Annotated in this window: 47 protein-coding genes and 2 rRNA genes; 41 read left to right on the top strand and 8 right to left on the bottom strand. The window is 26.9% G+C overall.

Annotation, left to right across the window (positions count from 1 at the left end; genetic code table 11):
• Positions 1-217 precede the first annotated feature (217 nt).
• Positions 218-3,130 (top strand): 23S ribosomal RNA (locus tag ACH5BK_RS13700).
• A 185-nt stretch (positions 3,131-3,315) separates the two neighbouring features.
• Positions 3,316-3,431: ribosomal RNA gene (gene rrf, locus ACH5BK_RS13695) — 5S ribosomal RNA — on the top strand.
• A 174-nt stretch (positions 3,432-3,605) separates the two neighbouring features.
• On the opposite strand, the gene ACH5BK_RS13690 is transcribed toward rrf, so the two are convergent.
• Together ACH5BK_RS13690 and ACH5BK_RS13685 are read right to left on the bottom strand one after the other, a co-directional pair.
• On the bottom strand, positions 3,606-3,959 hold the full coding sequence (locus ACH5BK_RS13690; RefSeq protein WP_404308358.1) for a hypothetical protein: 354 nt from the start codon (positions 3,957-3,959) through the stop codon (positions 3,606-3,608).
• A complete protein-coding gene (locus ACH5BK_RS13685) occupies positions 3,960-4,820 on the bottom strand; it encodes a GyrI-like domain-containing protein (RefSeq protein WP_404308356.1) in 861 nt (286 codons plus the stop codon).
• Between the two features lie 105 nt (positions 4,821-4,925).
• Here ACH5BK_RS13685 and ACH5BK_RS13680 point away from each other — a divergent pair, with 105 nt between their 5' ends.
• From ACH5BK_RS13680 to ACH5BK_RS13650, 7 genes are all read left to right on the top strand, one after another.
• A complete protein-coding gene (locus tag ACH5BK_RS13680; RefSeq protein ID WP_404308354.1) occupies positions 4,926-6,044 on the top strand; it encodes a PLP-dependent aminotransferase family protein in 1,119 nt (372 codons plus the stop codon).
• Between the two features lie 193 nt (positions 6,045-6,237).
• Positions 6,238-7,530 (top strand): NCS2 family permease, encoded by a 1,293-nt coding sequence (locus ACH5BK_RS13675; protein WP_404308352.1) that lies wholly within the window; start codon positions 6,238-6,240, stop codon positions 7,528-7,530.
• A gap of 10 nt (positions 7,531-7,540) precedes the next feature.
• Positions 7,541-7,987: a phosphoribosyltransferase gene (locus tag ACH5BK_RS13670; RefSeq protein ID WP_404308350.1), complete on the top strand. Its 447-nt coding sequence runs from the start codon at positions 7,541-7,543 to the stop codon at positions 7,985-7,987.
• Between the two features lie 136 nt (positions 7,988-8,123).
• A complete protein-coding gene (locus tag ACH5BK_RS13665; RefSeq protein WP_404308348.1) occupies positions 8,124-8,402 on the top strand; it encodes a hypothetical protein in 279 nt (92 codons plus the stop codon).
• A gap of 63 nt (positions 8,403-8,465) precedes the next feature.
• On the top strand, positions 8,466-8,852 hold the full coding sequence (locus tag ACH5BK_RS13660) for a DUF423 domain-containing protein (RefSeq protein WP_404308346.1): 387 nt from the start codon (positions 8,466-8,468) through the stop codon (positions 8,850-8,852).
• Between the two features lie 3 nt (positions 8,853-8,855).
• Complete coding sequence (locus tag ACH5BK_RS13655; protein WP_404308344.1) at positions 8,856-9,659, top strand: ion transporter; 804 nt, start codon at positions 8,856-8,858, stop codon at positions 9,657-9,659.
• Positions 9,656-10,426, top strand: a complete 771-nt coding sequence (locus ACH5BK_RS13650; RefSeq protein ID WP_404308342.1) for a hypothetical protein — start codon at positions 9,656-9,658, stop codon at positions 10,424-10,426. The genes ACH5BK_RS13655 and ACH5BK_RS13650 overlap by 4 nt, the downstream gene beginning before the upstream one ends.
• Here ACH5BK_RS13650 and upp read toward each other — a convergent pair.
• On the bottom strand, positions 10,423-11,046 hold the full coding sequence (gene upp / locus ACH5BK_RS13645) for a uracil phosphoribosyltransferase (RefSeq protein WP_404308340.1): 624 nt from the start codon (positions 11,044-11,046) through the stop codon (positions 10,423-10,425). The two genes, ACH5BK_RS13650 and upp, sit on opposite strands and share 4 nt — an antisense overlap.
• A 132-nt stretch (positions 11,047-11,178) precedes the next feature.
• Between upp and ACH5BK_RS13640 the strand changes: the two genes are divergently transcribed.
• The 7 genes from ACH5BK_RS13640 to ACH5BK_RS13610 all read left to right on the top strand — a co-directional run bounded on the left by ACH5BK_RS13640 (position 11,179) and on the right by ACH5BK_RS13610 (position 17,155).
• A complete protein-coding gene (locus ACH5BK_RS13640; RefSeq protein ID WP_404308339.1) occupies positions 11,179-12,426 on the top strand; it encodes a uracil-xanthine permease family protein in 1,248 nt (415 codons plus the stop codon).
• Positions 12,427-12,542: 116 nt separating this feature from the next.
• Entirely contained in the window at positions 12,543-13,046 is a 504-nt protein-coding gene (locus ACH5BK_RS13635; protein ID WP_404308337.1) for a YajQ family cyclic di-GMP-binding protein, read from the top strand.
• Between the two features lie 357 nt (positions 13,047-13,403).
• A complete protein-coding gene (locus ACH5BK_RS13630) occupies positions 13,404-14,189 on the top strand; it encodes a hypothetical protein (protein WP_404308335.1) in 786 nt (261 codons plus the stop codon).
• Positions 14,190-14,249: 60 nt separating this feature from the next.
• Positions 14,250-14,909 carry a response regulator transcription factor gene (locus ACH5BK_RS13625; RefSeq protein WP_404308332.1) on the top strand — a complete coding sequence of 220 codons (660 nt, stop codon included), beginning with the start codon at positions 14,250-14,252 and terminating at the stop codon, positions 14,907-14,909.
• Complete coding sequence (locus ACH5BK_RS13620; protein ID WP_404308330.1) at positions 14,902-16,104, top strand: sensor histidine kinase; 1,203 nt, start codon at positions 14,902-14,904, stop codon at positions 16,102-16,104. Before ACH5BK_RS13625 ends, ACH5BK_RS13620 begins: the two co-directional genes overlap by 8 nt.
• A 44-nt stretch (positions 16,105-16,148) precedes the next feature.
• Complete coding sequence (locus ACH5BK_RS13615; protein WP_404308328.1) at positions 16,149-16,733, top strand: NUDIX hydrolase; 585 nt, start codon at positions 16,149-16,151, stop codon at positions 16,731-16,733.
• Positions 16,730-17,155, top strand: coding sequence for a c-type cytochrome (locus ACH5BK_RS13610; RefSeq protein WP_404308326.1), 426 nt, complete (start codon positions 16,730-16,732; stop codon positions 17,153-17,155). Before ACH5BK_RS13615 ends, ACH5BK_RS13610 begins: the two co-directional genes overlap by 4 nt.
• 3 nt (positions 17,156-17,158) lie before the next feature.
• Here the strand turns inward: ACH5BK_RS13610 and ACH5BK_RS13605 are convergent, their stop codons facing one another.
• Positions 17,159-18,169 carry a phospholipase A gene (locus ACH5BK_RS13605; protein WP_404308324.1) on the bottom strand — a complete coding sequence of 337 codons (1,011 nt, stop codon included), beginning with the start codon at positions 18,167-18,169 and terminating at the stop codon, positions 17,159-17,161.
• A gap of 147 nt (positions 18,170-18,316) precedes the next feature.
• Between ACH5BK_RS13605 and rpe the strand changes: the two genes are divergently transcribed.
• The 4 genes from rpe to ACH5BK_RS13585 are packed head-to-tail and all read left to right on the top strand — an operon-like array spanning position 18,317 to position 20,917.
• Complete coding sequence (rpe, locus tag ACH5BK_RS13600; protein WP_404308322.1) at positions 18,317-18,958, top strand: ribulose-phosphate 3-epimerase; 642 nt, start codon at positions 18,317-18,319, stop codon at positions 18,956-18,958.
• A 2-nt stretch (positions 18,959-18,960) separates the two neighbouring features.
• The gene (locus ACH5BK_RS13595) at positions 18,961-19,554 is read left to right on the top strand and encodes a phosphoribosylanthranilate isomerase (RefSeq protein WP_404308320.1); all 594 of its coding nucleotides are present in this window, start codon (positions 18,961-18,963) and stop codon (positions 19,552-19,554) included.
• Positions 19,544-20,371, top strand: a complete 828-nt coding sequence (locus tag ACH5BK_RS13590) for a 3'-5' exonuclease (protein WP_404308318.1) — start codon at positions 19,544-19,546, stop codon at positions 20,369-20,371. Before ACH5BK_RS13595 ends, ACH5BK_RS13590 begins: the two co-directional genes overlap by 11 nt.
• Before the next feature lie 3 nt (positions 20,372-20,374).
• A complete protein-coding gene (locus tag ACH5BK_RS13585; RefSeq protein ID WP_404308316.1) occupies positions 20,375-20,917 on the top strand; it encodes an HD domain-containing protein in 543 nt (180 codons plus the stop codon).
• Positions 20,918-20,988: 71 nt separating this feature from the next.
• Here the strand turns inward: ACH5BK_RS13585 and ACH5BK_RS13580 are convergent, their stop codons facing one another.
• From ACH5BK_RS13580 to ACH5BK_RS13565, 4 genes are read right to left on the bottom strand one after another with little or no spacing between them, the layout of a single operon-like run.
• On the bottom strand, positions 20,989-21,564 hold the full coding sequence (locus ACH5BK_RS13580; protein ID WP_404308314.1) for a 2-oxoacid:acceptor oxidoreductase family protein: 576 nt from the start codon (positions 21,562-21,564) through the stop codon (positions 20,989-20,991).
• Between the two features lie 11 nt (positions 21,565-21,575).
• On the bottom strand, positions 21,576-22,409 hold the full coding sequence (locus ACH5BK_RS13575) for a 2-oxoglutarate ferredoxin oxidoreductase subunit beta (RefSeq protein ID WP_404308312.1): 834 nt from the start codon (positions 22,407-22,409) through the stop codon (positions 21,576-21,578).
• Positions 22,410-22,411: 2 nt separating this feature from the next.
• Positions 22,412-23,542 carry a 2-oxoglutarate synthase subunit alpha gene (locus tag ACH5BK_RS13570; RefSeq protein ID WP_404308310.1) on the bottom strand — a complete coding sequence of 377 codons (1,131 nt, stop codon included), beginning with the start codon at positions 23,540-23,542 and terminating at the stop codon, positions 22,412-22,414.
• 9 nt (positions 23,543-23,551) lie between these two features.
• Positions 23,552-23,878 (bottom strand): 4Fe-4S dicluster domain-containing protein, encoded by a 327-nt coding sequence (locus ACH5BK_RS13565; protein ID WP_404308308.1) that lies wholly within the window; start codon positions 23,876-23,878, stop codon positions 23,552-23,554.
• 293 nt (positions 23,879-24,171) lie between these two features.
• Between ACH5BK_RS13565 and ACH5BK_RS13560 the strand changes: the two genes are divergently transcribed.
• From ACH5BK_RS13560 to ACH5BK_RS13460, 21 genes are all read left to right on the top strand, one after another.
• Positions 24,172-24,885 carry a tRNA1(Val) (adenine(37)-N6)-methyltransferase gene (locus ACH5BK_RS13560; RefSeq protein WP_404308306.1) on the top strand — a complete coding sequence of 238 codons (714 nt, stop codon included), beginning with the start codon at positions 24,172-24,174 and terminating at the stop codon, positions 24,883-24,885.
• Complete coding sequence (locus ACH5BK_RS13555) at positions 24,878-25,261, top strand: YkgJ family cysteine cluster protein (RefSeq protein ID WP_404308304.1); 384 nt, start codon at positions 24,878-24,880, stop codon at positions 25,259-25,261. The genes ACH5BK_RS13560 and ACH5BK_RS13555 overlap by 8 nt, the downstream gene beginning before the upstream one ends.
• On the top strand, positions 25,237-26,544 hold the full coding sequence (locus tag ACH5BK_RS13550) for a hypothetical protein (protein ID WP_404308302.1): 1,308 nt from the start codon (positions 25,237-25,239) through the stop codon (positions 26,542-26,544). Before ACH5BK_RS13555 ends, ACH5BK_RS13550 begins: the two co-directional genes overlap by 25 nt.
• The gene (gene trpC, locus ACH5BK_RS13545) at positions 26,541-27,332 is read left to right on the top strand and encodes an indole-3-glycerol phosphate synthase TrpC (RefSeq protein WP_404308300.1); all 792 of its coding nucleotides are present in this window, start codon (positions 26,541-26,543) and stop codon (positions 27,330-27,332) included. The genes ACH5BK_RS13550 and trpC overlap by 4 nt, the downstream gene beginning before the upstream one ends.
• 337 nt (positions 27,333-27,669) lie before the next feature.
• A complete protein-coding gene (gene tssA, locus ACH5BK_RS13540; protein WP_404308298.1) occupies positions 27,670-29,202 on the top strand; it encodes a type VI secretion system protein TssA in 1,533 nt (510 codons plus the stop codon).
• Positions 29,203-29,210: 8 nt separating this feature from the next.
• Complete coding sequence (gene tssB / locus ACH5BK_RS13535; RefSeq protein WP_404308296.1) at positions 29,211-29,699, top strand: type VI secretion system contractile sheath small subunit; 489 nt, start codon at positions 29,211-29,213, stop codon at positions 29,697-29,699.
• 16 nt (positions 29,700-29,715) lie between these two features.
• Positions 29,716-31,191 (top strand): type VI secretion system contractile sheath large subunit, encoded by a 1,476-nt coding sequence (gene tssC, locus ACH5BK_RS13530; protein WP_404308294.1) that lies wholly within the window; start codon positions 29,716-29,718, stop codon positions 31,189-31,191.
• Positions 31,191-31,613, top strand: a complete 423-nt coding sequence (gene tssE / locus ACH5BK_RS13525; protein ID WP_404308292.1) for a type VI secretion system baseplate subunit TssE — start codon at positions 31,191-31,193, stop codon at positions 31,611-31,613. The genes tssC and tssE overlap by 1 nt, the downstream gene beginning before the upstream one ends.
• Positions 31,603-33,381 (top strand): type VI secretion system baseplate subunit TssF, encoded by a 1,779-nt coding sequence (gene tssF / locus ACH5BK_RS13520; RefSeq protein WP_404308290.1) that lies wholly within the window; start codon positions 31,603-31,605, stop codon positions 33,379-33,381. Before tssE ends, tssF begins: the two co-directional genes overlap by 11 nt.
• A gap of 12 nt (positions 33,382-33,393) precedes the next feature.
• Complete coding sequence (gene tssG, locus ACH5BK_RS13515; RefSeq protein WP_404308288.1) at positions 33,394-34,377, top strand: type VI secretion system baseplate subunit TssG; 984 nt, start codon at positions 33,394-33,396, stop codon at positions 34,375-34,377.
• Between the two features lie 2 nt (positions 34,378-34,379).
• Positions 34,380-36,935 carry a type VI secretion system ATPase TssH gene (gene tssH, locus ACH5BK_RS13510; protein ID WP_404308286.1) on the top strand — a complete coding sequence of 852 codons (2,556 nt, stop codon included), beginning with the start codon at positions 34,380-34,382 and terminating at the stop codon, positions 36,933-36,935.
• 11 nt (positions 36,936-36,946) lie between these two features.
• Positions 36,947-37,078: a hypothetical protein gene (locus tag ACH5BK_RS13505; protein WP_404308284.1), complete on the top strand. Its 132-nt coding sequence runs from the start codon at positions 36,947-36,949 to the stop codon at positions 37,076-37,078.
• A gap of 4 nt (positions 37,079-37,082) precedes the next feature.
• Entirely contained in the window at positions 37,083-38,441 is a 1,359-nt protein-coding gene (tagH, locus tag ACH5BK_RS13500; protein ID WP_404308282.1) for a type VI secretion system-associated FHA domain protein TagH, read from the top strand.
• 9 nt (positions 38,442-38,450) lie between these two features.
• On the top strand, positions 38,451-38,897 hold the full coding sequence (gene tssJ, locus ACH5BK_RS13495) for a type VI secretion system lipoprotein TssJ (protein WP_404308280.1): 447 nt from the start codon (positions 38,451-38,453) through the stop codon (positions 38,895-38,897).
• Positions 38,897-40,225 (top strand): type VI secretion system baseplate subunit TssK, encoded by a 1,329-nt coding sequence (gene tssK / locus ACH5BK_RS13490; protein ID WP_404308278.1) that lies wholly within the window; start codon positions 38,897-38,899, stop codon positions 40,223-40,225. Before tssJ ends, tssK begins: the two co-directional genes overlap by 1 nt.
• An 11-nt stretch (positions 40,226-40,236) precedes the next feature.
• On the top strand, positions 40,237-41,091 hold the full coding sequence (icmH, locus tag ACH5BK_RS13485) for a type IVB secretion system protein IcmH/DotU (protein WP_404308276.1): 855 nt from the start codon (positions 40,237-40,239) through the stop codon (positions 41,089-41,091).
• Positions 41,092-44,574: a type VI secretion system membrane subunit TssM gene (tssM, locus tag ACH5BK_RS13480; RefSeq protein ID WP_404308274.1), complete on the top strand. Its 3,483-nt coding sequence runs from the start codon at positions 41,092-41,094 to the stop codon at positions 44,572-44,574.
• Positions 44,574-45,248: a PP2C family protein-serine/threonine phosphatase gene (locus ACH5BK_RS13475; protein ID WP_404308272.1), complete on the top strand. Its 675-nt coding sequence runs from the start codon at positions 44,574-44,576 to the stop codon at positions 45,246-45,248. The genes tssM and ACH5BK_RS13475 overlap by 1 nt, the downstream gene beginning before the upstream one ends.
• Entirely contained in the window at positions 45,245-46,105 is an 861-nt protein-coding gene (locus ACH5BK_RS13470; RefSeq protein ID WP_404308270.1) for a protein kinase, read from the top strand. The genes ACH5BK_RS13475 and ACH5BK_RS13470 overlap by 4 nt, the downstream gene beginning before the upstream one ends.
• Positions 46,106-46,170: 65 nt before the next feature.
• Positions 46,171-46,695 carry an Hcp family type VI secretion system effector gene (locus ACH5BK_RS13465; RefSeq protein ID WP_404307916.1) on the top strand — a complete coding sequence of 175 codons (525 nt, stop codon included), beginning with the start codon at positions 46,171-46,173 and terminating at the stop codon, positions 46,693-46,695.
• A 172-nt stretch (positions 46,696-46,867) separates the two neighbouring features.
• Positions 46,868-48,175: contractile injection system protein, VgrG/Pvc8 family (locus ACH5BK_RS13460; protein ID WP_404308268.1), on the top strand; the 1,308-nt coding region annotated here is incomplete at its 3' end.

The following is a 48,175-nucleotide window of genomic DNA, read 5'->3' as shown; positions in this document are numbered from 1 at the left end:
TTCTTTAGAAATAAAGGATATGATATTTAAAAACATAATGTTAAAGTCTTAAAATTTTTCTAGCGAATATTTAAATGAGAGTTTAAATATAAACTAAAAAACGAAACAATTTTAAAAACACAACTTTTTTATTAGATGTAGCAATATATTTAATAAGATAGTAGCCAAGGAATAATTATTCAAAACGGTGAAGTAATGTAAATTACTTTATCAACAAAAATAAGCTATTAAGGGCTAATGGTGGATGCCTAGACTGTAAGAGGCGAAGAAGGACGTACTAGACTGCGATAAGCTACGGGGAACTGTCAAGAAGTTTTGATCCGTAGATTTCCGAATGGGACAACCCAGCATATAGAGATATATGTTACCTTTCGAGGGGCGAACGTGGCGAAGTGAAACATCTCAGTAACCACAGGAAGAGAAATCAAATGAGATTCCGTTAGTAGCGGCGAGCGAACGCGGATTAGGACAAACCCAATGCTTGCATTGGGGGTTGTAGGACCATAACATGAGACTAAAGAAGATAGAAGAAATAGTTGGAAAGCTATAGCATAGAAGGTGATACTCCTGTAATCGAAATTTTCAATAGCTCTAATGGTATCCTGAGTAGGTCGGAACACGTGATATTTTGACTGAATCTAGGGGGACCACCCTCTAATCCTAAATACTACTTACAGATCGATAGTGAACAAGTACCGTGAGGGAAAGGTGAAAAGTACTCCAGTGAGGAGAGTGAAATAGAACCTGAAACCATTAGCTTACAATCATTCGGAGCCCTATGATTTATCAGGGTGACGGACTGCCTTTTGCATAATGAGCCTGCGAGTTGTGGTGTCTGGCAAGGTTAAGTCAAGTACGAAGCCGTAGCGAAAGCGAGTCTTAATAGGGCGAATTAGTCAGATGCTGCAGACCCGAAACGAAGTGATCTATCCATGAGCAGGTTGAAGCTGGTGTAAGAGCCAGTGGAGGACCGAACCGGTGGGCGTTGAAAAGTCCTCGGATGACTTGTGGATAGGGGTGAAAGGCCAATCAAACTTCGTGATAGCTGGTTCTCTCCGAAATATATTTAGGTATAGCCTTGTGTAGTAGCATATAGGGGTAGAGCACTGAATGGGCTAGGGCTGCTTACCGCGGTACCAAACCCTATCAAACTATGAATACTATATGTGTAATCACAGGAGTCAGGCGTAGGGTGATAAAATCCTATGTCGAGAGGGGAACAACCCAGACTAACAGCTAAGGTCCCAAAGTCATATCTAAGTGGAAAACGATGTGGAGTTACTGTGACAACCAGGAGGTTGGCTTAGAAGCAGCCATCCTTTAAAGAAAGCGTAACAGCTCACTGGTCTAGTGATTCTGCGCGGAAAATATAACGGGGCTAAGATATGCACCGAAGCTTTAGACTCAAGTTTACTTGAGTGGTAGGAGAGCGTTCTATTCAGCGTTGAAGGTGTACCGGCAAGGAGCGCTGGAGCGGATAGAAGTGAGCATGCAGGCATGAGTAGCGATAAAAGAGGTGAGAATCCTCTTCGCCGAAAACCCAAGGTTTCCTACGCGATGCTCGTCATCGTAGGGTTAGTCGGGACCTAAGTCGAGTCCGAGAGGGGTAGACGATGGCAAATTGATTAATATTTCAATACCAACAAATAAGCGCGATGTGGGGACGCATAGAGTTAATCGAGCACACTGATGGAATAGTGGGTCGAAGGACGTAGGCTGTAACTTAGGCAAATCCGGGTTACATGAAGCCGAGATCTTATAGGCTCTTGACACTCTTCGGAGGAGATAGAGAATCGATGATACTGTCGTGCCAAGAAAAGCCACTAAGTATATTATTTGTTGCCCGTACCGTAAACCGACACAGGTGGGTGGGATGAGTATTCTAAGGCGCGTGGAAGAACCCTGGTTAAGGAACTCTGCAAACTAGCACCGTATCTTCGGTATAAGGTGTGCCTACTTTGGTATAGAGATTTACTCTCAAAAGCTAAAGAGGTTGCAACAAAGAGTCCCTCCCGACTGTTTACCAAAAACACAGCACTTTGCTAACACGTAAGTGGATGTATAAGGTGTGACGCCTGCCCGGTGCTCGAAGGTTAATTGATGATGTTAGCATTAGCGAAGCATTTGATCGAAGCCCGAGTAAACGGCGGCCGTAACTATAACGGTCCTAAGGTAGCGAAATTCCTTGTCGGTTAAATACCGACCTGCATGAATGGCGTAACGAGATGGGAGCTGTCTCAACCAGGGATCCAGTGAAATTGTAGTGGAGGTGAAAATTCCTCCTACCCGCGGAAAGACGGAAAGACCCCGTGCACCTTTACTACAGCTTGACACTGTAGCTTGGATATTCTTGTGCAGGATAGGTGGGAGGCTTTGATTCATAGACGCCAGTATATGATGAGCCATCCTTGAGATACCACCCTTGAATATTTGAGTTACTAACTGTGTATAATTATCTTATACCAGGACAATGTCTGGTGGGTAGTTTGACTGGGGCGGTCGCCTCCTAAAAAGTAACGGAGGCTTACAAAGGTTAGTTCATGGCGGATGGAAATCGCCAGTTGAGTATAATGGCATAAACTAGCTTGACTGTGAGACATACAAGTCGAACAGAGACGAAAGTCGGTCATAGTGATCCGGTGGTTCTGTGTGGAAGGGCCATCGCTCAAAGGATAAAAGGTACGCCGGGGATAACAGGCTGATCTCCCCCAAGAGCTCACATCGACGGGGAGGTTTGGCACCTCGATGTCGGCTCATCGCATCCTGGGGCTGGAGCAGGTCCCAAGGGTATGGCTGTTCGCCATTTAAAGCGGTACGCGAGCTGGGTTCAGAACGTCGTGAGACAGTTCGGTCCCTATCTTCCGTGGGCGTAGGAAAGTTGAGGAGATTTGTCCCTAGTACGAGAGGACCGGGATGAACGTACCACTAGTGTACCAATTGTTCTGCCAAGGGCATCGTTGGGTAGCTATGTACGGATGTGATAAGAGCTGAAAGCATCTAAGCTCGAAGCCAACTTCAAGATGAACTTTCCCTGAAGATCCCAGCAAGACTAGCTGGTTGATAGGCTAGGTGTGTAAGCGTTGTAAGACGTTTAGCTGACTAGTACTAATAGATCGTTTGGCTTTTTTTAATAAATTTCTTGGTTTACTATCTTATTAAGTATATTTACTTAATAAATGTGTGAATTGTTTCACAAAGCGTTTCCTTGAAAAGATGAACATCTTTTTAAGAAGCTATAAGACTTTAACATTATCTTTACACTCATTACCCTAATGTGAGTATAAAGAGTTTATTTGAACTTTTTATACTCATATTGCTGGTGGTTATAGAGAAGTGGAAATACCCAGCCCCATTCCGAACCTGGAAGTCAAGCACTTCATCGCTGATAATACTGCAGGTTTCACTTGTGGAAACGTAGGCCGCTGCCAGCTCTTGAGTATTGTTTCTCAAAAAGATATTCATCTTTTTAAGGCACAGTTTATTCTAAAAGCTTAGTTCAAAACATTTTTCGTGTTTTTTACTAAGCTTTTTTTTTAGCCCACTTTCTTTACCTTTCCCTATTATTCTCTTTTTTTATTATTTTTTATAGTTTTATTGCCTCTTTTTTATTTTATATACTCTATTACTTTTTTGCCGCACATTATTTTTTCTTCTCCTATATTTAATTTGTGTGTTTTTATTTTATCTTTTATATATATATCAAATTTCATTTTTTTCATTGTAAATAGTCTACATTCATCTTTTTTAAATTCAAATATCATTTTTGAATTACATGCTCTTTTGAATTCTTCTATTGTATTAAATCTATTTAATCCTATTTGCATCTGTTTATTTGTATTTACTACACAATGACCTTTTTTTGTAAAATAATTTGGCTCTTTTATTTTGCTACAAGCACTTATTGATAGTGAAGATATTATTAGTATTAAACTAATTTGCATAGTTTTAGATATTTTCATTTATATCACTTTTATAGGAATATTTACTTCTATTTTAAAATCAGTATTATCTATTAAATGGTTTTTTATGTATTTTATATAAATAGGTAGAGTTGTTATTTCAAAGCCATTTCCTTCTTTTAAAATCCATTCTTGATGAATGTATCTAATAAAATCTATTATATCTCCATATTTACCATCTAGTTTAAACACAGCACATAAAGTTTTAGGAATAATAAAAGTTGAAATATTAGATTTTATTGAAATATCTTTATCAATAGTTATTGCTGCAATATATTTGCATTTTTCAAGTGGTGTTATTGATGGATTGTCATGATGTAAACCAATTTCTTCATAGTGTAATATATTATTTTGATATGCTAGTGCTCTTAATTTTTGCCATGTATTTTTAATACTTTTATCATAACCTTTATGTCTAATATAAGCACAATGTATTTCTTGGTTTACTTTAATTTCAAAATCTAAATTTTTTACACTTGTAAACTTTTTAATATTTAATTTATTACTATATTCATTAAATGCTCCCTTCCTCCATTGGGTAGGTGTATATAAAAATCTTTTTTTAAAAGCTTTTATGAATGAAGAATGTGAACTATATCCACATAGTTTTGAAATTTCTGTAATTGTTGAGTGTTTATTGGAAATTAATAAATTTGCCGCTTTTTGTAATCTAATAGAGGTAATTACATTTGAAAAGTTTTCACTTGTTTCTTCTTTGAAAATTCTATGGAAATGAAATTTTGATATTTTGTTTATTTTTGCTAAATCATCAAGAGTTATTTCATGTTCTATATTTTTATAAATATAAGAAAGACTTTTATTTACTATATCTGAGTGTTCTTGGATTGTTTCTTTTTTCATATTATATTATAACAAAAAAATAAGCAATATAAAACAAATATAATGCAAGATAAAATAAAGATATTTTTCTTTGTTTAAAATATAATATGATAAAAAAGGCTTATAATGAGTAAAGAATTTAAAAGATCATATATAAGAGAGATTTTGGATGTAATTAATGATAGTACAATTTCTTTTGCAGGTGGTTTACCTGATGAGAGTTTATTTCCTAAAGATGAATTAATAAAGGCCACAATGCTTGCAATGAATGATACAAAAGCTTTACAGTATTCATCTTCTTATGGCTTAAAGTCATTAAGAGAAAAAATTGCGGCTTTTTATAATGATAAATTAGATTTCCCAACTAACAGTAATGAAATTTTGATAACTAGTGGAAGTCAACAAGCTTTTGATATTATTTTGAAAGCTTTTAATACTAATGTTATCGTAGAAGAGCCATCTTATATTGGAGCTTTAGCTTCATTTAGGGTTTTAAATAAAAAGATAAATTCTTTTTCAAAATTATCTAATTTAAAAAATATGATTGATAGTAAAACAAGTGTTTATTTAATTAGTGACTTTCAAAATCCTTCTACATCTTCATATAGTTTATCTCAAAGACAAACCTTAGGGGCTATTATAAATAAAAAAGATAGTTTTCTTATAGAAGATGGTGCGTACACTTTTTTAGATTTTGATAATTGTTTTAAAACACCAATTTCAAAGAGTGTAAAGAAATCTTTTCATTTAGGATCTTTTTCGAAAATTGTTGCTCCTGGTCTTAGAGTTGGTTGGATTCGTGCAGATAAAAAATTGATTGAAAAACTCTTGTTTATTAAGGAGTCATTAGATTTACATACTGCAACATTAAATCAAATGATTTTAGATGAGTATTTAAAAAGTAATGATATTTTTAATCATATAAAAAAAATAAATTCTATTTATGAAAATAAAATGAATTTTATGGCAAATAGTTTAGAAAAATATATTCCTTCATTTTCTTTTGAAAGACCAAAAGGAGGAATGTTTATTTATGGAAGTTTACTTTGTGATAGTATGGAAGTAGCAAAGAAAGCACTTGAAAAAAATTTGGCTATTGTTCCTGCTGAAGTTTTTTACTTAAATAAAAAAAGTAATGAAATTAGATTAAATTTTACAAATTCTACAAATGAAGAAATAGAAAAAGGAATTAAAATTTTAGCAAAAATAGTGAATAAGTTTAAGATGGAAATAAAATTAAAGTAAGTCAAAAGAATTTTATTTCAAAATTATATTATAGTTTATATTATTTGTCTTGTTTTTTATTATATTTTTATTAGAAAAAGACACTTTTTTACAAACAATTTACAACTTTTATGTATAAAAACTATGTTTTTATATTAAGTTTTACTTAAATTTTAGTATAATTCGGCCTTAATTTAAAAATAAGGACTAGCTTATGAACTTTTTTAAACTAAAAGAGCATAATACAACAGTAGGTACTGAATTTTCTGCTGGTTTTACAACATTTTTAACAATGATGTATATCGTTCCTGTAAATGGTTTTATTTTAGCTGATGCAGGCTTACCAATGGATGCAGTAGTTACTGCTACAGCATTAATTACAATCTTAGCTACACTTTTCTCTGGGCTTTGGTCAAATACTCCTATTGCTATGAGTGTTGGAATGGGACTAAATGCATATTTTTCTTATGGCTTAGTGCTTGGAATGAAGCTTCCATGGGAAACTGCTTTAGGTATTGTTTTTCTATCAGGATTACTTTTTGTAATATTGTCATTAACAAATTTTAGAATTTGGATAATGACTTCAATTCCAATGAGTTTACGTAGAGCTATTAGTGCGGGTATTGGATCATTTATTGCTTTTATTGGTTTAAAACAAATGGGTATGATTAGTGCAAATGAAGCTACACTAGTATCATTAGGTAATTTTTCAAATCCAAATGTACTTTTAGGAGTTCTAGGTTTAATTTTATCTTTCTTATTCTATGCATATAGAATAAAAGGTGCATTTATTTTATCAATTGCTATTACTTCTATTGTTGCTTGGACATTTGGTTTAGGTGATTTACCTAAAACTGTAGTTTCAATGCCTGCTTCAATTGAACCAATATTCTTTAAACTTGATATTATGAGTGCCTTAAGCTTGTCTTTATTACCTGTTATTATCACTTTTTTAATTACTGATATGTTTGATACATTAGGAACTTTAACTGGTGTAGGAACTAGAGCAAAACTTTTTCAAGAAAATAATAAAGAAGATAAGTCTTTACAAAAAACTTTAGAAGCAGATGCTATTGCTACAACAGCTGGATCTATGATTGGTGTATCAACAACTACTGCATTTATTGAAAGTGCCTCAGGAGTTGAAGAAGGTGGTAGAACAGGTTTAACTGCTGTATTTACAGCAATGTTTTTTGTAGCTACATTATTTATGCTTCCTTTATTTAAATCTATTCCTTCTAATGCTATTTATCCTGTACTAGTTGTAGTAGGAGTTTTAATGTTTACAGAACTTGGAAAAATAAATTTTGAAGATTCAGATTTAGCTACAAGTGCAGGAGCATTTTTAATTGTTATTTTAATGCCACTAACATTTTCTATTACAAATGGAATTGCAGCTGGTTTCTTAGTTTATACAATTATCAAAATTGGTAAAAAAGATTTTGAAAGTTTAAATTTAGGTATATTAGTAATTACATTTATTAGTGCATTAGCATTTATTTTATAAGGAATATTTTTTGGAAAAACTTTATTATAGTTATGAGTTGTTTAAAGAAGACACACAGAAGTTAGTTGATAGTTGTAGAGATTATGAACCAGATATTTTATTGGCTGTAGCAAGAGGTGGATTAACACTTTCTCATTTAATGGCACAAGCTTTAGATATGAGAAATTTATATTCATTAAATTCTATTCATTATGAGGGTGATTTAAAATTAGATACTTTTAATATTTTTAATATTCCTGATGTTTCTCATGCTAAAAGAGTATTAGTTATTGATGATATAGTTGATTCAGGTGAAACAATGGAGGAGATTTTAAAAATATTAAAAGAAAAGTTTCCTACAGTTGAATTTAAACTTGCAACTCTTTTTTATAAAAAAACAGCAGTATTACAACCTGACTATACTGTTAGAGAAGCTACTCAATGGATTGATTTCTTTTGGGAAGTTGACGTTAAATAATCCTTTAGGCCAAAAAATTTATTTTGGCCTAAAAACTATATAAAATATTACTTTTATAAATAAATTATAAAAAATTTAGCTAATTTTTACAAACTTACTAGTATAATCTAAAAAAAAATAATAATGGACATAAACAATGACATTTATTGAATTTAAAAAACTACTTTTAGATGCTGAACTTACAATACCAAAATTTACTGCTTTAATTAAAGTGAGTGAAAAGAATATCCAAGCTTACAAAAAGAAAAAAGAAGTACCAAATGCAATTGCTACTATTGCAGCTTGTTTTGCTAAAATGAACCAAGAAGGTATAGATTATAAAACTTTAATTAATGATTTAGAGTTAAAGAAAAAAGAGAAAAAAGGTGCAGGATTTTCAAAGAAAAAAGAGTTAAAAGATAAAGAACCTCAATAGTACTACTTATTGTTAACATTTTTTTGATATACTTCGCAAAAAATTAAAATTGGGAAGTATATAATGTTAATTAATGAAAATTCAAAAAAATTTCTTGCAATAGCAAGTTTTTTATTTGCATTGGCTATAGCTATAGGTGCCTTTGGTGCACATGGTTTAAAATCTATAGTTTCTGAAAAAATGCTACTTACTTATAACACAGGTGTGGAATATCACTTTTACAATACTTTAGGTCTATTTATAATTGCTATTATCATGAACTTTAAAGAAAATTCAAGAAAGTTACTAATTGCTGCATGGTTATTATTAATTGGTTTAATTATATTTTCATTTTCTTTATACGCACTTGTTTTATTAAATATGCCAATTCTAGGTGCAATAACACCTATTGGTGGGACTCTTCTTATTATTTCATGGTTAATTGTAACTTATTGTATTTTAAAGGAATAAAGTATGACAACAATTGAAAAAATTGAAGAAGTTAGAGATTCTAGATGGTTTTCAAATTTAACTACTATAATTATTATTGCTTATGCTTCAATTTTAGGCTTTAAGACTTTAGATGAAGTTGAAGGTAATTATGATTTATTTTTAAAGTTTGCTGATTATTTTGTAACTATTTATTTTGTATTTGAATTAGCAATTAAAATGGTTGCTGAAAAAAAAATCATTAATTTTTTTAAATCAGGCTGGAATGTATTTGATTTTGTTATTGTAGTTATTACTCTTTTACCTCTTGAGTCATCGAGTTTTGCTGCTATTGCAAGGCTTATGAGAGTATTTAGAATACTAAGGTTATTTACTGCAAGGCCTGAATTAAAAGCTATTATTGATATGCTTATAAAGGCTATCCCTGCTATCATTGATATTGTTATTTTGATGTTTATAATTTTCTATATATATGCAATTATAGGAAGTTTTTTCTTTGTTGATTTACCATCAGGTTTATGGAAAGATTTTTTAATTTCTATGCTTACTTTATTTAGAGTATTGACTTTTGAAGATTGGACTGATGTTATGTATGAAGCTATGGAAGTTTACCCTTGGGCTTGGGTATATTTTGTATCTTTTGTTATAATTGCTGCCTTTGTATTTTTTAATCTTTTTGTTGCAGTTATTATTGGTGAAATGCAAAAACTTCAAGAAGCAGAGATGAAAGAAGAAATTCATGAAGATAGTAAGAAGTTAGATATTTTACTTGAAGAAATGAAAAGTTTAAAGCAGGAAATTAGTAAATTAAAAGAGCAAAACAAATGAAAAAAACTTTTACGATATTAGGTACAGGTTGGTTAGGCTATACCCTTGCTAATAAAATGAAAGATACATATAATGTGAAAGTTTCTTTAAAAGATAAACTTAAATATGAAGATATGAAACAAAAGGGCTTTTATCCTTTTGTTTTAAATGAAAAATATTTAAAAAATTTAGATGAACTTTTAATGTGTAATTTTTTATTTATAAATTATCCTCCTTCAAAAATTGATAATTATCTTGATTTTCTTCAAAAGATTTATTCTCATCCAAATATTAAAAATATAGAAAAAATATTTTTTATTAGTTCTACTTCTATTTATCCTAATGTTGAGAATACTTATGATGAAACTTTTGAAATAAAAAAAGAAGAATCAAAACTTGTAGTTTTTGAGGCTGAAAAGATTGCTTCCTTAAGTCATATAATATTTAGATGTTCGGGACTTATGGGTTATGATAGAATTGCAGGTAGGTATTTTAGTGGTAAGAGTTTAACAAGTTCTAATAAAAAAATAAATCATGTACATAGAGATGATGTAATAAAAGCCACTTTATTTTCTATAAAAAATGATATAAATGGTATTTTTAACCTTTGTTCACCAATTCATCCTTTGCGAGATGATTTATATGAGTTAAATTCTAAGAAGTATGGTTTTGAAAAACCTATTTTAGAGTATAAAGATAAAAAGGTTTTAAATAGAGTAATAGATGGGAGTAAAATTGAGAGTTTAGGATTTAGGTATAAATACCAAAACCCTATGCAATATCTTTAACCATTTGTATTAAAGGCTCTATCTCCAGCATCACCAAGTCCTGGTCTAATATATTTATTTTCATCAAGTCTTTCATCAATTTGTGCAATATAAATATCTACATCAGGATGAGCTTCTTGAACATTTTTAATACCTTCTGGACAACCTAGAATATTAAGTGAAATAATTCTTTTTGCACCTTTTGATTTTAAATAATCAATACCATCAATTAGTGAACCACCTGTTGCTATCATTGGATCTAATAATAAAACTGTTTTATCTTTAATATCTGGAATATTTTCATAAAATAGTTTACTTAATGCAGTTTCTTCATCTCTTTTCATAGCTAAAAAACCACTTCTTGCATAAGGAAGTGTTCTTAAAATACCTGTAAGCATTGGTTCCCCAGCTCTTAAAATTGGAACTAACACTAACTTTTGAACTTCAATCATTTCAACATCTAATGCACCTTGCCACGTATTGATATTTTGTGTTACTGTTTCAAAATCGCTTAAAGCTTCAGCTGCAATAATTCTTGATATTTCTTCAATTGTTAATCTAAATTCATTTGAAGCTGTTCTTGTATCTCTTAATCTGTTTACTAAATGTTTAACAACAACGTTAGAGCTTTCTTTATACATATAAAATCCCCATTTTTTATTTTTAAAGTTTATATAATACTGAAAAATTACTTATAAATTGCATATAAATTTAATTTTTATTAACTATTAATTTGTTATCATTTCAAGTTAAATTTTTTATAAAGAGGTTTTATGAACGCCACCGATTATAATTTTAGAGTCAAGGATTCAATTTTAGGTTTACAATTTTTATTTGTAGCCTTTGGTGCACTTGTGCTTGTTCCTATTTTAACAGGACTTGATCCAAGTGTTGCACTTTTTACAGCTGGTATTGGTACATTAGTGTTCCAATTTGTTAATAGAGGAGCTATTCCTCCTATTTTTCTAGCTTCTTCTTTTGCTTTCATTGCTCCTATTTCCCATGGAGTTAAAACTTGGGGTATTGCTGCTACTATGTCAGGACTTGTTGCTGCTGGGTTATTATATGTATTTTTAAGCTTTTTGATTAGACTTAAAGGAGATAACTTTTTACATAAATTGCTTCCTGCTGTAGTTGTAGGGCCTGTTATTATGTCAATAGGGCTTATTTTATCTCCCGTTGCTGTTAATTTAGCTATGGGTAAAACAGGTGATGGGAGTATTGTCTTAGTAGATTTTAATACTGCTATTATCATCTCAATGGTTTCTCTTTTAGTTACAGTTTTTGTATCTTTATTAGCTAAAGGAATGTTTAAGTTAATTCCTATCTTATGTGGTATAGTGGTTGGTTATGCTTTATCTTTATTTTATGGAATAGTTGATTTTTCTGCTTTTGAGAAAGCTGCTTGGTTTGCTATCCCAAATTTCACGGCTCCTGAGTTTAATTGGCAAGCTATTATTTTTATTTTACCTATTGCTATTGCTCCTGCTATTGAACATATTGGTGATATGTTAGCTATTTCAAATGTAACTAAGCAAGATTACTTAAAAAAACCAGGATTAAAAAACACACTTTTAGGTGATGGTTTAGCAACTTCAGTTGCTTCATTATTTGGTGGTCCACCAAATACAACTTATTCAGAAGTTACAGGTGCTGTAACTGTTACAAAGGCATATAATCCAGCTATTATGACCTGGGCTGCTATTTGTGCTATTGCATTAGCATTTGTTGGTAAGTTAGGTGGTTTACTTGCTACTATTCCAACTGTTGTAATGGGTGGAATTATGCTTTTATTATTTGGAATTATTGCAACTTTAGGTATTTCTACATTAGTTAAAGAAAAAACAGATTTTACATGTCCTAGAAATATGGTAATAGTTTCTATGATTTTAGTATTCTCTATTGGAGGTATGACTTTTAATTTTGGAGATGTTCCTTTCTCTGGTATTGGACTTGGTGCTATTGTTGGTATCTTACTAAATCTTATTCTTCCACAAGCAAGAAAAGAAACAACTGAATAAAAACTAAATACATGGCTAGATTATTAGCTATGTATTTAAAACTTTTTATATTTATAATCAAAATCTTTCCCTTTCTTTGTTATAATTTCCTTTTATATTTTAAAAAGGGAAGATTTATGGCAAAAGCTAAAGAACATCAATTTGATATTTCAGCAAAACTTGATATGCAAGAAATGAAAAATGCAGTTATTCAAGCTCAAAAAGAGATCGATAATAGATATGATTTTAAGGGAATCACAAAAGAAATAGATTTTAATCAAGGTGCTAAAACATTAACACTTACAAGTGCAAGTGATAATAAAATTGATGCAATGAAAGATATCTTAATTTCTAAGATGAATAAAAGGGGTTTATCTATTAATTCTTTAGAAGAATTAAAAGCAGAAGACTCAAGTGGTGCAAATAGAAAATTTACATATAAAATCATTGATACTATTGAAAAAGATGAAGCAAAAACTATTCAAGCAGAGATTAAAAAGCTAAAATTAAAAGTAACAGCTGTAAATCAAGGTGATGAAATAAGAGTTACTGGGAAAAAGATTGATGAATTACAAGCTGTAATGAAGCATTTAAAGGGCTTAGAATTAAAAGCTCCATTAGTTTTTGATAATTTTAGATAAGTTTTTGAAATTTATGTGTAATTAATCTGAAATTAATTGTAATTTATATATAATTCTAATGTTAAAAGAGATGGATGATAGAAGACTCCTGAAAAATAGTTTTGAAATTAAGTCTTAACCCTTAGTTTTCTGTTAATAAACTTAATATTTTAATCCACTTCTATCTGTCTTTTTTGCTATTGTAATGAAGTGGGCTATGTAAAAAATAGTTGTAGTTTTTTTTATACTTTTACTACAACACCAAATAGGTTATTATATAAATACTTTATATGAATTCTTCTTTCTTTTGTAGTGACCTAATACTCTTTAATATACCGCCTTACATAGTCTTTACTTCATTTATATGAAGGAACTACCTTGGAACTTTTAATAATTAAATCTATATCTGTTGTTGTACTAGTTTTATCTTTAAGTTTTATAGCTGAAAAATTAAGTCCAAAAATTTCAGGTATTTTATCTGGATTACCTGTTGGAAGTTCAATCACACTTCTTTTTTTTGCAGTTGAAAATGGAGTTGATTATGTTACAAATGTTGCTTTATATAATATACATGGTCTTTTTGCAGCATTGGCTTTTTGTATAGGATATTATATTAGTACTTTTTATAAAGGAAAACTTGAAATTACAGCTAGTATTTTAATTTCTTTTTTCTCATATATTTTAATTGCATATATAATATCATTTATTCCTCCTCATATAGTTTTTACACCTTTAGTTGTTATTTTATTAATGTTATTATCATCTATTTATTTTTCAAAAAAAGAGAATCATGGAATAGAAAAAAAAGATAAAGTGTCTTTTAGTGATTTATTATTTAGATCAGTACTTACAATTGGAATTTTTTTAATTGTTTCAAGTCTTCCTAAATATGTAGATCCAAATCTTGCAGGAATCTTTTCAGCATTTCCTACTATATTGTTACCTTTATTACTAATAATTCATTTTAGACATAGTAACTTACAAGCAAGAACAATAATTAAAAATACACCTTTTGGTTTAAGTTCTGTTGTTATTTATTCTCTTGTAGTTTTTTTTACTTATGAAATTTATGGAATAATGGTTGGAACAATATTAGCTTTAATTGCTTCTGTGACTTATATATTAATTCAAACAAAAATAATGAGAGCTTTAAAATTAATCTAATTTACAATAAATAAACAAATTTATATTATAATATCTCTTATATATATACAGAGGATTTATATGAAAGTATTATTATTAGAAGATGATTTTGCATTAAGTGATTTATTAAGTGATCATTTAGAAGATAAGGGATTTGAAGTTACATTATGTACAAATGGTGAAGAAGCTTTAGAGTATTTAATAGATGAAAAGTTTGATTTTGCTTTACTTGATATTAATACACCTATTATGACTGGTATTGAAGTTTTAAAAACAATTAGAGAAGATTATAAGAATAGTACTCCTGTAATAATACTTACAGCTTATCAAGATACTAAACATTTAAAAGATTCTTTTGAAAATGGTGTTGATGATTATATAAAAAAACCTTTTGATTTAGAAGAATTAGATCAAAGAATTATGAAATTATGTAGACACTTTTCAATTGAACAAAATAGTAATATTGAAATTTCTAATAAAATATTTTTTGAACCTGATTCTTGTATGATTTTATCTAATGGGGATAGTATTAGTATTGCTCAAAAAGAAAGAGATATATTAAAATATTTTTGTACTCATAAAAATAGAGTTATTTCAAGTGATGAATTACTTCAAAATATATGGGCTTATGAAGATATGCCAACAGATGCAACAATTAGAGTTTATATAAAAAACTTAAGAGAAATAATTGGAAAAGATAAAATAAAAACTATTAGAGGAATAGGGTATAGATTTGAATAAAAATGAGAAAAAAGCCCTTATAAGTTTTCTTACTATTTATATAGGTTCTGCAATATTTTTAATTAGTATTATGCTTTATTTATATTATAACAATGAAGTTCGAATGCTAAAAGAAAGCTGTAGTATGGAGATTACTAGTGCTTCTATGGAAATAAAAAGTGAAATTTTAGATAGTTATATGAAAAATAAAAGGTTTATTCCAAAAGAGTTTGCTAGTGAACATGTACGATATGCACTTTATGATAAAAATAAAAAACTACTTTATTCAAGTTTACAAGGAGAAAGATATGTTGACTTATCAAAAAGTAAATATGTAAAAGATATTTATGATTTTTATATTATTAAGCTTAATGAACCATCTGTACCTACTGAATACATAGTTTTAGAATCTTGCCGAGAATATCAAAATACAAATAAATTAAAAATATATATATTAATAGTTTTAATTCTAAGTGCTGTATTTATTGGTTTAATAGCTTATTTTTTAGCAAAAATATTATTAAAACCTGTTCGAGAGAAAGTTGAACATTTAGATAGGTTTATAAAAGATTCTGCTCATGAATTAAATACTCCTATATCAGTTTTACTTACGTCTGTTTCAATGTTAAAAAAAGGTAAGAAACCTGAAAAAATGATGAAATATATATTAAGTAGTTCTAAGCAAATTTCTCAAATATATAATGATATTCATTTCTCTGCTTTTAATGCTTCTAATGAGGACGTGATTGAAGAATTTGATTTAAAAGACTTGGTTCAAGAAAGTGTAGATTATTTTAATGATATTTCTATTACTAAAAATATTGAAATCAAAGCTTTTCTAGATGATTGTACTTTATTAATGGATAAAACAAAAACACAAAAAATTGTAAATAATCTTATTTCAAATTCTGTAAAATATAGTCACAATAATTCTATAGTAGAAGTAAGTTTAAAAAATAATATCTTAAGTGTAAAAGATTATGGTATAGGTATTAGTAAAAAAGAGAAAAAAGAGATTTTTAAAAGATATAAAAGAGGTAGTAATAATATAGAAGGTGGTTTTGGAATAGGTCTTGATATAGTAAAACGAATATCAAGTGAATATAATTTAAAACTATATTTAGATTCTACACTTGATGAAGGAAGTACTTTTTATATTGATTTTTCCTCTGTTATTATTGGTGCAAAGTGTGATATAAACGATAAAGAAAATTAAAAGCTTTTTCTTATAAAAACAATAAACTATAAAAAAGAGATAAAATGAATAATATTATAAAAAATTTTAGAACAAGTAATTTAAAAAATACAAATTTTGTTCACCCTTTAAAACTTACTTATAATCAAAATGGCAAAGACAAAGTGTGGGAAGCTGTTAAAAGTCATGATAGTGTAGCTGTATTATTGTATCATGAGGAAAAAAATGCTTTTTTGATTGTAAAACAATTTAGACCACCTGTATACTTAAATGATAATTCAAAATTGTGTACTTATGAACTTTGTGCTGGAATTATAGATAAACAAAAATCTCTTAAAGAGATAGTAAAAGAAGAGATAGATGAAGAATGTGGTTACAATGTAGATATAAAAAATATACAAAAAATTACATCTTTTTATACAAATGTGGGTGTAAGTGGTTCTAAACAGCATTTATATTTTTCAAAGATAAATAATTCTATGTTTATGCATAAAGGAGGCGGTATAAATGATGAGCAAATTGAGCTTATGTATCTTTCTTTGGATAAAATTGATGAATTTATTTTTGATGAAACTAAAGCTAAAACACCTGGGCTTATGTTCTCTTTTTATTGGTTTATAAAAAATAAAAATATTTTAGGAGTAAAATGAAAAAGATAGTTTTATATATTTTATTTATCTTTCCTTTTAGTTTATTTTCAAAAGAGTTAACACTTCAAGATAATAATACTTTTATTACAAAATATGAATATGGAAAAATGTTATATAATAATCCTCGTGGAATAGGGTGTAATACTTGTCATGGAGATGATGCAAAAGGTAAAAAAATAGTTACATTTTCTCATATTTATAGAAAGAAAAAATATGAATGTGATTTAGTAGCCCCAAGTATTAAAAAAGCTGATTACAATGCTTTTTCTAAGAAAATTAATTCAAAAAGAAATCCCTCTAAAAAATTTGCTAAAGAACAAGTTTGTGAAAAATTGATTTATTATGCAAATGTTATGCCAACTTATTTTTTAGTTGAAGAAGAAATTGCAGCTATTTATTATTATGTAAAAAATCTTAAGTAAGCTCTATCTAGATAGAGCTATACCAAAACCAATTCTATTTATTTTTTTATCATAATCTATTAAACTATCTCCATAACCTGTGAACATTTGAACAAATCCATAAGAATTTGATGAAGAAATAAAACTAGGTAATGGGAAAGTCCAATCAAGTTGAACAGCTCCTTTATTTTCAGAATTAAATTTCATATTATTTCTTACCATTAATTCAAAAACATGATCTTTATAAGGGTAAAGTAGCTGTAAATCTCCATATCCATAATAATCTTCAATATCAGGATTATCATCATCTGTTTTTTCTGGAATTCTATACCATACTCTTGGTACTACAAATAGTTTAGATAGTTGTAAATAACTTTCTAAATAAATCCTATTCCATGATCTTGACTCAGGTTTATCTCTTCCATTTGATTGATGATTAAGTGCAAGTTTAAAACCTTTTAGTGTTTCACTATTTTTATATGGGAATTGAACAAAAATTTCAGGTTCATAGTTTGTTTCTCTAAAAGGAGCAGAATCAGCTGTTGTTTGCCAAAAAGATTTTTGAGTATATGCAAAAGATATTGATTCATCTAATCCAAAAAAATTATATGTTATTGGTTTTTCAATACTAAATTGAAATTTAGTTTCTATTCTTTCTCTATCACTTTTTCTATCATCATCAAATGTAACAGGAAGTAAGTAATTCATTTTATAAGGATATAATCCAAAATTTTTTGTAAGAATTTGTTTTATTGCTTTATTTGCTTCTTTATCTTCTGTTTTATTTATTACATCTTCATAAAAGTCAGTTTTTAATTTTGTAAAAGTTTGTACTTTGTACTCTTGATTTTTTGATAAATCTACTAAGTAAACATCACTTTTATTTGAAAGTTCAAAGGCTTTTTTATACATAAACATTGCATTTTCATAGTCTTTGTTTTTTTCATACATCTGCGCTTTTTTATAAAGCTGTGTAGTTTCATTTCCAAACATAAAACTAAGAAAAAAAATAAGTAGCACTTTAATTTTTAACATTTTATCTCTTTTTTTGTTTTTTAGAATTTTACTATAATAGTTATTATGATTTAATTTTAAAGAAAAATAAAATTGAAAATATAGATTTTCGCAGGATAAAAGAGAGATAATGATATAATCCCTAAAAATTTAATAAAAGGTTATTATATGCTTGTTGCACCTTCGATTTTATCTGCTGATTTTGGAAAATTAGATGAAGAAATAAAAGCAATCTGTGATGGTGGATGTGATTTAATTCATGTTGATGTAATGGATGGACATTTTGTTCCAAATATGACAATTGGTCCTGTTGTAGTAAACCCTGTAGCTAAAGCTGCAACTAAACCTCTTGATGTTCATTTAATGGTTGAAAATAATACTTTTTTTGTAGAGCTTTTTGCTTCTTTAAAACCTGAATATATATCTTTTCATATAGAGAGTGAAAAACATCCTCATAGATTAATTCAAAAAATTAGATCTTATGGAATAAAACCTGCTATAGTTTTAAATCCACATTCTACTCCTGAATCAATAGAATATTTACTTGAAGATTTAGATATGGTTTTATTAATGTCTGTAAATCCAGGTTTTGGTGGACAAAAATTTATTAATTCTGTAATTGAAAAAACGAAAAAATTAAAAGAGCTTATTAACAAAAGAAATCCTGACTGTTTAATTCAAGTTGATGGTGGAGTAAATGATAAGAATATTCATGAATTAAAAGATGCAGGAGTTGATGTAGTTGTTGCTGGATCTTATGTATTTGGAAACGAAGACTATTCAAAAGCGATTAAAAGCTTACAGGTTTAAAAATGAGAGTTAAAATTTGTGGAATTACAAATCTTGAAGATGCTTTAAATGCAATAGATGCAGGAGCTAATGCTCTTGGTTTTGTGTTTTATGATAAATCACCTAGATATATAGAACCATTTGAGGCAAAAAAAATTGTGGATAAACTTCCTCCTTTTATTCAAACAGTAGGTCTTTTTGTAAATGAATCTAGTAGTTATATAAATCAGGTTTGTAGTAATGCAAAAATGCAATTAGCACAAATAATCGATGATGAAAATTATACAGAAAAAGAAATTTTAGAAGTTAAATATATTGAAGTAATAAGAGCAAAATCTAAAAAAGATTTAGAAGAATTAAATAAAAATAAATATTATTTAGTTGATGCTTTTGTGGAGTCTTTTGGGGGAGCAGGAAAAAGAGTGGCTTTAGATTGGTTTGATAATTTAGATTGTTCTAAATTGATTTTAGCTGGTGGATTAAAAGAAGATAATCTTTTAGAATTAAAACCTTACAATTTTTTTGCTATTGATGTAAGTTCTGGGGTAGAAGCATCAAAAGGGAAAAAAGATAAAGAAAAAATGATAAATTTTATAAAAGTGTCCAATGAAATCTAGAAAAAGACTAATCCCTAAACCATCATTTAAACTAGAAAATATTATTCAAAAATTAGAAAGAGAAAAAATAGAATATAATGAGTTTTTAGAGTTATTAAAAAAAGCAACAGATACTTTTTTTGAAACACCTGATTTAGAGTTTGAACTTCTTTTATCAAATGGTTTACCTTTAGAATTAGATGTTGATAATAATATTTATTTAAAAACTCTTCATTCTAAAATTAATGAACAAACTTTTTGTATTGTTGATATTGAAACAAATGGTTCATCTGTAAAAAAAGGTGCACAAGTTATTGAAATAGGTGCTGTAAAATATAAAAATGGTGAAATAATAGATAAATATGAATCTTTGGTTTATGCAAAAAAAATACCTGAATATATACAAGAAGTAACACAAATAAATCCAAAAATGTTAGAAAACTCACCTGTAGTTCAAAAAGTATTAAAAGAGTTTAAACTTTTTTTAGGTGATGACTTATTTGTTGCTCATAATATTAAATTTGATTATGGATTTATTTCTGATTCTTTTGAAAAATATGATTTAGGAAGATTACAAAATAGAAAACTTTGTACGATAGATTTAGCTAGAAGATGTATAGAGTCTGAGAAATATGGATTAAGAGCATTAAAAGAGACTTTAAAAATTGATGTAGATAATCATCATAGAGCATATTATGATGCTTTAGCTACAACATATATTTTAGAAGAGTGTATTAAGAATTTAAAAGATAAAGATATTTCAAGTGAAGAGTTGATAAATTTTTCTAAAAGTTCAAAAGTAAAACAAAAAGATAAAATAAAAAAAGAAAAGGAATAATGTATGTTTTCTCAAGAAATTTATTTAAAAGCACTTAATTATGCCGCAAAAGCACATGGTGAACAAAAAACTCCAAAAGGCTATCCTTATGTAACACATGTTACAAGTGTAGCTATGGAAGTGATACACGCTTGTGAAAAATCAGGACTTGATGAAGAAAAATCAAATTTAGCAATAATTTGTGCATTACTTCATGATACAATTGAAGATACTGATATTACTTACGATGAACTATATACTGATTTTTCACCTGAAGTTGCTGATGGAGTTGAAGCTTTAACTAAAGATAAAACTTTAGAAACGAAAAAACTACAAATGCAAAATAGTTTAGAAAAGTTATTAAATCAACCTTATGAAGTTCAAATGGTAAAATTAGCAGATAGAATAACTAATTTATCAAAGCCTCCAAAACACTGGAATAATGAAAAGAAAAAAAAGTATTTAGACGAAGCAAATTTAATTTTATCATGCTTGAAAAATTCAAATATTCATTTATCTCTTAGACTTGAAGAAAAAATAAAAGATTATGAAAAATATATGGATTAATTTAAAATTATAAGTATAAAAAAAGGGAAGTGATAAATCACTTCCCTTTTTTATTTAAAATAAAAATTTTATTATGAAGCTTGAGCTGCTTCAGCTTCTTGTGCGTACTTATAACCTAAATCATAAGCTTTATTATTAATATCATGTACTTTTGCAGGTACTTTAGAAAGCATAGTTTCTCTTAACTTTTCTTTTGGAATAGTTTCACCTGTAAAGTAGTTTGCCATTGCTAATGCTAGTACTGATTGAGTAATAACATTACCAACTTCTTCTTTAGCAATAGTAATAATTGGAATTTCAATAATATTCCAAATTTTTCTATCCTCATCACTAGGTCTTACTAAGTTTGGTTCAATTACAATAGTTCCACCTGGTTTAACACCACTTTTGAATTGATTATATGATACGTTTGCAACTGATAACATAAAATCAATTTCACCTTCATTTGCATAAGGGTATAAAATTTCTTCATCTTGTAAAGTGATATCAACAACTGTTGGTCCACCTCTTACTTGAGAAGTATATGTAGCAGTTTTTAAACCATAACCACCATCATTAATTTTAGCAGCTGCGAAAATCGCACCTGCAAGAAGAACACCTTGTCCACCAACTCCTGTAAATCTCATTAACGTTCTATTAGCTGCCATGATATTTCTCCTTATAATTGTACTGCTGTTTTAGTTCTGTGAGCTTCTTTTACTTTTTCATAAGCTTCACAGTACTCTTGTGCTTCAGTATCATGTTTTAAGATACCTGTAGGGAATAATCCTGTTTGTTCTTCAGGCTCTAATTTATCAAACTTAGCTTTTCCAATAGAAATAGATTTAATCCACTCTAAGTTAGCCATAGCTGTAGCCATTTTATTTTTTCTTCCTAAGTTAACATGACAGTTAGAGAATACTTCAATAAATGAGAATCCTGTATGTTGGAAACCTTTAACTAAAACTCTTTCAAGTTTTTTAGGATCTAACATAGTTTCTCTTGCTACAAATGACGCACCAGCTGCTTCAACTAATTTACACGCATCAAATGTTGGATCAATATTACCTCTACTCATTGTAACTGTCCACATACCTTGAGGTGTAGTAGGACTTGTTTGAGAGTTTGTTAATCCATAAATAAAGTTATTGATAATAATGTAATTAAGATCAATATTTCTTCTTGATGCATGAATTGTATGGTTACCACCAATCGCAAGACCATCACCATCACCACCAACTACAATAACCTTCTTTTCAGGGTTAGCTAATTTAATACCTGTTGCATAAGCTAATGTTCTACCGTGTGTAGTGTGAACTGTATTACAGTTAATGTAAGAAGAGAATCTTCCTGAACAACCAATACCTGAAACAACACAAACATCATCCATGTTCCAACCAGTTTTTTCAATGGCTCTAATTACAGATTTTAAAATAACTCCATCACCACATCCCCAACACCATAGTGTTGGCATTTTGTCTGTTCTTAAATATTCATCATAATTAAATGCCATGATTACATTCCTTTCACTTTTTCAATAATTTCTAGTGGAGATAATGGTCTACCATTTACTTTAAATAATGTATCAAAATCAGATCTTCCTGAAACTCTTTGTACTTCATCAGCAAATTGACCCATATTTAATTCAGTAACAAGTACTTTATCAAATTTACCCATTAGTTCTTTAATTCTTTCAGCAGGACTTGGCCAGATTGTAAGTGGTCTGAACATACCTACTTTTACACCTTCAGCTCTTAATCTATTGATAGCTTCAGTTACACCTAGTGATACTGAACCATAAGCAATAATCATAATATCTGCATCTTCTAACATATACTCTTCATTTAATTCTAATTCATCAGTATGTGCATCAACTTTTGTAAATAATCTTTTCATTAAAGCATCACAAGTATCTGCATCTTCTGTTGGATGTCCTGTTGGTCCATGGTGTAATCCAGTAAAGTGGAATCTATATCCTTCGAACATTGGGTTTAATACAGCTGGTTCATCTGGTCCAACTCCATAAGGTTTATATTCTTTTGGATCACCTTCGAATTTTTTTCTTGAAATTTTTGAAGCTTGTACTTCTTCTAAGTCAGGAATCGTAGCTCTACCACTCATGTGACCTATTGTTTCGTCTAATAAAACAAATACAGGTTGCATAAATCTATCTGCTAAATTAAATGCTCTTACAACTTCTGTATAACACTCATTTAAGTTACCTGGACATAATGTAATAGATTTTACATCTCCATGTGTAGGATTTTTAGCTTGTAGTAAATCTCCTTGAGCAACTCTTGTAGGTAAACCAGTAGATGGACCACCTCTCATAACATTTACAACAACTAAAGGAACTTCAGAAATATATCCAACTCCTAAGTTTTCTGCTTTTAATGAAATACCAGGACCAGATGAAGCAGTCATAGATCTTTTTCCTGACATTGCTGCACCTAATGCAGTACAAATACCAGAAATCTCATCTTCCATTTGAATACAGGCTTTTCCTCTTGCTGGAAGTGCAGAAGATAATACGTGCATTATTTCACTTGAAGGAGTAATAGGGTACCCACCAAAAAACTCAAGATCTGAGTCAAGTGCAGCTTTAGCTGCTAATTCATTACCTGTTGAAATTAGTTCTCTTGCCATTAATTATCCTTACGCCTCATCTTCATCTAAAATTCTATAGTTGTTTTTAATAACTCTTTCTTTTCTATCTTTTGCCTCATCTGTTAATTTAGCAAATTTAAACTCTTTTCTATCTGCTACATAAATAGCAAAATCTGGACATGCAAGTTCACAGTCAGTACAGCCAATACATGAATCAGGATGAACAACTTTAATCATAGAACCTAAAGTTGAAGTAACCTCTTGTCTCATAGCAAGAACACCAGCTGGACAAACAGAAACACACTTATCACATGCTTTACATCTATCTTCATTCACCCAAACAGGAGTGTTTGCAGGAGCTTCCATATTAGACATAATTTCCCCTTATTATTTTTTGTTTATCAATAGTTGATTAATTTTCAATTATTATTGTTGAATGATAACCTATATAACATCTAATAATTAATTAAAACTGGTATTTTAAATTCTTAATTTCTCTATTGTTACATTTTGCTACACGAATTTTTCAAGTGTATAAATAGTGTCTTCAAAACTATATTTAACCTTAATTAAAATAGCTAATTTAACGTTAAAAGATAGGGTTAAAATAGATTTAAAATTTATATATGAAACTTTTGCTATAATAACTAAAATAATAAAGGACAAATTTGGTTTTATATCAACCTAAAGATGGCTATTGCTATAATAGTGATACACATTTTTTATATAATTTTTTATGTAATAATTTAGCAAAATTTAAAAATGTAAAAGGTGAACTACTTGATATAGGTAGTGGTAGTGGAATATTGGGATTACTTGTTTCAAGGGAGTATAGTAGACTTTCTTTACATCAGTGTGAAATACAAAATGTGTTTCAATTTTTCTCACAAAAAAATGCACAAAATAATAATTTAGATGCTCACATGTATAAAGGTTCTTTTTTAGAAATAGATTTTGATAAGAAGTTTGATATTTGTGTTTCAAACCCTCCTTTTTATCATTCAAATGTAATAAAAAGTGAGAATAAAAATATAAAAATTGCTAGATATAATGATTCAATGCCATTAGATTCTTTTATTTCAAAAGTTTCTTCAATATTAAAAGATTCAGGACAGTTCTTTTTTTGTTACGATGTGAAACAGATTAACGAGATACTAATTACATTAAATAAATACAAATTAAATGTTGAAAGTTTACAATTTGTTCATCCAAAAAAACAAAAAGATGCAACATTAATTTTAGTGTATGCACGAAAAAATTCAAAATCATTGACTAAAATTATGTCACCTTTATTTGTCTTTGATGAGAATGAATTTACAAAAGAAGTAAAAGGTATTTATGAAAAATCTTCAACACATAGTATAAAGGCTGATTATGAGTAATATTTTAAAAAAAGAAAATTTTGATTATTCTTTTAATCCTAATGGATGTGATACATGTGCTGGTAAATGCTGTATTGGTGAAAGTGGTTATATTTGGATTAATAAAACAGAAATAGAAAAATTAGCTAAACATTTAAATATAAGTATTGAAGATGTAGGACAAAAGTTTTTACTTAAAATAGGATATAAATACAGCATAAAAGAGATACAATTAGAAAAAGATAATTATGCATGTGTGTTTTTTGATTTAAATAAAAAACAATGTAGTATTTATGAAGCTAGACCTACTCAATGTAGGACATTCCCTTTTTGGGATTATTTTAAAGAAAATAAAGAAGAGGTTTTTAAAGAGTGCCCGGCAGTAAAAAATATCTAACTTCTTTTGTTTTAGCATTTGCCTTATTAGGATGTTCTGCTCAAACAAAGAATTTAGATATTAAAATAAAAGATAATCCAAACTATATTACTGTTAAACATAAAAAGTTTATATTGGAAGACCAATACATTATATATGCATTAGAAAATGAACAACAAAAAAAATTTGATGTAGCAAGAAATACTTATTATAATCTTTTTTCTAAAACTAATAAATATGAATATTTAGTTAAGTTTTTATCTTTAAACTTTATAATGAATGATTTTAATACAATAAAGAAATATGCTAAAGAAAACATAATAGAGGGGATAAAAGAAGAAGAACAAATTCTTAGGTTATATATTTTAAGTTTATTTAAATTAAAAGAGTACGATTCTTCAATTTATTATGCAGAAAATTTAGTAAATAAGTTTTATAAAGATGTAAATCTTGAATTATTAGCGACAATTTACTTACAAAAAAAAGAGTATAAAAAAGCTTCAAATAGTTTTCATAAAGCATATTTATTAAATAAAAACTCTAGGACTCTTTTATCTTTAAGTAATATAGATTTTTTTTATTTAAAAAAAGAAAAAGAAACAATAAATTTACTTGAAGAGTATTTAAAAAACAATGATTCAAATTATGGAATTGCTATTCAACTTTTATCTTTTTATGAAGTACAAAAAAGTAATGATAAAGCAATATCTTTACTTAAAAAAATGTATTTTAAAAATAAAAACAAAGAAGTTTTAAAAAGAATTAAAATTTTACTTTTAAAATATTTAACAAAAAAAGATTCTAATGAAGCCCTTGAGTTTTTTGAAAAAAATGAAAAAGAACCACAAGTTTTACTTGCTTTATATAGGCTTACTAATAAACCTCATAAAGCACTAGAAGTATTAAATAAATTGTATTCAAATACTAATAATTATGATTATTTAGCTCAAATTGCCATTTTAGAATTTGAGTTAGCAAAAGATAAATTGTCAGTATTAGAATCAGTAATAAAAAAGTTTTCAAAAGCATTAGAAAAAGTAAATAATCCTGTTTATCAGAACTATTTAGCTTATTTATTAATTGATTATGACAAAGATATTAAAAAAGGAATATTATTAGTTAATAAAGCTTTAGAAAAAGAACCTGATAATATAGCTTATATTGATACTTTAGCATGGGGTGAGTATAAGTTAAATAATTGTAATAATGCTTATAAACAAATGAAAAAAGTTGTTGATAAAGCAGGTTTAGAAGAAAAAGAAATAAAATTTCACTGGGAAAAAATTAAGGAGTGTATTAAGTGATTTTAGATGAAATAAATGAAAGAACAAGAGTTGATTTAGAGAAAAGAAAGAAAGATTTACCATTAGATTTATTAGGTAGAAGTCTTTCTTCTAATCCTTTTACGCCAAGAGATGTTAAACCTTATTTAACTGCAACTAAAGAAGAACCAATTAGAATAATTGCTGAGGTTAAAAAAGCAAGTCCTTCAAAAGGTATTATTAAAGAAGATTTTGATCCTCTTTGTATTGCTCAAGCTTATAGTAATAGTGGAGCTAATGCAATTTCAGTTTTAACTGAACCACATTATTTTCAAGGTAATTTAGAATATTTAACTCAAATTAGAAGATATGTTCCAACACCACTTTTAAGAAAAGATTTTATTTTAGACAAATATCAAATTGTTGAAGCTTTGGTATATGGGGCTGATTTTATTTTGTTAATTGCTAAATCTTTAGGAACTAAAGAGTTAAAAGAACTTTATGATTATGCTTTACATTTAGGTTTAGAAGTATTAGTAGAGATTCATGATAAAGAAGATTTAACAAAAGCTATGAAATGTGGAGCTAATATAATAGGTATTAACCATAGAAATTTAGAAACTTTTGAAATGGATATGGAACTTTGTGATAAATTAATTCCTATGATACCAAATGGCAAAATTATTGTTGCAGAATCAGGAGTTTCAAATACAGAGACAATTAATAGATTAAGTGAAATAGGAGCTGATGCTTTTTTAATTGGCGAACATTTTATGAGAGTACCTTCTATTGAAGAAGAACTTGAAAAATTTAAAAAAGTAAAAAACTAAATCTTATCGTAAATAAAAAAAGAAAGACTTTTATGCCTTTCCTTTTTTATACAATTAAAAAATTTTAACTAAATTATTTTTAATTTATTTAAATAAATAATCACATCTAACTTTCAATCCTTTTTTTTAAACTGATTTCTTTACTACTAAAATAGCTTCATCATATAAATAAATAACAAAAATAATATTTATTTAAGCAAATAAAATAATTTATATTAATATTAAAAAGAATAAATACTCTAAACAATTAAAAAATAAAATAATTTATTCTAAAGTATTTTTAAAGAATTTATTAGTTAGAATTCGACATTAAAAAATAATAGAAGGCCTTATAAGTTTGAATAATTTGATTTTAAATGAGTTTTCATCTTCTGAAATATGTGGAAAAGATTACAAATATGAAGATATTTATTTACTTATTGAACAAGAAATAGATAAAGAGTTTAGTGTAACTCAAGATTCTACAGATTGGAAATATGTTTATAATGAAACATTATCATTACTTGAAAATGAAACAAAAGATTTAAAATTAGCTTCATGGTGGATTTTTTCGGCTTGGAAAGAACATTGCTGGGAAGCTTTAGAACTCAATTTACCTGTGTATTTACAATTTATTCAGAAGTTTGGAATTGCATTGTTTCCTAAGTCTCTTAAAGGTAAAGCTAATATCCTTTTTTGGTTAGAAGAGCAACTAACAAAAGAACTATTAAGTGAAGAAAATAAAAAAAAATCAATTAATTATGTTCTACTTTTTGATTTGTTTAATAAGTTAAAAATAGAGTTAAATAAATTATTAGATAGTGACAAAATAAAATTTAAAAAAATAATAGAATTTTTAAAACCTTTTCATGAAGAAGAACTTTTACGAATCGAAAAAGAAAATATAGAAAAACAAAATATTGTTGAAAGTGAAGTTGAAAAAAAACAAGAAATTAATCAATCTAGTTCTAATAAAGAAGAGTTATTTAATGCAAATATTTCAAAAGAAACAGATTTTAAAAAATTATTAATTGATATAAAAAAGAGTTTATCTTTACTTGGAAAGCATTATAGAGAAATTGATATTAAAGATATTAGAGCATTAAGAATTGCTAGATTTTTATCTTGGTTTGAGATTGATGAATTACCTTATGCAGAAGGAAAAAAAACTTTTTTATATCCTCCTTCTGAACTAGAAATTGATGAGTTAAATGAATTAATAAAAGAAGAAAATTATAAGTTTGCAATATCTTTATTGGAAGAAATTATTGAAGTTTGTCCTTTCTGGTTAGATGGTCATTTTATTGCTTATGATATTTATACAAAGATAAATTCTACAAAAAATGCAAATGAAGTTAAAAATTCTTTAGTTAGTTTTGTAAAAATAAATGAAGGTATTTTAGATTTTTATTTTAATGACAATACTCCTTTTTGTTCTAATAAGACAAAAAAATGGATAATGGATGAATTATGTAGTTCTAATATTGAACAAAAAAAAGAAGATAGTTCTAGTGATGAAAAAGAAAAAGAGTTAGAAAAAATCTTTGAATTAGCCAATAATGATAAATTAAAAGAGGCTATGGACAAAATGCTACAAAACTATAATAAAGCAACTATAACAGAAGATAGGTTTAATTGGAGATTAGCCCATGCTCAACTTGCTGTAGACTTTGAAAAAAAAGATATAGGCTTAGCATTACTTGAAGAACTACAAGAAGATATCGAAAAATTTAATCTTGATGAATGGAATCCCAATCTTTCATCAAAAGTTTATACATTGATTTTAAATTCTTACTCAAGTGTTGATATTCCTTATGAAAAATTAGAGTTGATATATAAGAAACTTTGTAAAACTGATATTAATAGTGCTTTTGAAATAAATTTAAATTAGGAGAAAAAATGAATAAACAATCAGAGTCACCAAAAGAAAGAATTAATGTTACCTATAAGCCAGCAATAGGGGATGCTACAGAAGATGTAGAAATTCCATATAAAATGACTTTATTAGGTGAATATAATCCAAATGAAGAAAAAGTGCCAGTAGAGGAAAAAAAAGCTATTAAAATTGATAAGTCTAATTTTAATGATGTTTTAAAAGCTCAAAACTTGTCTGTAACTTTTAATGTAGATAATAAATTGGTTGAAGATGAAAATGCATCTTTAAATGTAGACTTAAAAATTAATAGTGTTAAAGATTTTTCACCTGAAAAAATCGTTGAAAATGTTCCAGAAATGAAAGTTTTAATGCAGTTAAGACAATCGTTAATGGCTTTAAAAGGTCCATTAGGAAATGTACCTGCCTTTAGAAAAGCAATAGAAAGTGCAATTTCTAGTAAAGAAGAAAGAGATAAGTTAATGTCTGAGCTTAACTTAAACTCAAAAGAATAATCAGAAAAGGAAACTTATGTCGACTGAACAAAATTTAGCTCAAAGTTCTGCTAGTGTTGAAGCAACTCTATTAGATAGTATTGTAGCTCAAACAAAATTAACTCATGAAGATGAAACGTATGATGTTGTTAAAACTGGTGTTGGAGCATTAATTGAAGAATTGATTAAATCAGATAGTGAAGATGAAAAAGTTAATAAATCAATTATTGACAAAATGATTGCAGAGATTGATGATAAAATTTCTGAACAAATGGATGAAATTTTACATCATAAAGATTTTCAATCTTTAGAATCAAAATGGAAAGGTCTTTCAATGTTAGTTGAAAGAACAGACTTTAGACAAAATATTCAAATGGAAATTATAAATGTTTCCAAAGAAGAATTAATAGAAGATTTTGAAGATAGTTTAGATATTACTCAAACAGGACTTTATAAGCACATATATACAAGTGGTTATGGTCAATTTGGAGGAGAACCTGTAGGTACAATTTTAGCTGATTATGAGCTTTCTCCTTCAAATGTTGATATTAAGTTTTTGAATAAAGTATCTTCAATTGCAGCAATGGCACATGCACCTTTTATTTCAGCTGCAGGCCCTAAGTTTTTTGGTTTAGATAGTTTTGAAGGACTTCCTGATTTAAAAGATATTGAAGATGTAATGAGTTCACCACAATTTGCAGCATGGAGAGGTTTTAGACAAAATGAAGATTCTAAGTATGTAGGTTTAACATTACCAAGGTTTTTACTTAGAGCACCTTATGATCCAGAAGATAATCCTATTTCTAATTTTGTATACAAAGAAAATGTATCAAAAAGTCATGAAGATTACTTATGGGGAAATACAGTTTATGCATTTGCTAGTAAATTAACAGATAGTTTTGCAAACTATAGATGGTGTACTAATATCATTGGACCTAAATCAGGTGGAGAAGTTAGAGATTTACCTGTACATACTTTTGAGAGTATGGGTGATATTGAAATGAAAATACCAACAGAAGTTTTAGTTTCTGATAGAAGAGAGTATGAGTTGTCAGAGCAAGGGTTTATTCCTTTAATTATGAGAAAGGGTAGTAACTCTGCTGCTTTTTTTGCTGCAAGTTCAACTCAACTTCCTAAAATCTTCCCTGATACACCAGAGGGAAATGAAGCAGCATTAAATTATAAATTAGGTACTCAATTACCATATTTATTTGCAATAACAAGAATGTCTCACTATATCAAAGTACTTCAAAGAGAACACATTGGTTCTTGGAGAGAAAGAGCAGATTTAGAAAGAGAATTAAATAAATGGGCTAAGCAATATGTTGCAAATCAAGAAAATCCAAGTGCAGAGATTAGAAGTAAAAAGCCTTTTAAAGGAATTGCTATTGAAGTTGAAAATATTGATAATGATCCAGGTTGGTATAAAGTTAGAATTTCGTTAAGACCTCATTTTAAATATATGGGTGCAAGTTTTGAATTATCTTTAGTAGGTAAATTAGATAAAGAATAATGAAAAAATTTAAAGGTAGTTTATTTGAGAGATTAAATTCTGATTTTGATTATAAACAATATGAGACAAACGAAGAAGCTATTTATAGTTCAGTAGCAAATAACTTGTCTCGTATTTTTTCAACAAATGCAGGTAGTTGTGAAATTGCCTCTGATTATGGAAGACCTGATTTAAATAATATAAGTTTAAATATGAAAGACTCTATTGAGAAAATAGAGTACTTTTGTGAATTAAGTATTAAGAAATATGAACCAAGACTTTATAAAACAAAAATTGCAGTATCACGGGAAAAGTTAACTATTAATCAAATGAATATTTTTATTGAAGGATATTTGATAGTTGATGGTAAAAGCAAAAAAATACATTTTAAAGCAGATTTATTAAAAAATGGAAAAGTGAAAATATATTCAGATGATATTTAATGATTATTATAAAAAAGAATTAATAGCTTTAAGAAGAGATGGTTCAGCATTTTCAAAAAAAAATCCTGGATTATCTTCTTATTTATCAAAGGAAGGACAAGATCCTGACGTTGAAAGACTACTAGAAGGATTTTCTTTTTTAACAGGAAGACTTCAGCAAAGGTTGGATCAAGAACTTCCAGAAGTTGCCCATACTCTTGTTGAGTTACTTTGGCCAAATTACACAAGACCAATGCCATCTTTTAGTATTATTCAATTTGATTCTGTAAATGATTCTACTACAAACACTTATGTAAAAAAAGATACAGAAGTTTTAAGTAAAATTAAACCAGATGCTATTCAGTGTAAATTTAAAACAGTATATGATACTTTAGTTATGCCTTTTGACTTAAATACTGTAAATTATTATGTTCATGGTAAAAAAAGTACTTTAGAATTAAATATGAAAATGACTGCTTCTGGAAATTTAAATGATTTGATTTTCAATAATCTTAGAATATATTTAAGTGGTTCAAAATTTGTTTCACAAGATTTATATTTATATCTTACTAGGTTTATTGAAAGTATTGAAATTACAATAAATGATGAAAATAAAAGAAAAATATCTAATTTAAATATTCCAAAAAATTCAATAAAATCTATTGGTTTTGATTCTTCTGAATCTATGCTTCCACAACCTTTAAGTATTTTTGATGGTTATAAATTATTACAAGATTTTTTTTGTTTTAAAGATAAATTTCTATTTGTTGATATTTTAAATTTAAATAAGATTTCTTCTTTAGATAGTGAAGTTTTATCTAAAAGTAATAGTTTTACAATTAAAATTAATTTTTCTAAAAAAATGTCTAAATCAAATCAACAACCAACAAAAGAAAACCTATCATTATATTGCACACCTATTGTAAATTTATTTGAAGCAGATTCTGTACCAATTAGGAAAAATTTAGAGTATTCAGAATTCCTTGTTTTACCAGCAGATTTGGATAAAAATCATAGTGAAGTTTTTTCAATAGAGCAAGTAAGAGGATGGATATCAAGAAAAAATGCTTATAGAAATTATCTTCCTTTTGAGTCTTTTGAACACCTTGATGACGATAATGAATATTATTCAGCAAGAACAAAACTTTCTAATGATGGAGAACGAACAAATACTTATTTAAGATTTTCAAGTGCTATTGATACAGAAGATACAATTTCTACTATAAATAGTACGGTTTCTGTAAAAATATTATGTACAAATAAAGATATCCCTAGTTCACTTTTTCTTGGAGATATTTGTATCTCAAATACTTTATCAAATACTGGTACTTTAAGTTTTAGAAATATTACTATACCTACTGTTAGTTATCCTCCTCCTATATCAGGAGATTTTTTATGGAGAATAATTTCTAATATGTCTTTAAATTACTTGTCTTTAAATGATATTAAAACATTTAGAACAATTTTAGAAACTTATGATTTTTTTGGTGCTTATGATGTAAAACAAAGAGATAAAACTTCTATGATTCTAAAAGGTATTGAAAGTATAAGTTATGAAACAACAGAAATGATTGATAAAGGTTTTCCTATTAGAGGAATGCACGTAAAACTAGAAATTGATCCTACTAAGTTTTCTTGTTTAGGGGAAGCATATCTTTTTTGTTCAGTTCTAAATGAATTTTTTGCACTTTATAGTAATATTAATTCTTTCCATAAATTGTCTGTAGATATTCAAAATGAAGAACTATTTATGTGGAAACCTAAAATGGGTTCTATAGAGCTTATTTAAAGTGTGATAAAAATGCAGTTAGAAATTATTAATAAAAAAATTAATGAAACTATTAAGCAAATAACATTACCTCAGGGAATAAGGATTACTTGTTTATATTTAAAAAAGTTTTATCCAAATGAGAAGTTTGAAGATTTATATGAAAATATTGTATTTAAATCAAATACAAGTTTATCTTTTCAACGTTCAGAAATTCATAATATAAACTTTTTAGAATATGATAATAAAGTAAAAGCAGAAATAACCTTGAACTTTTTAGGAATTTTTGGAAGCTCTTCTCCTATGCCTAGTCATTTAAGTGAAATGGTTTTAGATAGCATAGATTCAGATATGATTTTATATGATTTTTTAAATCTATTTAATCATCACTTACAAAAATTCATTTATCCTATTTGGGAAAAACACAGATATTACATTCAGTATAGACAAGATTTAAATGATAGGTTTTCTAAATATATATTGTCTTTACTAGGTTTATATTCTAAAAGTAAAACAAATAGTTTAAATTTACAAAAGCTTATACCTTATATTGGATTACTAAGTATGAAACAAAAGTCTTCGGGGTCTTTAAAAGCAATACTAAAACAATATTTAAATTATGAAGATATTGATATTGTTGAGTGTATTCCTACTAAATATGAAATTCCAGCTTGGCAAAATTCTGTATTAGGAGAGGTTAATATGTCTTTGGGAAAAGACTTTTTAATAGGAGAAGAGATAATTAGTAAAAATACTAAGTTTCAAATTTTATTAAAAAATGCAAAGGCAAAAGATTTATATGAATATAGTTTATTAAGTAAAAAAACAGATCAAGTAAAAGAATTGGTATCTTTTGTTTTAAATGAACATTTAGAACATGAGATATGTTTAGATATAAAAAAAGAAGAAAAAGATATTTTTTCTTTGGATGAAAACAATAGAAAATATTTGGGTATTAATTGTTGGATTGGTGACTCAAATTATGATGAAAAAATTATTTTAGCACAAAAAGGTTAGCGATGAAATTAGAATTAAAAGATTTAATTAACTCTTTAGATATAAATACGAAAAAGTATTTAGAACAAGCAGCTCAAAGATGTATTCAAAGAGGTGGAGATGAGATAATAATAGAAGATATTTTGTATAAAATGCTTGAAAATAGTTCAAGTATTTTCAACCTTGTATTAGAGCATTATAAAATTGATTCTCAAGAAGTTTTTAATGCTATTCAAGCAGGTGCAAAAATGTCAACAACAGAAAGTACAAATCCTATATTCTCAAAGTTATTAGTTAATTGGCTTGAAGATTCTTTTCTAACTGCAAAAGTTTCTTTGTCACAAGATGAAATAACTGAATCAGCATTAGTATTATCTTTATTTGATAATTCTATTAAATACTCAAATACTTCTTATTTTAAAGAATTAAATAAAATAGATTTTAAAGAAGCAAAAGATTTGATAATTGGTTTAAATAAAGAAATGATAAATAAAATATCATCGTTAAATTCTTCAAATAAAGTACTAGATAAAGATAATTTAGAATTAGATAAATATACGACAGATTTAACACAACTAGCAAAAGAAGGTAAGATTGATCCTGTTCTTTGTAGAGATGATGAAATAAAACAAGCAGTTGATATTTTACTTAGAAGAAGAAAAAATAATCCTATTATGGTTGGAGAAGCTGGTGTAGGTAAGACGGCTGTTGTAGAGGGCTTAGCTCTTAAAATAATTCAAAAAGAAGTACCTATTGAATTATATGAAGCTAAAATATTATCTCTTGACATTGGTGCTTTACAAGCAGGAGCTAGTGTAAAGGGTGAATTTGAAAGAAGATTACAAGCTGTAATAAAACAAATACAATCAAAAACTCAATTTATTATACTATTTATAGATGAGGCACATACTTTAATAGGAGCAGGGGGAAATGAAGGTGGATCAGATGCTGCAAATCTATTAAAACCAGCCTTAGCTAGAGGAGAGTTGAGAACTATTGCTGCTACTACATGGTTGGAGTATAGAAAATATTTTGAAAAGGATCCAGCTTTATCAAGAAGATTTCAAAAAATTAATTTATTAGAACCTTCTGTCGAAGAAGCAATTACTATTTTAAGAGGTATTGCATCAAAGTATGAAGATGTTCATAATGTATATATTGAAGATGAAGCTCTAAAAGCAGCAGCTGTTTTATCTGCTAGATATATAACAGGTAGACAATTACCTGATAAAGCTATTGATGTTTTAGATACTGCTTGTGCAAATGTAAAAATTAGTAAAACAAATCTTCCTTACGATTTACAAAAGATTAACACAAAAATTATAGAAAAGCAAAGAGAAATTGATTCTTTAAGTAGAGATAGTGATAATTATGTAAATGACTATAAAGAAAAAATTTTAATTTTACAAGAAGATATTAGAGAATTAGAAATTACTAAATCAAAAATTGAAAATATTTGGCAAAATCAAAAAGAGTTATTATTAAAACTTGAAGAATCAGTAGATAAGGATGAAGTAAAAAGTTTAAATAAAGAGTTAAAAGAACTTCAGAGAGATATTAGTTATATTTATAAAAATGTTACTAAAGATCAAGTTGCAGAAGTTATCTCTTCTTGGACTGGAATTCCTTTAGGTAGTATGGTTCAAGAGCAAATAAAAACTGTAATGGAACTTGAAAATAAAATGAAAGAAAGAGTTATTGGTCAAGATGAACCAATCTCTTATTTAAATACATTTTTACAAATATCAATTTCAGGGCTAAAAAATGAAGAGTCTCCTGCAGGTGTATTTTTACTTGTTGGTCCAAGTGGTGTTGGAAAAACAGAAACAGCAAGAGCTATTGCAGATTTAATGTATGGTGGCGAGAGATTTATTACAACAATTAATATGACTGAGTTTCAAGAAAAACATACAGTCTCAAGATTGATTGGATCTCCTCCTGGATATGTTGGATATGGTGAAGGTGGACAATTAACTGATCCTGTAAGAATTAAACCTTATTCTGTTGTATTGTTAGATGAAATAGAGAAAGCACACCCTGATATATTAAATCTTTTTTATCAGATTTTTGATAAAGGTATTGCTAATGATGGAGAAGGAAGAGTAATTGATTTTAAAAATACAGTAATAATAATGACTTCAAATCTTGCGACTGAACAAATTACAAAACTATGTATTAATAATGAAAATATAACTATGGATGAAATTACTAAAGAAATTACTCCTATTTTATCTTCTTATTTACAACCAGCTTTATTAGGTAGGATGAATGTAATTCCTTATTTCAATTTAAAAAATGAAGCTTTAAAAGATATTACAAAGCTTAAGTTAAAAACTATTGAAAAACAGTTATTAAAAAAAGATATTCATTTAAAAGTAGAAGAAAAATTACTAGATTATATAGTGTCTTTAAGTAATACAGTTGATACTGGTGCTAGAAATATAGATTTGATTATAAATAATAACATAATGCCAAAACTTTCAAAATACATTTTAAATGCAAGTTTAGAGAATAAAAAATTATCAAAACTAGTAGTTTCTATAAATAAAAATGACGAATTAATTATTGAAAATAAATAAAGGAAGTATTTATGAAGAGATTTAGAAATGTAATAAGTTTATTATTTGTAGTTTTATTTTTTAATGCTTGTGCAAGTTTTCATGAAGAGTATAAGCCTTTGTATCAAGCAAAACCTGAAATAGAATCATTAAAAAAGAATTAGTTCTATGAAATTAATATTTGATATTATTAAAACGGGAAGGGAATTCCCTTCTAAAAAAAATTATCATTTTAATAAGACTAGTGGAATTATAGGAAGATCAGAAGAAGCAAATTGGCAATTACCTGATTCAAAGAGTTATATTTCAAATACTCATGTTGAAATCGAATATAAAGATGGTATGTATTTTATTAAAGATATAAGTACAAATGGTACTTCTTTAAAACATCCATATAGAAAATTACCTAAGAATATGTCTATAAAGATAAATTCTACTGATATTTTTATTATAGGTGAATATGAAATTCAAGCTAGGTTTATGGACAATGACTATAGTCAAGATGATATTTTAAGCTACAAACCTGAAAATAGTGTGCCTTTAAATCAAATAAGTAGTAAAAAAATATCAAATGAATTAATACCCGATGATTTTCTACTTGATGATGAATCTGTAATGAGTAATTCTTTTATGGTTGAAGAAGAAATAAATTATGACAATAATGTATTGAATATATTTGAAGAAGATAATACAGTAGAACATATTGATGATTTATATGATTTTGAGAAAGAACCTTTAAATTTTGACAATACTCATAATATTGAATCAGTTACTAATGAATTAAAACATGAACATATTGTTATTCCAACTTTTGAAGAAAAAAAAGTAGAAAAAGTAGAAGATAAGATAATCCAAGAGTCTTTATCACCCGTAGATAATAGTAAAGATAATGATATAGAAACAAAGGTAATAGAAGAAAAAAATATTATTCAAGAAGCAGATTTTACAGGTGAAAACTCTGCTTTATGTGTTTTAGAAGAAAAGTTAGGAATTAAATTTAGTAACTTAAACAATGAAGAAAGAGATAAGAGACTAAATGAAATAGCAAATATAGTTATTAACTCTTTAGATGGCTTAAAAGATTCTCTTGAAACAAAAGATAAAATAAAAAAAGATTTATTAATAGATGATAAAAACACTACTGTTAAAGATAATAATCCAATAAGAATGGGACAGTACTCTTTGAGTATATTAAATGAAGTATCTAATAATAGTATAAAACTATCAGAAGCAGTGAAAAAATCATTTAATGAATTAAATATACATAATGTTGCTTTACATAGAGCAAGTAAAAATTTGATAAATATTGCAGTGACAAAATTTTCTCCTAAGAGTTTAGAACATCATTTTGAAACAACTGGAGTTTTAAATAATTTTGTCCCTAAAAAGTATCAAATGTGGGATTCTTATATAGAAATGTTTAATGAGTTAAATGAAAAACCTGATTTTGGAATAAATTTAATCGCTAAAGATTTTACAAATGAATATAAAAATATTGAATATACAATTAAATTGACATCAGTATAAAGGAATAAAATGAAATTTATATTAAAAACTGTAATTGCAGTAATAATTGCCATTGGACTTGTTGGGTGTTCCTCAAAGCCTACACATTTAGAGTTAGTAGTTAATTCAACAAATGATTTAAATCCAGATATCAATAATGTTTCTTCACCTTTAATGTTAACTTTTTATGAATTGGAATCAGCAGAGAATTTTATGAAGTACGACTATTGGACATTAATGCAAGAATCTGGAAAAAATTTAAATAGAGATTTAATATCTCAATCAAAACATGTTATTACTCCTCATCAAAAGCAAACATACAAAATAGTATTTAACGATAATGCAAAGTTTTTAGGTGTAGTAGGACAGTTTAGAAATATAAAAAATAAATGGAAGCATGTCATAAATTTGGAAGAAGACACATATAATTTTAGTGAGTTAGAAATTCATAAATATAGTATAGAAAGAGTAGAATAATGCAAAATCAAGTAGTTTGGCGAGAAGGTTTATTTATTAGACCACAACATTTTCAGCAAAATGATAGATATTATAATTATGAGTTGATGACTAGAAGTTTATATTCAAGAGAAAATAGTTGGGGTTTATTTAATTTATCTTTTGATGAAAGTTTATTAAATACAGGAAAAATATCTATAAAGCATGTATCTGGAATAATGCCTGATGGAACACTTTTTGATGTTAGCTCTAAAAATCAGTTATTGACATTTGATGTAAATCATACACATAGTAATAAGGTAATTTATTTAGCTTTACCTATCTTTATTGAAGATGGGGATAGTGTACATTTTGAAGATCAAAAAAAACTATTAACTAGATATACTGCAAAAGTAGCTAATAATATACCTAATACTAATGCTGGAGAACTAAGTAATTCTGATATTTTACTTGCACAGCAAAATTTTAAATTAGTGACAGAAGATGATTTAAATGATAGTTTTATCAGCATTGAAATAGCAAAAATAGGTAATATTTCTACAAGTGGAATAGTTTCTCTTGAAGAAGATTTTGTACCAACATATTTACACTTAAATAACTCAACAAGATTACTTTCTCAAATTAAAGAGTTATTGAGTATGATTTCTTATAGAGCCAATGTAATTGCTGATAATATAAGTGATTCAAGACTTCAATCAACAGAACTTGGTAATTATTTAATGCTACAATTACTTAATAGAACAGAAAGTAGATTACATTATTTTTTAACACAAGATAGAGTTCATCCTGATAAAGTTTTTTTAGAGTTAAGTTCTTTAGTTGCAGAACTTTCAGTCTTTATGAAGAAAGAAAGAAGAATTGCTGAGTATATAACTTATAATCATTTAGAGCAGTTTTCGAGTTTTTTAAAAATTATAGATGATTTGAAATCAATGTTAACTATGGTTTTAGAGCAAAATAGTGTGGCCTTAAAAATTGAAAAAAGAAAATATGGAATATATATTGCTCCTATAAAAGATAAAAAACTATTAGAAAGTTCAACATTTATTTTTGCTGTTTCTGCTGATATTTCAGAGAATAAGATAAGAGAAGCATTATTATCAAGCCTTAAATTAGGTACTATAGAAACTATTAAAAATTTAGTTAATTATCATTTAGTTGGTTTTAAACTTAGAACTTTGTCTTCTGCACCTAAAGAAATTCCTTATAAAGTCAACTATTTATATTTTAGTATAGAATTATCAGAAAAGAATAGAAAAGAGCTATTGCAATCTTCTGGTTTTGCATTTTATTTACCAAATGATATACCAAATATAAATTATTCTATTTGGGCAATTACAAATGATTAAAGAGAAATAAAATGAGTAATAAAACAATATTAATTTCCAATGATTCTTCTGAGAACACATTAACTAATTTTAATCAAGTTGATGTTAGTCCTTATGATAATTTTGATAGACAAAGTAGTACTTTTAAAAGAAACAAAGCTTATACTAGAATGAATGATTATGAAATAAGTTTTAATCCTTTTTTGAGTGCTTCTTCTCATTTATTTAAGTACACACTTGATATTTTGGAATCTAGTGAAGATTTAAATGCTGATGAGGTAAGAAATGAATTAATAGCAAAAATAAACTTATTTGATGAAAATGCTTTAAAGTTAGGTATTGAAAATACTGAAATGTTAGTTACAAGATATATTTTATGTACTGTAGTTGATGAGTTTATGAATAGTAGTAGTTTAGGATCAAATAATAATTGGTCAAATAATAGTGTTTTACGTATTTTCCATAAAGAAACTTATGGTGGAGAAAACTTTTTCCATTTATTAGATAAGTTTTTGAAAACACCTGCTAAGTATATTCATATTTTAGAACTAATGTATATATGTATTGCTTTGGGTTTTGAAGGTAAATATAGAGTAATAAATAGAGGTCAAATTGAACTAAATAATGTGAAAGACAGTTTATTTAGGCAGATAAAAATTGTTCAAGGTAGAGATCCTTTTCCTTTCTTTATAAAACAAGAAGCTTCAAAAAATAAATTTAGATTATTTAATAAAATATCATATCCAATTTTATTTTTAGGAGTTTTACTTTTGGTTTTTAGTGTGTATGGAATTTTAACATTTACTTTAAATGAACATAATAGTAAATTTATAGAAATGATTGAAAATAAAAAAATTGAGAAGAATAGTTTAGAGGTAGAGAAGTAAATGAAAAAAAGTATTTTTAAGACAGTTACATTTTGGATACTTTTAATTGCAACTTTAAGTTCTTTGTTTATAATTTTTGCAACACCATATCTTTTCGATTCTTTTAAAGAATTAAATTTTAGATTACTTATTGCCTTTAGTATATTTTTTGGAAGTATTATTATAGTTTTATTAACAATCTTATTAAAAAAAGAAGAAACTCAAGAGTCTTTAAAAGAAAAAAAAGAACAATATGAGTTAAAAAAAGAACATGAAAAAGTTGTAAAACTAAAACTTAAAGAGTTAAAAAATAGTTTTAATGAAGCTATTAAGATTATTAAAAAGTCATCTTTATATAAAAGTAGAAGAAAAGCAAAATATGAGTTACCTTGGTACTTATTATTAGGAAATACTAATGAAGGAAAAACTACACTTTTAGAATCATCTGGATTGAGCTTTCCTTTAAATATAGATTACAATGAAAATCAAATAATTGAAGAAAAAAACACGAGTTCTTTTCAATGGTATTTTGCAGAACATTCTGTTTTTATTGATATTCCTGGAAATTATGTTGAACAAAAGCAGAACCCAGAAGATAATATAATATGGAAAGAGTTTCTGAAAATTTTTGTAAAAAAAAGATGGAGAAGACCTATTAATGGGATAATCTTACCTATTAGTGTAGAAACTATTTTTAATAAAACAGAAAAAGAATTAGAAGTTTATGCAAAAGATTTAAGAGATAGATTTGATGAATTATCGGTTGCTTTTATGTCAAGTATTCCCATATATTTGATTATTACAAAAAGTGATAAAATTGAAGGTTTTAATGAATACTTTTCATCATTATCAGAAGAAGAAAAAAATGAAATTTTAGGAATCACTTTTGATACTGAAAATGAGAATATTGATACAAATGTAATAAAACCTCATTTAGAAGATTTATTAAAAAGACTAAATAGTTCAGTTTTAGAAAAAATACATTTTGAGTGGGAAACTCAAAATAGAGCTAGAATATTCTCTTTTTGTGAAAACTTTTCTAATCTATTTGAAAGAGTTAACTTATTTGTTGATATGTGTTTTTCTCAAACAAGATATAGAAAACCATTATTATTAAGAGGAGTTTATTTTACAAGTATTCCAGGAGAGAATAATCCTCATGCTTTAATAAGTCCAGAAACACTAAGTACTTCAAGACATAATACAAAAGGTTTATTTATAAAAAAACTTTTAACTGATATTATATTTCCTGAATCAGATATGATAAAAATGGATGAAAAATATGAAAGAAAAATCAAAAAGAATCAGTACATTACTTATGGTTTATCATTATTTTTTGTAGCATTTTTCAGTTTTTTTATTGTAAAGGATTTTATTAATCATAATAATTTACTTCATAAGTTAGAAAAAAATTATGAATATTATTTAAAAGAAAAAGATAAAATTGTACCTTCTGATAATTTTGAAGATATTTTAGAAGTTTTAAATAAACTTGATGATATTAAAAATTATAATTTAAAAAATACATCAGATAGTTTTTGGAACATACTATTTTATAAAGTAGAAGAGAGAAATAGTAAACTTTTAAAGCAGTATCATACTGACTTAGTAAAACTACTTCTTCCTAGAATTGAGCATTTTATACAAAAAAATATAAACCATGAGTTAAAAGATTTTGATAAAACATGGGATAATACAAAAGCTTATATTTTATTAAAAGATATAAAAAGAAGAAATGAAAATATAAATTTCTTAAAAGAATATATGTCTATATATTGGAATAAAAAGTATCCAAATATGCCAAAAGTACAAGCTAAATTAAATAAACATTGGTCAAATCTTTTAAGTTTAGGTTTCAATTCATATAAGATAGATTTAACTACTTTGAAAATGGCTAGAAAAAGATTAGTTAAATATGGTTCAGAACAGTTGACTTATAAAGGAATAAAAAATAATATAGCAAAAATGAATTTGAAAGATTTTACTTTTGCACAAGTTTTAGGAAATAATATATCTTCTTTTAATAACGCAAATTATGTTATTCCAGCCTTATATACAAAAAAAGGTTATAAGATTATGATTCAAGAAGGAAGAAATTTAACAAGTAATATTTTACTTAACAATTGGGTAATAGGTGAACGAACAGATTTAAATGTAGTAGAGATAAATGAGTATTATAAAAGAATATTAGCATTTTATTTTGCTGATTATAAAAACTATTGGAATAATGCTTTATCAAGACTTAATATATCAACATATAAAAGAATTTTAGGTTTAAATAATCAATTAGCACTTTTAAGCTCATCAAATTCACCAATTATTGCTGTTTTAAAGGCCTTAAAAGAGAATACAGAGTTATATACTCCCTCAGAGGAGATTAAAATGAACTCAAATAGTAATACTACTAATACAGTTGTTAATAAAGTAGTAACAGGACAAATAGCTAAAACAGTTACTAAAAAAGCACTTAATAGTTCAGATAAGTTAGTTGATAATACAAGTATTAAAAATCTAAGAACTTTTTTTAAACCTTATAATGATTTAGTAGATAAAAATGAACAACCTACAGTTGTTTTAAAAGAAGCTAACAATAGTATAAATCATATTTATCAAATAATGACAGCTATTCAAGGAGCTGTTTCTCCTGAATATGATTCTTTTAAGATTGTAACTGATAGGGTAAATGGAAGAATTAAACCTATTGTTACTTCTTTAAACTCTTTACCCTTATATGTTAAAAAATGGTATAAGTCTGTTCAAAAAAGTAATTGGAAATATATTCTTGCTAATAGTAAAACTTATTTAAATAAAAGATATTTAGAAGAAGTTTATACATATTATACAAATAGATTAGAAAATAAGTATCCTCTGAAAAAAAATGAGTCAAATAACTTTGTTAAACTTGATGACTTTAGCGATTTCTTTAGAAAAAATGGAATTTTAGATAGTTTCTATAAAAACTATTTATCTTCATTTGTATCTATAAATAATAATACTTTAACATATAGATATAAAAATCTAGATGGAAGTATTGTAAACATAGATAGAAGTATAATTCAGTCAATTATAAAATCTTATAAAATCAGAAATGTATTTTTTAGAAATAATGGCACACTAGGCTTTGATGCTTTAATAAAACCTTATGATTTAAGTAGTAACTTAGCAACAGTATATTTAGTATTTGACGATAATACTTTGTATTATGAACATGGACCAATATTAAATAAAAAAATAGTTTGGCCTTCTCAAAATTTAAATAATATTGTTAAATTTAAGTTGTTTGATTTAAATAATAGCCTTGTTACTCAAAAATATATTGATAATGAATGGGCTTTATTTAAATTAATAGATGATTTTACTGTTGTATCAAAAACTAGAAATGAGGCTATTTATAAATATAGTTATGAAGATTATAGTTCTTCATTTTTAATTAAAGGTGCTGTTGTAAATATGTTAAATAAACATAGCACTTTATCAAACTTTCATCTAAATAAGGGCTTATAATGTTTAAAAGTTTTGCATTCACTCATCCTGGGCATATACGTAAGGTTAATGAAGACTCTTTTTATATTTCAGATGAAAAAGGTTTATGGATAGTTTGTGATGGAATGGGTGGACATGATGAAGGAAATTTTGCAAGCCATTTAATTACAGATATTTTTGAACAACTAGAATTAAAAGGAACATTAGAGGAAAAAATATCTTTAATGAGTAAGCAATTACAAGTAATACACTCTATCTTACAAAATAAAGTAGATAAGTTAGGAAAAAATATTAAAATTGGAACGACACTTATGCTTTTATGTATTGAAGGGAATAGAGGAGTTTGTATTCACTCTGGGGATAGTAGATGTTATAATTTACGAGGTGAAGTTTTAAGTACAGTTACAAAAGACCATTCTATTGAAATCGATGATTTTTATGGATATCGAAAAGTTTTAACTTCTGCAATATCTGCACCTGGTGATTTTAATATAGAAGTTACTAGATTTATAGTTGATCCTAATGATGTTTATTTATTATGCAGTGATGGTTTATATGATAATATTTCAAGTTTAACTATAAAATCTTCAATGGAAGAGCAATCTCTTGAAAATGGAATTAATAAATTAAAATTTAATGTTTTATCTTCAACTGCTGATGATAATATTACTGCAATAATGGTTGCTCATAAATGAATATAATTAAAAATATTACAACAAATAGTATATCTGAAAAAAGCAATACTAAAAATTTAAAGAGTTTTAACAAAAGATATTTTTATTTTAATCAAATAGCTAAAAGTGATTTAAGTATTGTTTATGATGGAATTGATATATATAATGAGTATTTTAAAAAAGATTCAAATATAGTTATAAAAGTACCAACTAAAGAATTACTTAAAATGAAAGATATCTCAGCTTTTGTTTTTTCAGAATACTCTTTTTTAAGAAGATTAAATTCGGATAGTATTGTAAGAGTTCTTGATTATGGAATTGATAAGAAAAAGAAAGTACCTTTTTTAGTTTTAGAAAAAATTGAAGGACAACTTTTAAGTGAAGTTTCTATCTTCAATTTAACAAAAAAAGATAAAAAATCAATATTTAAATCTTTACTAAATACTTTATCATATATTCATTCTAAAAATATTGTTCATGCAGATATCTCTCCTAGTAATATAATACTTAATAAAAATTTTGAACCTATAATTTTTGATTTTGGTATTTCTCAAAATATAGAAACTAATGATGAATTTTCTTTAGAATATTCAAAAGTTAAAGCTTTTAATCCTAAATATGCTGCTCCTGAATTATTAGTTGATAAAAATATTAAACCAAGTGTTTCAACAGATATATTTTCATTGGCCTGTGTAATGTATGAGATATTTACAAACGAAGCTTTATTTATAAATAGTTCTAAGGAATTATTTGATTTACCTATAGAAAAAAGAAATTTATCAAAAATTCCTTTTTTTTTAAGGAAATGGTTTAAGAATTCATTAAGTTTAGACGTAAAATCAAGAAAAATCCAAAAAAAGTATCAAAAACTATTATGAAATAAATATTTATTAAATTATAATTTGATAAAATAAAAAACATTTTAACAGAAGGATAAAGAAAAATGAATAATCCAATATTTATTTCGATAAAAGGTAGTACACAAGGTTTAATTACAGAAGGTACATTTACACCAGAATCAGTAGGTAACTCATACCAAAAAGGGCATGAGAATGAAGCATTAATAAAAGGTTTTGCACATAACATTAATATACCAAGAGATCCACAGTCAGGACAACCATCAGGACAAAGAGTACATGAACCATTAGTAATATCAAAACTATTTGATAAATCATCACCATTATTATATAACGCATTAACAAAAGGTGAGACATTAACAGAAGTAGAATTAAAATGGTACAGAACAAGCTATGCAGGAAAACCAGAGCATTACTTTTCAATTGTATTAGAAGATGCAGTAATCGTAGATATAGACGCATACATGGATAATGAAGAAGGACAAGCAAAAACACAAGTAGCACCTTTAGAAAAAGTATCATTTGCATATAGAAAGATTACATGGAGACATGAGACAGCAAGTACATCAGGAGAAGATGACTGGAGAATTGGTGTAGGATTAAATGCCTAAACATAAATAAAAATAAGGAGGGAACTCCTTATTTTTTATATATCAAAAAGTAATAGAAAATAAAAAAAAGATAAAAATAAGAATAAATAAAATAATAAAAGTAGCGAGAAAAAATATTATTTTTTAATATATAAGATAAAAAGAAGTATAAAAAAATAAGTAAGGCTAAAAATTGTCCGAAGAAATAAAAAAAAGAATAAATGAGATAGAAAATAACTTACAAGAAGAAATAGAAGAAGCATTTAGTTTAAAAGAGTTAAGAAAAGAAGTAAACCAAGAAATAAGCTGTAGACTAAAACTATTAAATTATAAAGAAAATGAAATAATAGGATTAGGAATATTAGATGGAAGCTATAGTGTATATAAACTAAAAGGGAAAAGTCAAGTAAATAAACCCTATAGCTTTGAACTAATATTTGTAAGTGATGAGTTTATAAATATAGAAGAACTAGTAGATACAGATGTAGAAATAAAACTACAAGATGAAATAAGCCCTATAATAAAAAAAACAATATATGGGAAAATATATAAAGCAAGTGAAGATAGTATAGTAGCAAGAAAACATCTATATAAAATAGAAGTAGTATCACCTCTATATTATTTAGGATTAAATAATAGATATGAAATATATCATGAAAAAAAAACAAGTGATATAATAAAAGAGATAATAAATAGATATAACCAATTATTAAACCTTCAAATAGATATAAAATTAGATTTATTAAAAGCTCCAATAAGAGAGTATACAACTCAATATAATCAAAGTGATTTAGAATTTATACAAATGCTTTGTGAAGAAGAAGGATATAGCTTAATAATAGACTATAGCTCAAATGATCCATATAAACTAATATTGTGTGAGTTAAATGAACATGTAATAGTAAATACATACTCTTCAACTTGTTCTTTTAATCATAGTAAAGAGTTTAAAGCAAGTAATCATATAGAAGACTATTATGATAAAAATAAACCAAGCCAAGAATATAAAACACAAAGTGGAGCAAATATAGTAAGCTCAATAAAAGATAATGAATCAACATCACAATTAAGAAATGATATAAAGAAATATACATTAAGAGATAAATTAAACTTGTTAGATGAGAGTTACTATAAAGATTTAAATAGATATACAAAAATAGATTCTCAAAGAGAATATGTACAATCAAATATAATAGAAGGAAGTTCACAAGAGTTAAATATAGAAGATAGTTTGTGTATAAGATTAGAAGATGAGAAAGCAAATAAAAAGATAGATAGTATCATCATAGAAGTAGAATATAAAGGACATTTTCCAAATGCCCTAGATGAATATAGACAAAATATAAATGAACAAGTAAAACATCAACTGCAATATGAAGTAGAATTTAAAGCCATACCAAAAGATATAGAATATAAACCCAAAAAAACGATAAAGAAGCCAAGAATAAACTCAATATTAACAGCAAAAGTATCAAATGGGAATTCAAATACAAAAGATTAT

It is taken from the genome of Arcobacter sp. YIC-80 (genome assembly GCF_044841725.1).
In the GTDB taxonomy this organism is placed as follows: Bacteria; Campylobacterota; Campylobacteria; order Campylobacterales; family Arcobacteraceae; genus Arcobacter_B.
Note: the sequence above shows the minus strand (reverse complement) of the source record. Positions and strands in the feature narration are given on the sequence as shown.

Coding starts and splice junctions, on each gene's coding strand:
- tssE (WP_404308292.1), top strand. CDS start 31,191: ATGAAAAAATTTAAAGGTAGTTTATTTGAGAGATTAAATTCTGATTTT.
- ACH5BK_RS13580 (WP_404308314.1), bottom strand. CDS start 21,564: ATGGCAGCTAATAGAACGTTAATGAGATTTACAGGAGTTGGTGGACAA.
- ACH5BK_RS13565 (WP_404308308.1), bottom strand. CDS start 23,878: ATGTCTAATATGGAAGCTCCTGCAAACACTCCTGTTTGGGTGAATGAA.
- ACH5BK_RS13585 (WP_404308316.1), top strand. CDS start 20,375: ATGTTTTCTCAAGAAATTTATTTAAAAGCACTTAATTATGCCGCAAAA.
- ACH5BK_RS13685 (WP_404308356.1), bottom strand. CDS start 4,820: ATGAAAAAAGAAACAATCCAAGAACACTCAGATATAGTAAATAAAAGT.
- ACH5BK_RS13655 (WP_404308344.1), top strand. CDS start 8,856: ATGACAACAATTGAAAAAATTGAAGAAGTTAGAGATTCTAGATGGTTT.
- tssM (WP_404308274.1), top strand. CDS start 41,092: ATGAAAAAAAGTATTTTTAAGACAGTTACATTTTGGATACTTTTAATT.
- ACH5BK_RS13610 (WP_404308326.1), top strand. CDS start 16,730: ATGAAAAAGATAGTTTTATATATTTTATTTATCTTTCCTTTTAGTTTA.
- ACH5BK_RS13675 (WP_404308352.1), top strand. CDS start 6,238: ATGAACTTTTTTAAACTAAAAGAGCATAATACAACAGTAGGTACTGAA.
- ACH5BK_RS13505 (WP_404308284.1), top strand. CDS start 36,947: ATGAAGAGATTTAGAAATGTAATAAGTTTATTATTTGTAGTTTTATTT.
- tssK (WP_404308278.1), top strand. CDS start 38,897: ATGCAAAATCAAGTAGTTTGGCGAGAAGGTTTATTTATTAGACCACAA.
- upp (WP_404308340.1), bottom strand. CDS start 11,046: ATGTATAAAGAAAGCTCTAACGTTGTTGTTAAACATTTAGTAAACAGA.
- tssC (WP_404308294.1), top strand. CDS start 29,716: ATGTCGACTGAACAAAATTTAGCTCAAAGTTCTGCTAGTGTTGAAGCA.
- tagH (WP_404308282.1), top strand. CDS start 37,083: ATGAAATTAATATTTGATATTATTAAAACGGGAAGGGAATTCCCTTCT.
- icmH (WP_404308276.1), top strand. CDS start 40,237: ATGAGTAATAAAACAATATTAATTTCCAATGATTCTTCTGAGAACACA.
- ACH5BK_RS13590 (WP_404308318.1), top strand. CDS start 19,544: ATGAAATCTAGAAAAAGACTAATCCCTAAACCATCATTTAAACTAGAA.
- ACH5BK_RS13665 (WP_404308348.1), top strand. CDS start 8,124: ATGACATTTATTGAATTTAAAAAACTACTTTTAGATGCTGAACTTACA.
- ACH5BK_RS13475 (WP_404308272.1), top strand. CDS start 44,574: ATGTTTAAAAGTTTTGCATTCACTCATCCTGGGCATATACGTAAGGTT.
- tssB (WP_404308296.1), top strand. CDS start 29,211: ATGAATAAACAATCAGAGTCACCAAAAGAAAGAATTAATGTTACCTAT.
- ACH5BK_RS13625 (WP_404308332.1), top strand. CDS start 14,250: ATGAAAGTATTATTATTAGAAGATGATTTTGCATTAAGTGATTTATTA.
- ACH5BK_RS13640 (WP_404308339.1), top strand. CDS start 11,179: ATGAACGCCACCGATTATAATTTTAGAGTCAAGGATTCAATTTTAGGT.
- ACH5BK_RS13575 (WP_404308312.1), bottom strand. CDS start 22,409: ATGGCATTTAATTATGATGAATATTTAAGAACAGACAAAATGCCAACA.
- ACH5BK_RS13570 (WP_404308310.1), bottom strand. CDS start 23,542: ATGGCAAGAGAACTAATTTCAACAGGTAATGAATTAGCAGCTAAAGCT.
- ACH5BK_RS13650 (WP_404308342.1), top strand. CDS start 9,656: ATGAAAAAAACTTTTACGATATTAGGTACAGGTTGGTTAGGCTATACC.
- ACH5BK_RS13555 (WP_404308304.1), top strand. CDS start 24,878: ATGAGTAATATTTTAAAAAAAGAAAATTTTGATTATTCTTTTAATCCT.
- ACH5BK_RS13465 (WP_404307916.1), top strand. CDS start 46,171: ATGAATAATCCAATATTTATTTCGATAAAAGGTAGTACACAAGGTTTA.
- ACH5BK_RS13660 (WP_404308346.1), top strand. CDS start 8,466: ATGTTAATTAATGAAAATTCAAAAAAATTTCTTGCAATAGCAAGTTTT.
- tssH (WP_404308286.1), top strand. CDS start 34,380: ATGAAATTAGAATTAAAAGATTTAATTAACTCTTTAGATATAAATACG.
- ACH5BK_RS13605 (WP_404308324.1), bottom strand. CDS start 18,169: ATGTTAAAAATTAAAGTGCTACTTATTTTTTTTCTTAGTTTTATGTTT.
- ACH5BK_RS13680 (WP_404308354.1), top strand. CDS start 4,926: ATGAGTAAAGAATTTAAAAGATCATATATAAGAGAGATTTTGGATGTA.
- ACH5BK_RS13595 (WP_404308320.1), top strand. CDS start 18,961: ATGAGAGTTAAAATTTGTGGAATTACAAATCTTGAAGATGCTTTAAAT.
- ACH5BK_RS13690 (WP_404308358.1), bottom strand. CDS start 3,959: ATGAAAATATCTAAAACTATGCAAATTAGTTTAATACTAATAATATCT.
- rpe (WP_404308322.1), top strand. CDS start 18,317: ATGCTTGTTGCACCTTCGATTTTATCTGCTGATTTTGGAAAATTAGAT.
- tssF (WP_404308290.1), top strand. CDS start 31,603: ATGATATTTAATGATTATTATAAAAAAGAATTAATAGCTTTAAGAAGA.
- ACH5BK_RS13635 (WP_404308337.1), top strand. CDS start 12,543: ATGGCAAAAGCTAAAGAACATCAATTTGATATTTCAGCAAAACTTGAT.
- ACH5BK_RS13615 (WP_404308328.1), top strand. CDS start 16,149: ATGAATAATATTATAAAAAATTTTAGAACAAGTAATTTAAAAAATACA.
- tssJ (WP_404308280.1), top strand. CDS start 38,451: ATGAAATTTATATTAAAAACTGTAATTGCAGTAATAATTGCCATTGGA.
- ACH5BK_RS13470 (WP_404308270.1), top strand. CDS start 45,245: ATGAATATAATTAAAAATATTACAACAAATAGTATATCTGAAAAAAGC.
- tssG (WP_404308288.1), top strand. CDS start 33,394: ATGCAGTTAGAAATTATTAATAAAAAAATTAATGAAACTATTAAGCAA.